This window comes from Mesorhizobium sp. WSM4820, from assembly GCF_055811075.1.
Genome location: NZ_JBVVQN010000021.1, coordinates 1 through 55,259 on the forward strand (window position 1 = coordinate 1; position 55,259 = coordinate 55,259).

The 55,259-nt window shown below is 63.7% G+C and carries 61 protein-coding genes (1 of these 61 running past the window's edge); 55 read left to right on the forward strand and 6 right to left on the reverse strand.

Features of this window, described 5'->3' with window-relative positions; translation table 11 throughout:
• Nucleotides 1-138 precede the first annotated feature (138 nt).
• From AC0L2R_RS27170 to AC0L2R_RS27190, 5 genes are all read left to right on the forward strand, one after another.
• Nucleotides 139-378, forward strand: a complete 240-nt coding sequence (locus AC0L2R_RS27170; RefSeq protein WP_473512576.1) for a hypothetical protein — start codon at nt 139-141, stop codon at nt 376-378.
• Nucleotides 379-655: 277 nt separating this feature from the next.
• Nucleotides 656-1,147, forward strand: coding sequence for a hypothetical protein (locus AC0L2R_RS27175; RefSeq protein ID WP_473512577.1), 492 nt, complete (start codon nt 656-658; stop codon nt 1,145-1,147).
• Nucleotides 1,144-1,641 (forward strand): GcrA family cell cycle regulator, encoded by a 498-nt coding sequence (locus tag AC0L2R_RS27180; protein WP_473512579.1) that lies wholly within the window; start codon nt 1,144-1,146, stop codon nt 1,639-1,641. Before AC0L2R_RS27175 ends, AC0L2R_RS27180 begins: the two co-directional genes overlap by 4 nt.
• Nucleotides 1,638-2,207, forward strand: a complete 570-nt coding sequence (locus AC0L2R_RS27185; protein WP_287206561.1) for a hypothetical protein — start codon at nt 1,638-1,640, stop codon at nt 2,205-2,207. The genes AC0L2R_RS27180 and AC0L2R_RS27185 overlap by 4 nt, the downstream gene beginning before the upstream one ends.
• On the forward strand, nt 2,204-4,915 hold the full coding sequence (locus AC0L2R_RS27190; RefSeq protein WP_473512581.1) for a DNA methyltransferase: 2,712 nt from the start codon (nt 2,204-2,206) through the stop codon (nt 4,913-4,915). Before AC0L2R_RS27185 ends, AC0L2R_RS27190 begins: the two co-directional genes overlap by 4 nt.
• A gap of 26 nt (nt 4,916-4,941) precedes the next feature.
• Here the strand turns inward: AC0L2R_RS27190 and AC0L2R_RS27195 are convergent, their stop codons facing one another.
• Nucleotides 4,942-5,373, reverse strand: a complete 432-nt coding sequence (locus AC0L2R_RS27195) for a type II toxin-antitoxin system HicB family antitoxin (RefSeq protein WP_473512583.1) — start codon at nt 5,371-5,373, stop codon at nt 4,942-4,944.
• Between the two features lie 359 nt (nt 5,374-5,732).
• On the opposite strand from AC0L2R_RS27195, the gene AC0L2R_RS27200 reads away from it, so the two are divergent.
• The 39 genes from AC0L2R_RS27200 to AC0L2R_RS27390 all read left to right on the forward strand — a co-directional run bounded on the left by AC0L2R_RS27200 (nt 5,733) and on the right by AC0L2R_RS27390 (nt 40,686).
• The gene (locus AC0L2R_RS27200; protein ID WP_473512584.1) at nt 5,733-5,996 is read left to right on the forward strand and encodes a hypothetical protein; all 264 of its coding nucleotides are present in this window, start codon (nt 5,733-5,735) and stop codon (nt 5,994-5,996) included.
• Nucleotides 5,989-6,291, forward strand: a complete 303-nt coding sequence (locus AC0L2R_RS27205; protein WP_236376495.1) for a hypothetical protein — start codon at nt 5,989-5,991, stop codon at nt 6,289-6,291. Before AC0L2R_RS27200 ends, AC0L2R_RS27205 begins: the two co-directional genes overlap by 8 nt.
• Nucleotides 6,281-6,565, forward strand: a complete 285-nt coding sequence (locus AC0L2R_RS27210) for a hypothetical protein (protein ID WP_473512586.1) — start codon at nt 6,281-6,283, stop codon at nt 6,563-6,565. The genes AC0L2R_RS27205 and AC0L2R_RS27210 overlap by 11 nt, the downstream gene beginning before the upstream one ends.
• On the forward strand, nt 6,562-6,807 hold the full coding sequence (locus AC0L2R_RS27215) for a hypothetical protein (RefSeq protein ID WP_473512588.1): 246 nt from the start codon (nt 6,562-6,564) through the stop codon (nt 6,805-6,807). Before AC0L2R_RS27210 ends, AC0L2R_RS27215 begins: the two co-directional genes overlap by 4 nt.
• Nucleotides 6,807-8,975, forward strand: coding sequence for a DNA cytosine methyltransferase (locus tag AC0L2R_RS27220; RefSeq protein ID WP_473512590.1), 2,169 nt, complete (start codon nt 6,807-6,809; stop codon nt 8,973-8,975). Before AC0L2R_RS27215 ends, AC0L2R_RS27220 begins: the two co-directional genes overlap by 1 nt.
• Entirely contained in the window at nt 8,972-10,183 is a 1,212-nt protein-coding gene (locus tag AC0L2R_RS27225) for a phosphoadenosine phosphosulfate reductase domain-containing protein (RefSeq protein ID WP_473512592.1), read from the forward strand. Before AC0L2R_RS27220 ends, AC0L2R_RS27225 begins: the two co-directional genes overlap by 4 nt.
• A gap of 1 nt (nt 10,184) precedes the next feature.
• Complete coding sequence (locus tag AC0L2R_RS27230; RefSeq protein WP_473512593.1) at nt 10,185-11,423, forward strand: primase-helicase zinc-binding domain-containing protein; 1,239 nt, start codon at nt 10,185-10,187, stop codon at nt 11,421-11,423.
• A 20-nt stretch (nt 11,424-11,443) separates the two neighbouring features.
• Complete coding sequence (locus tag AC0L2R_RS27235) at nt 11,444-13,231, forward strand: DNA primase family protein (protein ID WP_473512595.1); 1,788 nt, start codon at nt 11,444-11,446, stop codon at nt 13,229-13,231.
• A gap of 353 nt (nt 13,232-13,584) precedes the next feature.
• Complete coding sequence (locus tag AC0L2R_RS27240; protein ID WP_473512597.1) at nt 13,585-14,421, forward strand: hypothetical protein; 837 nt, start codon at nt 13,585-13,587, stop codon at nt 14,419-14,421.
• 93 nt (nt 14,422-14,514) lie between these two features.
• On the forward strand, nt 14,515-15,051 hold the full coding sequence (locus AC0L2R_RS27245) for a phage tail protein (protein WP_473512598.1): 537 nt from the start codon (nt 14,515-14,517) through the stop codon (nt 15,049-15,051).
• Between the two features lie 143 nt (nt 15,052-15,194).
• Entirely contained in the window at nt 15,195-15,833 is a 639-nt protein-coding gene (locus AC0L2R_RS27250) for a hypothetical protein (RefSeq protein WP_473512599.1), read from the forward strand.
• Nucleotides 15,830-17,956 (forward strand): phage terminase large subunit family protein, encoded by a 2,127-nt coding sequence (locus AC0L2R_RS27255; protein ID WP_473512601.1) that lies wholly within the window; start codon nt 15,830-15,832, stop codon nt 17,954-17,956. The genes AC0L2R_RS27250 and AC0L2R_RS27255 overlap by 4 nt, the downstream gene beginning before the upstream one ends.
• A complete protein-coding gene (locus AC0L2R_RS27260) occupies nt 17,953-19,557 on the forward strand; it encodes a phage portal protein (RefSeq protein ID WP_473512602.1) in 1,605 nt (534 codons plus the stop codon). Before AC0L2R_RS27255 ends, AC0L2R_RS27260 begins: the two co-directional genes overlap by 4 nt.
• On the forward strand, nt 19,557-19,844 hold the full coding sequence (locus AC0L2R_RS27265) for a hypothetical protein (RefSeq protein ID WP_352884333.1): 288 nt from the start codon (nt 19,557-19,559) through the stop codon (nt 19,842-19,844). Before AC0L2R_RS27260 ends, AC0L2R_RS27265 begins: the two co-directional genes overlap by 1 nt.
• A complete protein-coding gene (locus tag AC0L2R_RS27270; protein ID WP_473512604.1) occupies nt 19,835-20,758 on the forward strand; it encodes a S49 family peptidase in 924 nt (307 codons plus the stop codon). The genes AC0L2R_RS27265 and AC0L2R_RS27270 overlap by 10 nt, the downstream gene beginning before the upstream one ends.
• A gap of 2 nt (nt 20,759-20,760) precedes the next feature.
• Nucleotides 20,761-21,297: a hypothetical protein gene (locus AC0L2R_RS27275; RefSeq protein ID WP_473512605.1), complete on the forward strand. Its 537-nt coding sequence runs from the start codon at nt 20,761-20,763 to the stop codon at nt 21,295-21,297.
• 94 nt (nt 21,298-21,391) lie between these two features.
• The gene (locus tag AC0L2R_RS27280; RefSeq protein WP_473512606.1) at nt 21,392-22,141 is read left to right on the forward strand and encodes a hypothetical protein; all 750 of its coding nucleotides are present in this window, start codon (nt 21,392-21,394) and stop codon (nt 22,139-22,141) included.
• 72 nt (nt 22,142-22,213) lie between these two features.
• Nucleotides 22,214-23,269: a major capsid protein gene (locus AC0L2R_RS27285; protein WP_292212756.1), complete on the forward strand. Its 1,056-nt coding sequence runs from the start codon at nt 22,214-22,216 to the stop codon at nt 23,267-23,269.
• 59 nt (nt 23,270-23,328) lie between these two features.
• On the forward strand, nt 23,329-23,565 hold the full coding sequence (locus tag AC0L2R_RS27290; protein ID WP_473512608.1) for a hypothetical protein: 237 nt from the start codon (nt 23,329-23,331) through the stop codon (nt 23,563-23,565).
• Nucleotide 23,566: 1 nt separating this feature from the next.
• On the forward strand, nt 23,567-23,995 hold the full coding sequence (locus AC0L2R_RS27295) for a hypothetical protein (protein WP_473512609.1): 429 nt from the start codon (nt 23,567-23,569) through the stop codon (nt 23,993-23,995).
• Nucleotides 23,992-24,747 carry a hypothetical protein gene (locus tag AC0L2R_RS27300; RefSeq protein WP_473512611.1) on the forward strand — a complete coding sequence of 252 codons (756 nt, stop codon included), beginning with the start codon at nt 23,992-23,994 and terminating at the stop codon, nt 24,745-24,747. Before AC0L2R_RS27295 ends, AC0L2R_RS27300 begins: the two co-directional genes overlap by 4 nt.
• Nucleotides 24,748-24,750: 3 nt before the next feature.
• Nucleotides 24,751-24,960: a hypothetical protein gene (locus AC0L2R_RS27305; protein WP_473512613.1), complete on the forward strand. Its 210-nt coding sequence runs from the start codon at nt 24,751-24,753 to the stop codon at nt 24,958-24,960.
• Nucleotides 24,960-26,471: a phage tail sheath subtilisin-like domain-containing protein gene (locus AC0L2R_RS27310; RefSeq protein ID WP_473512614.1), complete on the forward strand. Its 1,512-nt coding sequence runs from the start codon at nt 24,960-24,962 to the stop codon at nt 26,469-26,471. Before AC0L2R_RS27305 ends, AC0L2R_RS27310 begins: the two co-directional genes overlap by 1 nt.
• A 41-nt stretch (nt 26,472-26,512) precedes the next feature.
• Nucleotides 26,513-26,878: a phage tail tube protein gene (locus tag AC0L2R_RS27315; protein ID WP_473512616.1), complete on the forward strand. Its 366-nt coding sequence runs from the start codon at nt 26,513-26,515 to the stop codon at nt 26,876-26,878.
• A gap of 1 nt (nt 26,879) precedes the next feature.
• A complete protein-coding gene (locus AC0L2R_RS27320) occupies nt 26,880-27,185 on the forward strand; it encodes a phage tail assembly protein (RefSeq protein ID WP_473512618.1) in 306 nt (101 codons plus the stop codon).
• A gap of 139 nt (nt 27,186-27,324) precedes the next feature.
• Nucleotides 27,325-29,124, forward strand: coding sequence for a phage tail tape measure protein (locus AC0L2R_RS27325; RefSeq protein WP_473512620.1), 1,800 nt, complete (start codon nt 27,325-27,327; stop codon nt 29,122-29,124).
• Nucleotides 29,124-30,260, forward strand: a complete 1,137-nt coding sequence (locus AC0L2R_RS27330) for a DNA circularization N-terminal domain-containing protein (RefSeq protein ID WP_473512622.1) — start codon at nt 29,124-29,126, stop codon at nt 30,258-30,260. Before AC0L2R_RS27325 ends, AC0L2R_RS27330 begins: the two co-directional genes overlap by 1 nt.
• Nucleotides 30,261-30,304: 44 nt before the next feature.
• Nucleotides 30,305-31,366 (forward strand): phage baseplate assembly protein, encoded by a 1,062-nt coding sequence (locus tag AC0L2R_RS27335; RefSeq protein ID WP_473512624.1) that lies wholly within the window; start codon nt 30,305-30,307, stop codon nt 31,364-31,366.
• A complete protein-coding gene (locus tag AC0L2R_RS27340) occupies nt 31,363-31,812 on the forward strand; it encodes a phage baseplate assembly protein domain-containing protein (RefSeq protein ID WP_473512625.1) in 450 nt (149 codons plus the stop codon). Before AC0L2R_RS27335 ends, AC0L2R_RS27340 begins: the two co-directional genes overlap by 4 nt.
• Complete coding sequence (locus AC0L2R_RS27345) at nt 31,812-32,351, forward strand: phage GP46 family protein (RefSeq protein WP_473512627.1); 540 nt, start codon at nt 31,812-31,814, stop codon at nt 32,349-32,351. The genes AC0L2R_RS27340 and AC0L2R_RS27345 overlap by 1 nt, the downstream gene beginning before the upstream one ends.
• Nucleotides 32,323-33,399: a baseplate J/gp47 family protein gene (locus tag AC0L2R_RS27350; protein ID WP_473512628.1), complete on the forward strand. Its 1,077-nt coding sequence runs from the start codon at nt 32,323-32,325 to the stop codon at nt 33,397-33,399. The genes AC0L2R_RS27345 and AC0L2R_RS27350 overlap by 29 nt, the downstream gene beginning before the upstream one ends.
• Nucleotides 33,392-34,120 carry a putative phage tail protein gene (locus AC0L2R_RS27355; RefSeq protein WP_473512629.1) on the forward strand — a complete coding sequence of 243 codons (729 nt, stop codon included), beginning with the start codon at nt 33,392-33,394 and terminating at the stop codon, nt 34,118-34,120. The genes AC0L2R_RS27350 and AC0L2R_RS27355 overlap by 8 nt, the downstream gene beginning before the upstream one ends.
• Before the next feature lie 13 nt (nt 34,121-34,133).
• Nucleotides 34,134-34,901 carry a phage tail protein gene (locus AC0L2R_RS27360; protein WP_473512630.1) on the forward strand — a complete coding sequence of 256 codons (768 nt, stop codon included), beginning with the start codon at nt 34,134-34,136 and terminating at the stop codon, nt 34,899-34,901.
• A gap of 66 nt (nt 34,902-34,967) precedes the next feature.
• A complete protein-coding gene (locus tag AC0L2R_RS27365; protein ID WP_473512631.1) occupies nt 34,968-36,386 on the forward strand; it encodes a hypothetical protein in 1,419 nt (472 codons plus the stop codon).
• Nucleotides 36,383-36,763 carry a hypothetical protein gene (locus tag AC0L2R_RS27370; RefSeq protein ID WP_473512632.1) on the forward strand — a complete coding sequence of 127 codons (381 nt, stop codon included), beginning with the start codon at nt 36,383-36,385 and terminating at the stop codon, nt 36,761-36,763. Before AC0L2R_RS27365 ends, AC0L2R_RS27370 begins: the two co-directional genes overlap by 4 nt.
• Nucleotides 36,763-37,125: a hypothetical protein gene (locus AC0L2R_RS27375; RefSeq protein ID WP_473512634.1), complete on the forward strand. Its 363-nt coding sequence runs from the start codon at nt 36,763-36,765 to the stop codon at nt 37,123-37,125. The genes AC0L2R_RS27370 and AC0L2R_RS27375 overlap by 1 nt, the downstream gene beginning before the upstream one ends.
• Nucleotides 37,115-38,908: a GDSL-type esterase/lipase family protein gene (locus tag AC0L2R_RS27380; protein ID WP_473512635.1), complete on the forward strand. Its 1,794-nt coding sequence runs from the start codon at nt 37,115-37,117 to the stop codon at nt 38,906-38,908. The genes AC0L2R_RS27375 and AC0L2R_RS27380 overlap by 11 nt, the downstream gene beginning before the upstream one ends.
• Before the next feature lie 18 nt (nt 38,909-38,926).
• Nucleotides 38,927-39,907: a hypothetical protein gene (locus AC0L2R_RS27385; protein WP_473512636.1), complete on the forward strand. Its 981-nt coding sequence runs from the start codon at nt 38,927-38,929 to the stop codon at nt 39,905-39,907.
• A 62-nt stretch (nt 39,908-39,969) separates the two neighbouring features.
• Complete coding sequence (locus AC0L2R_RS27390; protein WP_473512637.1) at nt 39,970-40,686, forward strand: class I SAM-dependent methyltransferase; 717 nt, start codon at nt 39,970-39,972, stop codon at nt 40,684-40,686.
• Here the strand turns inward: AC0L2R_RS27390 and AC0L2R_RS27395 are convergent.
• Together AC0L2R_RS27395 and AC0L2R_RS27400 are read right to left on the reverse strand one after the other, a co-directional pair.
• Nucleotides 40,683-41,327 (reverse strand): SGNH/GDSL hydrolase family protein, encoded by a 645-nt coding sequence (locus tag AC0L2R_RS27395; RefSeq protein ID WP_473512638.1) that lies wholly within the window; start codon nt 41,325-41,327, stop codon nt 40,683-40,685. The genes AC0L2R_RS27390 and AC0L2R_RS27395 overlap by 4 nt on opposite strands.
• Before the next feature lie 118 nt (nt 41,328-41,445).
• Nucleotides 41,446-41,745, reverse strand: coding sequence for a hypothetical protein (locus AC0L2R_RS27400; RefSeq protein WP_473512639.1), 300 nt, complete (start codon nt 41,743-41,745; stop codon nt 41,446-41,448).
• Here AC0L2R_RS27400 and AC0L2R_RS27405 point away from each other — a divergent pair.
• The 5 genes from AC0L2R_RS27405 to AC0L2R_RS27425 all read left to right on the forward strand — a co-directional run bounded on the left by AC0L2R_RS27405 (nt 41,717) and on the right by AC0L2R_RS27425 (nt 45,467).
• Entirely contained in the window at nt 41,717-42,841 is a 1,125-nt protein-coding gene (locus tag AC0L2R_RS27405; protein WP_473512640.1) for an N-acetylmuramidase domain-containing protein, read from the forward strand. The two genes, AC0L2R_RS27400 and AC0L2R_RS27405, sit on opposite strands and share 29 nt — an antisense overlap.
• Nucleotides 42,841-43,134 carry a hypothetical protein gene (locus AC0L2R_RS27410; RefSeq protein ID WP_473512642.1) on the forward strand — a complete coding sequence of 98 codons (294 nt, stop codon included), beginning with the start codon at nt 42,841-42,843 and terminating at the stop codon, nt 43,132-43,134. Before AC0L2R_RS27405 ends, AC0L2R_RS27410 begins: the two co-directional genes overlap by 1 nt.
• 212 nt (nt 43,135-43,346) lie before the next feature.
• Nucleotides 43,347-43,799, forward strand: a complete 453-nt coding sequence (locus AC0L2R_RS27415) for a hypothetical protein (protein WP_287149507.1) — start codon at nt 43,347-43,349, stop codon at nt 43,797-43,799.
• A gap of 66 nt (nt 43,800-43,865) precedes the next feature.
• Nucleotides 43,866-44,456, forward strand: coding sequence for a hypothetical protein (locus tag AC0L2R_RS27420; protein WP_473512643.1), 591 nt, complete (start codon nt 43,866-43,868; stop codon nt 44,454-44,456).
• Between the two features lie 129 nt (nt 44,457-44,585).
• Entirely contained in the window at nt 44,586-45,467 is an 882-nt protein-coding gene (locus AC0L2R_RS27425; RefSeq protein WP_473512645.1) for an ATP-dependent DNA ligase, read from the forward strand.
• 3 nt (nt 45,468-45,470) lie between these two features.
• Here the strand turns inward: AC0L2R_RS27425 and AC0L2R_RS27430 are convergent, their stop codons facing one another.
• Complete coding sequence (locus AC0L2R_RS27430; RefSeq protein WP_473512646.1) at nt 45,471-45,725, reverse strand: hypothetical protein; 255 nt, start codon at nt 45,723-45,725, stop codon at nt 45,471-45,473.
• An 89-nt stretch (nt 45,726-45,814) separates the two neighbouring features.
• On the opposite strand from AC0L2R_RS27430, the gene AC0L2R_RS27435 reads away from it, so the two are divergent.
• Nucleotides 45,815-46,129, forward strand: coding sequence for a hypothetical protein (locus tag AC0L2R_RS27435; RefSeq protein ID WP_473512647.1), 315 nt, complete (start codon nt 45,815-45,817; stop codon nt 46,127-46,129).
• A gap of 274 nt (nt 46,130-46,403) precedes the next feature.
• Here AC0L2R_RS27435 and AC0L2R_RS27440 read toward each other — a convergent pair whose 3' ends face one another.
• Complete coding sequence (locus tag AC0L2R_RS27440; protein WP_473512648.1) at nt 46,404-46,688, reverse strand: DUF3892 domain-containing protein; 285 nt, start codon at nt 46,686-46,688, stop codon at nt 46,404-46,406.
• A 425-nt stretch (nt 46,689-47,113) separates the two neighbouring features.
• A complete protein-coding gene (locus AC0L2R_RS27445) occupies nt 47,114-47,473 on the reverse strand; it encodes a thermonuclease family protein (RefSeq protein WP_473512649.1) in 360 nt (119 codons plus the stop codon).
• A 308-nt stretch (nt 47,474-47,781) separates the two neighbouring features.
• Between AC0L2R_RS27445 and AC0L2R_RS27450 the strand changes: the two genes are divergently transcribed.
• From AC0L2R_RS27450 to AC0L2R_RS27470, 5 genes are all read left to right on the forward strand, one after another.
• Complete coding sequence (locus AC0L2R_RS27450; RefSeq protein WP_473512651.1) at nt 47,782-48,450, forward strand: protein-L-isoaspartate O-methyltransferase family protein; 669 nt, start codon at nt 47,782-47,784, stop codon at nt 48,448-48,450.
• A 186-nt stretch (nt 48,451-48,636) separates the two neighbouring features.
• Nucleotides 48,637-50,037, forward strand: coding sequence for a TolC family outer membrane protein (locus tag AC0L2R_RS27455; RefSeq protein WP_473512652.1), 1,401 nt, complete (start codon nt 48,637-48,639; stop codon nt 50,035-50,037).
• A 214-nt stretch (nt 50,038-50,251) separates the two neighbouring features.
• Entirely contained in the window at nt 50,252-51,181 is a 930-nt protein-coding gene (locus tag AC0L2R_RS27460; protein WP_473512654.1) for a PopZ family protein, read from the forward strand.
• 364 nt (nt 51,182-51,545) lie between these two features.
• Complete coding sequence (locus AC0L2R_RS27465; protein WP_473512655.1) at nt 51,546-54,329, forward strand: valine--tRNA ligase; 2,784 nt, start codon at nt 51,546-51,548, stop codon at nt 54,327-54,329.
• Nucleotides 54,330-54,778: 449 nt separating this feature from the next.
• A protein-coding gene (locus AC0L2R_RS27470; RefSeq protein WP_473512657.1) for an OmpP1/FadL family transporter crosses the window boundary here: on the forward strand, nt 54,779-55,259 show its beginning. Its footprint extends 788 nt past the window's final position; the window shows 481 of its 1,269 coding nt (coding positions 1-481); its start codon is at nt 54,779-54,781; the stop codon falls past the right edge of the window.

Consider the following 55,259-nt stretch of genomic DNA (forward strand, 5'->3'; position numbering starts at 1 on the left):
GCTCGCTGCCCGTCGTGTTCTTGCCGCGCAATCCGCCGGCGAGGATTTCGATGCTGCACGCCCCGGCAGTGTCGCGGCCGGTCCCGAAAAAATCCCCCAAGCCGGGACCGGCCACCTTTCTCGCATCGAGGTGGCCGAATGACATCATTCGTTCGCATGTCGCTGCCCACCGTCCGCGTCTCGCCTTCCCTGACTTTGCTGCCGCCGCCGCCTGAGCCGGTGCGCCGGCTGCCGCCAAAAACGCTGCGTCTTTTGAAACTGCTGTCCGCCTTTTCCCGCGAAAATCCCGCCGACCTGCTGGCGCGCCTTCTGGGCGACGAGGCGAAGCGGGTGCTGCGCTGGGCTCCCAGGAAGGGAGGCGACAATGCTCACCCATAACCCCCCAGAGCGAAGGGCGGTCAGGTACGGCTCGCGAGGCCCCCTGCACCTGTTGAGGCGCGCCCGGCGAAACCCGTGCGCAGGAGCAAAGCTCGCCGCCCACTATGACGATGGACCCTGGAGGGCAGGCCTGTGGCTGCCCTCCAGGGGGCCGCCTTGATGATGTGACGTAGACGCGGGTTTTCATGCCCGCGAGTTGAACCCTTTCCCCGTCGTCCCGCCATGGGAAATGCAGCCCGCATTTCCCTCGCCGGGAAAACTGTGCCCGGAGCCCGACATGGCCGAAATTTCCAGTCAGTGGTTTTACCGCCTCAAGGCAGCGCAGCGCGACCTGATCGAACGCTGCGGCACGATCGAGCGCGCGGCTGCCATCGCTTCGCTGTCGAAGAGCCAGATGGGCCGCTTCAACAATGCCGGCGACCCTGAATTGATGCCTCTTCCGGCCGTGCTGTTGCTCGAGGCCGAGTGCGGCACGCCGCTGGTCACCAGCGTCATGGCCGAATTGAACGGCCGGCGCCTGGCCGATGCCGACGCGCCGGGTGCTGCCAATGCCACGATGATGGCGGCTCACGCCGATGTCGTGGTGCAGTTCGGCGAGCTAATTGCCGCCGCCGCCATGGCATTCGCCGACGGCCGGCTGACGCCTGCCGAGCTCGCTGGCATCGATCGCGGTGCGGCGAAGCTGGAAATCGCCCTTGCCGAACTGCGCAAGTCGGCTGCCGCCGCGCGCGGCACCGGTGGCCTCAGCCTTGTCGGCGGTGCAGCATGAGCGACTGGACCGCCGAAGAACTCAAGGCGTTGCACGACCTTGCCGGGCAGGGGCTTTCCGCCCTTCAGATATCCAAGCGGCTGCCGACCGGACGCAGCCGCAATGCCGTCATCGGCAAGCTTATGCGCGGCAAGGGCAAATATGGCCAGTTGATGGGCCAGCCGAAGAACCAGGCGATCGGCCGGGCCACGCCCAAGACCGAACAGCCGGTGAAGCGGAAGTATCGGCCGGTGCGTCCGGTCCTCAAAGCGCCGTCGATGGAGACGCCTGTCGAGCGGCTGTTCCAGGCCGAGCCGGTCGCCAATCTGCCGGCGACGCTGCCGATCACCTTCCTCGAAGCGGTGATGACCAACCGCTGCCTGCATTATGCCGGCGCGCCCTACGATCCCGATGGGCCAGACATGCCGGTGTGTGGCGCCGCCCGCGCTCATGACGTGCCGGAGACGCGCTACTGCCGCCGCCACCTAATCGCGAAACGACAGGTGGCGGCATGAGGAGCATCGGTTTCGAGACGATCGATGGCGTGGAGGGCGAGCATGAAACGCCGTTCCTGACCCGCATCCGGATTGGGCGGCTGCGCATCCACATCTTCCATCGCGGCGATGCCGATCCCGATCCGCATGACCATCCCTGGGATTTCTGGACCTTTCCGTTGACGCCTTACGTCGAAGAGGTGGTGACGAAGCGGCTAGAGCCGGTCGATCAATTCGACGCCTGGTCGCCCCGTAGCAGGACTGTGCTGTTGTTGGAACGTGCTGTCGTTCCCGCCTGGCGCTGGTCCTACCGCCCGGCCGAGTACACCCACCGAGTTCTCGGCCGCTATGACAGTCTCGCGACGATGGAAGCTGCCATGGCCGCCTTCATCTTTGGCGCGCGTCGAGCGCCGTCGCAATACCGGCCGGGCAAGATCATCACGATCGTCTGGCAGGGCAAGTCCAGCCGCAAATGGGGTTTTCTGCGCAACCGTGACGGCAACTGGTGCTGGACGCCCTGGCGCGAATACGTCTTCGGCGGCGGCAAGCATGCGCCCTGCGAACCGTCGGATGGCGGCTCGGCATGACGGCGCATCCCGACTATGCCGAGTTCCTCAAGGCCAAGGTGCGCCTGGCGCCGTCGCTCGGTTTTGAGGTCGACCCCTCGACGATCAATCCGCTGCTGAAGCCGATGACGCAGGCGATCGTGCCATGGGCCTGCCGCGGCGGCCGGCGCGCGCTGTTCCTGCGCTTCGGCCTGCACAAGACATCGACGCAGCTCGAGATCCTGCGCCAGTCGATGATGCATGCCGGCGGCCACGCGCTGCAGGTCGTGCCGCTCGGCGTGAAACACGAATTCTTCCTGGAGCAGGCGAAGCGCCACCCGGACGTCGAGCTGAAGTTCGTCAACCGTCCGGCGCAGATGGAAGAGCCGAACAAGACCGGGCCCGGCAAAAAGCTCATCCATCTCACCAATTATGAGACAATTCGCGACGGCAAGCTGGACCCCTGCCTGTTCACGGCGGCGGCGCTCGACGAAGCGGCCGTGCTGCGCGGCTTCGGCGGCACGAAAACCTTCCGCGAGTTCATGTCGACCTTCGCCGGCGACGATCGCAAGAACGGTCGCAAGCATGCCGGCGTGCGTTATCGCTTCTTGGCTACCGCCATCCCCGACCCGAACGACTGCATCGAGTTGCTCGCCTATGCCGCATTCCTCGGCGTCATGGATGTCGGCGAGGCCAAGACCCGGTTCTTCAAGCGCGACAGCACCAAGGCAGACCGGCTGACGCTGCATCCGCACAAGGAGGACGAGTTCTGGCTGTGGGTCGCGAGCTGGGCGCTGTTCGTGCAAAAGCCGTCCGACCTCGGCTATTCCGACGAGGGCTATGACCTGCCGGAGATCGACGTGCGCTGGCACGAAATCCCGTCAGACCATGGCGCTGCCGGCGAGGACAGGAATGGCCAGGCACGCATGTTCGCGGATAGCGCGCACGGCGTGGTCGACGCTGCCAGAGAAAAGAAGCGTTCGCTCGACGCGCGCGTCGCCAAGATGCTGGAAATCCGCGCCGAGGATCCCGCTGCGCACCGCGTCATCTGGCACGACCTCGAGGCCGAGCGGGTGGCGATCGAGAAGGCTATCCCGACCGTCATGTCGGTGTGGGGCACGCTCGACGACAAACCCAAGGAAGATCGTGTCGTCGGCTTCGCCAGGGGGCAGTTTGCCGAGCTGGCCACCAAGCCGGTGATCTCGGGCTCGGGCTGCAATTTCCAGGAGCATTGCTGGTGGAACATCTATCTGGGCATCGGCTTCAAGTTCCACGATTTCTTCCAGTCGCTGTTTCGCACCCAGAGATTCGGCCAGACGCGCCGCGTCAGGGCCGACATGATCTACACCGAGGCCGAGCGTGGCACCCGGCGCGAACTGGAGCGCAAATGGCGCGAGTTCGAGGCGCAAGCCGAAAAAATGTCGGCCATCATCCGCCAGTACGGCCTGGCCGAACAGGCGATGGACGGCGCGCTGAAGCGCTCGATGGGCGTCACCAGGCAGGAGGTGCGCGGCGAAAACTACCTAGTGGTGCACAATGATACGGTCGAGGAAACGCGCTCGATGGCTGACGACAGCGTCGACCTGATCGTCACATCGATTCCGTTCTCGACGCAGTACGAATACACGCCGTCCTTCAACGATTTCGGCCACACCGACAGCGATGCGCATTTCTGGGCGCAGATGGACTTTCTGACGCCGCAGTTGCTGCGCGTGCTGAAGCCCGGGCGGCTCGCCGTCATCCATGTCAAGGACCGGATCGTGCCGGGCGGCGTCAACGGTTTTGGGTTCCAGACGGTCAACCCGTTCTCCGACGATTGCTGCGCGCATTTCCGCCGGCATGGGTTCGCCTTCATGTCGCGCGTCACCATCGGCACCGATGTCGTGCGCGAGAACAATGGCACCTATCGGCTCGGCTGGAGCGAGCAATGCAAGGACGGTACCCGGCAGGGCAATGGCATGCCGGAATACACGCTGACCTTCCGCAAGCCACCAACCGACCGTTCGAACGGCTATGCCGACCAGCCTGTGGTCAAGCAGAAGCCGCTGTCCTTCACCGACCATACCGAGCAGCCGGATAAGTCGCTGCCGCTGGGCGAGGGCGTGCGCACCCAGACGTTCGAGCGTTCGCTGCGCATCGTGCCCGGCACCGGCTATTCGCGCGGCCGCTGGCAGATCGATGCACATGGCGTGCGCCGGTCGAGCGGCGACCGGCCGCTGCTGCCCGACGAGCTGCGCCGCCTGGTCAAGCTCGACGCCAAGCTGATCTATCGCGGCTGGAAGAAATGGGCGGAAGAGAACGTCTACGATCACGCCCTGCATGTCGAATTCGCCGAAGTGCTCGACGCCGAAGGCAGGCTGCCGCCGACCTTCATGATCGCGCCGCCGCACAGCGACCATCCCGAGATCTGGACCGACGTGGCGCGCATGCGCACGCTGAACATGCTGCAGCAACGCAAGGGCCGCGAGATGCATCTCTGCCCGCTGCAGTTCGACATCGTCGAGCGGGCGATCGAGCAGCATTCCATGCCTGGCGAGACGGTGTTCGACCCGTTCGGCGGCATCATGACCGTGCCCTATTGCGCGCTGCGCATGGGCCGCAAGGCGGTCGCGGTCGAGCTCAACCCGGACTATTTCGCCGACGGCTGCACCTATGCCGAGATCGCCGCCGGCGGCGGGCAGGGGCCGGGCCTGTTCGACCTGATCGCGGCCGAGCAATCGGCGGATGATGTTGACGAGGCGGCGGAATGATCGCTCACTCCGCCGCCCTTATAAGGTCAAGCCATGTCCATCACGGACACGACGACCTGTTTGCCGAGCACTGCCAAGGCCGCCTCAAGCGAGGCGAGCTTGGTCGCGTGATCCGGATCAAGGATCCGGTATGCCTCAGTCTCGGCTTTTCCGAGACGGCGAGCCAGTTCCGATTTGGAGATGCCGGAGGCTTGCACAGCCTCGATGACAGCAATCTTCAAAGCGTCGGTCGCTTCAACAGGCACCTCGACAAGTCCCTTTCCCTTAGCCACCGGCTTGGGAAGGGGCTTACCCTGCGCGAGATACCCGCGCAGGGCCAGTCCAAGGGCTTCAGAGGCATTCTGCTTGGCTGCGACAATGTCGTCGCCAGCGGTGATCGCTTCCGGAACATCCGGAAAGGTCACCAGAAAGCCTCCGTCCGGGTCAATCCCGAATTGCCCCGCGTAAGAGTAAACCATGTGCCATTACCTCATCCTTTCTCTTGTGTTCAATTTGAGCTTTGTGAATTTCCCTGCTGGGGGTCAAATGACCCCCAGCTGCTTCTTGATAAGCTTCACATAGCCCGGTTTAAGTTCGCCAGATTTTACTGTTGTAAACTTCTGCCCTACCTTTACCCGGTAGTGAGAGCCCTTTCCGTGGTTCTCGAAAACTTCGAATGTCAGTTCATTTTGTTTGGCATATTTTCGAAGTTCTCTAATAAGGGCGTCTCTCGTCAACTCGCTTCACCTCCTTCCGTTAATGCCAATGTCACACAAAAATGTGTGGGCGTCAAGAAATTTCCACACAAAAATGTGCGGATTGTTGGCGGGGTCGTTCAATGACGAACGTAGCTCCGACCGTCGCCGACGCCTTCGACCCCAGCCATGTTGATTTCGACGTGTTCGCCATGTTCCTCGAGGCGCGCCGCGTCCATCGCCGCAAGTCGGCGCGCAAAGTTGCCAAAGAGGCCGAGGTCGAGCTTGACGCGGTGCTGCGCGCTGCGCGTGGGCGCAACCCTGGCGCTCAAGAGTTCTTCGCGCTCTGCGACTGGATCGGCGAGGAGCCGACGCTCTTCCTGAAAAGGGAGTTCCGGCATGGCTAGGCTCGCGACGTATGACTACCGCGCGCTGGGCCGGCTGCTGCGCGCCCGGCTGGAAGATGACGGGCGCGGCTGGCGCGTCTGCGCGGCCGAGATCGGCGTCTGCGCCTCCGACCTTTCGCGCATCTGCAACGGCCAGAGCGTCTCGGCGCCCAAGGTCATCGCGGTCTGCGACTGGCTGAAACTGTCCTTTCGCGCCTTCTACGACCCGCCGCAAGCAGCCGAGCCAGAGCGTGAAACACCAAAAATGTTTCACGGGAAGAGCACTGAAACAGAGGGGCAGGCCGATGTCGGATGACCCCAAGCGCTACGTCTACTGGGTGCAGCTCGTCAACGGCTTCGGGCCGAAGTCCAGGGCGTTCGTCGTCGTTTTCGAATGCCCATTTGCGACCACTGCCGATCTCGACCGTGAGCTGCGCCAGCACGGCGTCGTCAATGGCTCGCGGCTCGACACAGTCGACGACGGCAAGGGCGGGCGGCTGATCCGCAACCGCTCCGATTTCATGTTCGGCGTCGCCGGTCTGGTCTCCATCCAATCCTACCACAAACCCTGCTGGGAGCCCGACGCATGACCGCTATGAAGAGACCCGAACCCGGCTTCGGCAAGCCCGGCAGCATCGATCCGAAGCGGCTGATGAAACTGCCGCTCGCCATGCAGGCGGAAGGCATCCGGCTGCTGTTCGAAATGGGCTTGAGCATGGGCCAGGTGACGAAATGCGTCGGCCTGTCGGCCGGCACGATCGACCTGATCCTGCAAAAGGCCAAGCCGTTCACGCGCGGCGGCGATGTCAATGTCGTTGCGGAGGGCATGTGATGCTTCTCGATTTCGAGGCACCGCTTGCCCAACTCGACTATCCGCCATTGATCCTCGACAGCTTTGCCGGCGGCGGCGGCGCATCGACCGGCATCGAGATGGCGCTTGGCCGCTCCCCGGACATCGCTATCAACCACAATCCCGCAGCACTTGCGCTGCATGCGGCGAACCATCCCGAGACGCTGCATCTTTCGGAAAACGTCTACAAGGTCGATCCGCTCGACCATGTCGCCGGCAAGCATATCGGGCTCGGATGGTTTTCGCCCGACTGCAAGCACTTCTCGAAGGCCAAGGGCGGCAAGCCGGTCGAGCGCAACATTCGCGACCTCGCCTGGATCATTCCGGGCTGGGTCGAGCGCATCCAGGAAAGCGGCGGCAGCATCGATGTCGTCATCCTGGAGAATGTCGAGGAGTTTCGCGATTGGGGTCCGCTGCTCGACACCGAGCGCGGCCTGATGCCCGACCCCGAGGCGCGGGGCCAAACGTTCCAGAAATGGTGCAAGGCACTGCGGCGGCTAGGCGGCAAGATCGAATGGCGTGAGCTGCGCGCCTGCGACTTCGGTGCCCCGACAATCCGCAAGCGCCTGTTCGTTATCGTGAGATTCGACGGGCAGAAGATCGTCTGGCCAAAGCCGACGCATGGGAAGCCCGACGATCCGGACGTTATTGCCGGGTGCAAGCGGCCCTGGCGCACGGCGGCGGAAATCATCGACTGGACGCTACCCTGCCCGTCGATCTTCGACACCGTCGCGGAGATTATGGAAAAGCTCGGCCTGCGCGCCGTGCGGCCGCTCGCCGACGCCACAATGAGCCGGGTGGCGCGCGGCGTCGACCGCTATGTGCTGAAGGCGAAGAAGCCATTCCTGATCCGCGTCGACCAAACGTCAGGCGATCCGGCGCGGAAAGGCATTCACAGCGTCGACGAGCCGATGCGGACGCAAGCAACAGCTGGGGCCTTCGCCGCTGTCGCGCCGTCGGTCATCCGCTTCAACACCGGCGCGACCGGCCACGATGCGCGCGAGCCGCTGGCGACGGTGACCGCCAACAGCTTCAAGAAGCGGCCGGGCGGCGCGGCGCCGCTCGGCGTCGTCGCGCCGGTGCTGTCCTATGCGCAGCAAGGCGGGGCGAACCGCAGCGTCGAGGATCCGGCGCATACGATCACCGCGAGCAAGAAAGACCAGAACGCCGTGATCGCGCCGACGCTGATCCAGATGGGTTACGGCGAGCGCGAGGGCCAGGCGCCGCGCGTGCTCGACATCGGCGCGCCGATCGGCACCGTCGTCGCCGGCGGCGTCAAGCATGCGCTGGCGGTGCCAACACTTGTCGGGTGCGGCGGGCGGGCTGGCCAGAGCCGCGCACGCGGCGGCGACGAGCCGATGGCGACACAGACGGCCAAGGCCGACGTATGCGTTGCAGCGGCCTTCCTCGCCCAGAACAACTATCAGGAGCCGGGTCACGACGCGCGCGAGCCGGTGTCGACGATCGTGCAGAAGGGCAGCACGCAAAGCGTCGTTGCGGCTTTCGTGTCGCGCCAGTTCGGCACCTCGGTCGGCCACGACATGGAAGAGCCGACGCACACCGCGACGGCCAAGGTCAACAAGTCGATGCTCGTCGCGCCGCACCTGATGACGATGCGCAACGCCGGCAAGCCGTTCAACGGGGCGGACGAGCCGACGCACACGATCACCGCCGGCGGCGCCGGAATCAGCGTCGTCGCTCCGTTCATGCAGAAATACTACGGCACAGGCGACGGCGCCCGCGTTGACGATCCCTGCCACTCGGTGACCACGAAAGACCGATTCGGCTTTGTCGAGGGCGAGATCGGCTGGCCGCCTTTCACGGAAGAACAGGCGGCGCGGGCGCGCCAGGTTGCCGACTTCATGCGCGCGCACGGCTTCTGGGACGATCGCGAGTTCGTGACGCTCGACATAGAAGGCGAGACCTTCACCATCGTCGACATCGGCATGCGCATGCTGACGCCGCGCGAACTGTTTTCCGCGCAAGGCTTTCCGCCAGACTACATCATCGACCTTGAATTCAACGGCAAGCCGCTACCCAAAAGCGACCAGATCGCCTGCTGCGGCAACAGTGTGTCGCCGCCAATGGCGGCGGCGCTGGTCGCGGCCAACTGCAGCCACCTGATGCGGTATCAGGAGGCGGCGGAGTGAACCAGCCAACGCTCTTCGAAGGCTCCAAGCGTCTAGTCTATGATGAGGCGATCGAACTCACGCTACAGTCGCTTCAGGCCTATGGCGCCGATCATCCCCATTGGGGCATCGCGTGGTCCGGCGGAAAGGACAGCAGCGCGACGCTGACGTTGATCGTTCACCTGATCGATGTTGGTCGGATCGCCGCACCAAAGACGCTAACCGTCTTCTATGCCGATACGCGTCAGGAGCTCCCTCCATTGGCCATAGCGGCCGCGCGCATCATGCAGCAACTGGCCGAGCGTGGCATTCGCTGCGAAGTCGTCTGTGCTCCGCTAGATAAGCGTTTTCTCGTCTACATCCTCGGCCGAGGTGTTCCGCCACCGAACAACAACACTCTCAGATGGTGCACGCGGCAGATCAAGATCGACCCGATGTCCGAAGCTCTGGAGGCGCGCCTCGACGAGCTGGCTGGCAATATCCTGATGATCACTGGGGTAAGGCAGGGCGAAAGCGCAATCCGAGACCAGCGTATCGCGATGTCCTGTGGCAAAGACGGCGCCGAATGCGGGCAGGGCTGGTACCAGCAGGTTCTACCCAACGCGAAGGGCATTAGGGGCCGGCTGGCGACGCTTGCGCCCTTGCTTCACTGGCGCGTCTGCAATGTCTGGGACTGGTTGCGCATCTATGCGCCGATGCGGGAATATGGCGGCTGGGCGACAGCCGCTATCGCCGATGCCTATGGTGGCGACGAGGCGAATGAGATTAACGCCAGAACTGGCTGTGCCGGTTGTCCGTTGGCCAGCAAGGACCTGGCGCTGGATACGATCGTAGCAACGCCAGCCTGGACGTATCTCGCGCCACTCAAGGGTCTTAAGCCGCTCTATCGCGAACTGAGACTTCCGAAAAACCGACTGAAGAAGACGGGCCTTGAATTCCGCAAGGATGGTTCAGCCGCGTCAAATCCGCAACGTATGGGTCCCCTGACCTTCAAAGCTCGGCTGATGGGCCTCGATCGTGTGCTCGGCATTCAAAACCAGGTGAATGAGAGCGCGCGCCAGATCGGTCGGCCAGAGATTGATCTTCTGAATGTGGAGGAAGAAGCCAGAATTCGGGAGCTGATTGCTGCCGAGACTTGGCCGCAGGGATGGGAGGGCGACGAGCCGACGGCAGACACGCCAATGAGCACGGTTTTCAGGGACGGCTCTGTTCAGCCGCTTCTGGTGTGACATGAGCGAAGCCATCAAACTGTTCGTCGAAGACGCGCGCGCAGTGTCGATCGAGGAGGCCGCAAAGATCCTCGGCCTGAAATTTTCCGGCAAGCGCTACGAGCATCCACAGCCATGCCCGCATTGCGGCGGCACGGACACCTTTGCCTTCAACACCAGCAAGGAAAAATGGAACTGCCGCGCCGGCGGCGTCGGCGGCAACGACGCGATCGGCATGGCGGCGCATTGCGAAGGTCTGGACCTTAAGGGCCGGGATGGATTGCTCGAGGCCTGCTCGATCGTGCTCGGCCGCGACATTCCCGACGAGGGCGAGCGCGAGAGCGACGAGGATCGCAGGGCGCGCAAGAAACGGCTGGAAGAGCGGCGCGTGCAGAATGAGGCCGCCTTGGCCGAGCGCGCTGCCATCCAGGACGAGTTTCGCGAACGCGAGCGAAACAAGGCGCGCGGCATTTATCAATCGCTGACAGCCCTGCGCACGGCCCCCCAGATGCATGGCCGGTTCTATCTGCAGCGCCGCTGCGGCGGCTATCCTGACGCGACCTGGCTGCGCCTCGGCGCCGACGTGACCTACTGGCACGGCCAGGACGAGCGCGGCAGCCCGCTCGCGCTCTATTCGGGCCCGGCCATGGTCGCGCCCTTCATCGGGCCGGACCTGGCGGCGATCGGCTGCCACATAACCTGGATCGACCTTGATCGGCCGCCGAAGTACCGGCCAGAGCTGGTCGACCCCTCGACCGGCGAATTGCTGCCGGCCAAGAAGATGCGCGGCTCGAAGAAGGGCGGCCTGATCCCGATCGCCGGCCGTCGGGACTGCAGCCGCTGGGTCGGCGGCGAGGGCATCGAGAACGGCGTCGCCTTCGGTGTCTGGGAAGGTTTTCGCGCCGACACGTTCTATTTCGCCGCCGGCGATCTCGGCAATCTCAGCGGTCCGGCAGAGGCCTCTTCGCGCTTTGCGCATCCGACGCTGAAGAAGGTCGACGCCAAGGGCGTCACGCGGCCGGTGATGGTCGCCGGGGCGGTTCCCAAGGCCGACCAGGACGCCGACGACGCGATGTGGATTGGCGACCACGTCAAGGAGCTGGTGCTGCTGGCCGATGGCGATTCCGAGCGGGTGATGACGGCTGCAGCCATGGCCCGGGCGCGTGCCCGCCATGCTCGGCCGGGCCGCCTCATTCCGATCGTCTGGCCGCGCGCCGGATATGATTTTTCACGCATGGCGGTCGAGACGGGGACAGAGTGACCAAAAAGAGAAAGACTGGCATGCCTGAAGAGGTTGCCGCACTGCTCGAGGAAGCGACGCGTCAGGCCGAAGCGGCCGGTTTGCCCCGCACCCCGCTTGATGTCGATGTGACTGTCGACGAACTGGATGATGGCGAGCCCGGCACCGCGCCGCGCCGCGGCAGCAATGTCGATCTCGAAGTGGTCAAGGCCTGCGCCGGCCTCGACCACTCCGATACCGACAATGCCGAGCGGCTGCTGGCCCATTTCGGCGAGGATCTGCTGGTACGGGCCCAGTCGAAGGCGCGCAAGGCGGCCTATGCGGTGTGGACCGGCACGCACTGGGATATCGACACCGGCGAGCCTCGGGCTCTGGCGGTGGCGCAGAATGTCGGCGGGCGGATTGCGCTCGAAGTCGAATATATCGACCACACGCCGGCCGAGAAGCACGCGATCGAGCGCGGGTCCGAGGCGCTAAAGATTGCGGAAGAGGATCGCACGCCGGTGCAGCGCAAGCTCGCCAAGCTGGCCGAGACCGCCAATGCCAACCTCGCCAAGCGCGTCAGCCGGCGCATGAACCATGCCGTGTCCTCGAAGAACAAGGGCCGGCTGGAGGCGATGCTCGCCTGCGCCGCCCCGCATATTCAGCGCGGGCCTGACGAATTTAACGCCGACCCGCTGAAGGTGGCGCTTGCCGGCCATACACTGTGCTTCCGGCGCACCATGAAGCGCGTGCGCAACCCTGCCTTCGATGATCCCGACGACAGCCGCGAGGATCTGCCGGAATACATCCACGTCGCCGATGCCGAACTCAAGGTGGTGGAGGGACACCGGCGCCAGGACATGATCACGCAGCGCGTGCCGGTCGCCTATGACCAAAAGGCCAAGTGTCCGCGATGGGATGAATTCCTGCGCGACAAGCTGCCGCTCGACGAGGTGCGCCGCATGGTCCAGGTCGCCTCCGGGCTCGGCCTGGTCGGCGTCACGGTGCAAAAGCTGTTCTTCCACTATGGCAAGGGCGCCAACGGTAAGTCGGTCTATATGGAGACGCTGTGCCGGCTGCTCGGCGAGGTCGCGGTCACGCTGCCGTCAGAATCTTTCATTGGCGAGGGCAAGGCGGGCGGCGCGGCCAATCCTGACATGGCGCGGCTCTATGGCCGGCGCTTCCTGCGCGTCAAAGAATTGCCGGAAGGCGAGGATCTCAGGGAGAACCTGGTCAAGGACCTGACCGGCGGCGAGCACTTCACCGTGCGCGACCTGTTCGAGGGCTATTTCGATTTCAAGCCGGTGTTCACCGGCCACATGTCCGGCAACGGCTATCCCAAGATCACCGGCACAGACAACGGCATCTGGCGGCGTATGGCCGTCATCCACTGGTCGAAGATCATTGCCGAGGCCGACCAACGCGAGTTCGAGGAAGTGGTGGCCGAGTTCGTGCCTGAATATCCGGGCATTCTCAACTGGCTGATCGAAGGGGTGATGATCTTCCTGCGCGAAGGCCTGGTGATCCCCGACGCGGTGCGGCTGAAGACGCAGGAATATCGCGACGAGATGGACCGCACCTCGGCCTTCTGCGCCCGTTGCGTCGTGCCCGACGCCTCGGCCGAGCTGACCGCCAAGGAGTTCTATCAGGCCTATGTCGACTTCACCGTCGACGAGGGCGGCAAGCCGATCTCGCTGACCGCCTTCGGCCTGATCATGAAGAAGAAGTACGACAAGATCGACGGCCGCGTCGTCGTCTATCGCGGCGTCAGGCTGGTCGACGTGCCGGCCTCCCGGCAGGGCAATCTCGGCACCGGATCGTCCGATTTCGAGGGCCATTTGCGATGATCCCCGCAACCCCCTCCAGCCGTGTCGCGGCCGCCCGCAAACTGATGCGCGCATTGAAATCATTCAGCTTTTCGCCGCGATAGTCGCGATAGTTCGCGACACTTCGAGATAGTTCATTCAGCGAGAATAGAACAATGAAATCAACGGTTTGCGATAGTTTGCACCAGTTTTCCGCCGCCTATAGAGGTGGGGAAGGGGAGCGGGGAATTGATATCTTCACGTCTATGGCCAACCAAAACTATCGCAACTCCCGCATCATCCCCACAACGAATTGAAATCCCTCAATAAACTACCGGCTCCAACTATCGCTAAACTATCGCAAAACTCTCGAAAACTGTCGCAAGGATAAGACAATGAAGACCGTAACCATTGAGGAATTGCTGACATGGGCATTCGTCCATGAATTGCCGAAAGGCGGCGGGGTTGACGGGTTGGACAATGCCAACTCGGCCTGGCGGATGCTGGAGGCGTCGTCATGGGGCAAGATCACCAGCTTTGCCGAGCTTGGCGCAATCGTCGACCAGGGCAGGGGCGATACGGAGAATTACTGGATCGAGCAGGGCGAGCCGCATGACGACGCGGTTGCGGTCGGGCGCGCGGTCACAGGCCTGTCGCGCTGCGACGTTGCGGTACCGGCGGGTTGGAATGCGCTGGCCGACTGGCCGGATACCGAAGGCATGGCTGAGGCAGCGGTGCGCAAGGCGGTTGAGCGCTACATGGTGCGGACGCCGCAACGGCGAGCCGCCGGCATCGTCAGCCTTGTCGTCGGCACGGCCATCCTCGGCCGTGAGCCGGACTTTGGCGCCGAGCCGAGCAAGGTCAGGATGATCGAGCGCGGCGGCAAGCCGGCCTGGTTCGTGCTGCGGCGCATGAACCATGAGGACGGTAAGACCTACGATCTTGAGGTTGACGGCTACAACGGCCGCACTCAGCGCCCGGTGAAGGGCGCCTACCGCAAGTATGAGTTCTCGATCGATCCGACCGGCGACATCCTCGGCCGGCTCGATTACCAGATTTGGGTCGCGGCGCTGCGCCGGCTCGAGGCCGAGATCGCCACGCAGCTCGTCGGGCACAGGCTGGTCTATTCGGATCGCTCGATGACGCCATGGCTGGAGGCCGATCGGCCCGGCGTCGCTATCGTCGAAAGGGCGTCTGATCGGCCCGCGAAAAAAACTGCTGCTGTCTGTTGACGTGCAGCAGAAACTTGACATACATCTGAACACGGTAAAAAAGAAATCACCCCGGCGCCCCAAGCGACCGGGGTTTTTCATTGGGAAAAGCGCGTGACCGTCGAGCTTAATGTCGATGCGTCGGACTTTGAGCACCTCGGCCGGGCGATTGCCCGTCTGCCGGAAGAGATCAAGGCCAAAGCCGCTGCCCGCGCCATGCGCCGTGTCACCGATATGGCGCGCAGCCGCATCGTCAAGCGCAATGCCGAGCGCATCGATATCCCGCCATCGCGGGTGAGGGCGGTGACCACGGCACAATTCAATGCGGGCGGTAACACGTCCGATGTTATCCTGAGATCGGGATGGCTGCCACTCTACAAGCTCGGCGCGACCCAGACCGCCAAGGGTGTGCGCGTCCGTTTGAGAGGATCATATCGCTCTGCCTTCATCGCCGAGATGAAGAGCGGCCATGCTGGCGTGTTCAGGCGACAGGGCAAGGCAAGGCTGCCCATCCGCGAACTGTTCGGGCCGAACCCGGCGCATGACATCACCAACAACCCGGAGGTCTACCTCCAGGTGCTGACCGAGGTCATCGAGCAGAGCCTGATGCCTCGGTACCTGCATGAGGTCGATCGCCTCCTGCCCCGCTGACCCCCACCCCCGGTGTAGGGACCGTACCAGCGTTTCCACCCCATACGGGCCCGGGGGAGCCCGGGATTTTTCTAGTAGGCGCGTCGGAAAGCGGTACACGCAAGAACGTGTGATGCACGCGTGCCGCACGGGACAATGCACGCATGGTCATCGAAACCGACGCCGACGCCGGCGAGTGGATTTCGATCACGGATGCCGCGGCGCGTTTGAGCGCGGCCGGTGACCGGATCGACCGCTCGACGCTGTCGCGCTATTTGAAGCAACACTCGGAAGCGCTGCCGACGCGCGAGGAAGGCAAGTCGCACCTGGTCGAGTACGGCGCGCTGGTCGCTCACCGTGGCGAGAACATTCGCCTGCGCACGGTGCCGCCGATCTCCGGGCAGGCTCCAGGCCTCGGCACAAAGGCCAAGTCGCCGCCCTCACGGTTCGCCGGCAGCCAGTCGGACGGCTTCGCCCGCAAGGCGCAGGCCGATGCCGAGATGCGCGAGATGGACCTCGCCAAGCGCCGCGGCGAACTGACGCCGACGGTGGAGGTCGACAAGGCCGGACGCGATGCGATCGCGCTGATGCAAAGCGCATTTGAGCGGGCGATCGAGAGCGAGGCGGCGAGCCTGTCGGTAAAATATGGCTGGGACGAGCGTGTCGCGCGCATCGCCCTTAAGGCATTCGTCCGTGTCGGCCTCGCCGACTTCAACCGCGAGATCCGCGAACGCCTCGACCAGCGCGAGCGGGAGCGGGTGGCCGGCGATGCCAGTCCGTTCGATCAGGCGTCCCTGCAATGAGCTATCACGATGCGCGGCTCTCATTTCCTGAGTTGCCGCATGGTGCGGAGGTGTTGTTTGCTGGCCTCGAGGCCGCAAGCCGCCCCGTCGCCGACCTGACGATCTCCGAATGGGCCGACCGCTACCGTGTCGTCTCGCCGGAATCGGGATCGCCCTGGCCCGGCCCATTCAAGACCGATCGTGTGCCATACCTGCGCGAGCCGCAGGATTGCCTGCATCCCGACCATCCGGCGCGCCGCGTGACCTGCCGCTGGGCGGCGCAGCTCGGCAAGTCGACGGCGATCGAGAACTGGTTCGGCTATATCGTCGACCAGGCGCCCGGCTCGATGATGATCGTGCTGCCGACGCTCGAGGAAGCGACCAAGTTCAACCGGGTCAAGCTGCAGCCGACTATCGAGGCAAGCCCGCGCATCTCGCACAAGGTGATGCCGGTCAACAGCCGCGACGAGCAGGGGTCGACCACCTCGTTCAAGCGCTACGCCGGCGGCTTCTGCCAGATCGTCAATGCTGGTTCTTCCAAGGGCCTGCAGATGGTGTCGATCAAATACCTCGCCATGGACGAGGTCACCGGCTACCCCAGGGATGTCGACGGCCGCGGCAGCCCGCGTGACCAGGCGCGGGCTCGCCAGAAGATGTATGGCGACGCCGCGAAGGAATGGGAAGGCTCGACGCCAGGCATCACCGGCGAATGCGCCATCACCGGCGACTTTGAAGTCGGCGACCAGCGCTACTACTACGTGCCCTGTCCGCATTGCGGCATCTATCATGTGCTGGAATTCGACCAGTTTCGCGAGCAGCTGCGCGATGCTGATCCGGCGCGCAATCTGCCGGTTCATGTGGCCTGCATCGCCTGCAACGGCGCCATACTCGACGGCCACAAGGCCGAGATGAATGCGCGCGGGCACTGGATCCCGCGCCGCGTCCATGACGGCGAAGAGAAAGTACCGGACGCGATCGCGCCCGAAGATATCGGCCGCTGGCGCTGCGACCCGTGCGAGGGCCGCTGCCGCGACTGGCAGCCGAGCTATCATCTCTGGGCCGCCTATGCGCCGCGCGAACGCTTCGCCGACATCTGGAACCGCTTCAAGGACGCCGAAGGCGACACGACGAAGCTGCGCACCTTCTACCAGCAGGATCTGGCGTTGCCCTACGATCCGGGCGGCGTCGCCGTCGAATGGGAAAAGATCGTCGAGGCGGCGCGCAAGTTCCCGTTCCCGCAAGGCGTCATTCCCGCCGAGGCCGGCCTCATCGTCTCGGCCGCCGACGTCCAGGGCTACGGCATCAAATGGTCGGTTTGGGCGATCGGGCCGCGCGACCGCGCCTGGCTCATTGATCGCCAGGTGTTCGCCGGGGCGCCGGACCAGGTCGACGACGCCTGGATCGAACTCGCCGACGCGCTCGGCAAAACCTATCGCACGGCCGGCGGCGGCGAGAAGGGCATCGATCTGTCCGGGGTAGATTCGGGCTTTGCCACCGACCGTGTCTATCGCTTCTGCGCCTCGCGGCCGAACGTTTTTGCGCTCGACGGCCGCCACCCGATTGGCCTGCCGTGGCTCGGCACGCCGGTGAAGAAGGACATACGCGACCAGCGCAAGCGCATCGTCTCCAAGGTGATGCTCTATCCGGTCGGGCTTTACGACATCAAGACTTCGGTCATGGCGGCGCTGGCCAATTTCGTGCTCGGGCCGGACGAGCGCGGCAGCTGGCCGCGCAACACCATCCACCTGTCGAACGAGCTCTGCGACGACGAGTTCGCCAAGGAGATGACAGCGGAGCGGCTGGTCGACCCGGACGAGGAGGCGCGCGCCACGGTATCGCGGCGGGCGCGCAACCTGATCAGCCCGAAGGCGCCTCGGGAATGGAAGAGGATTCTCGGCCGCGCCAACGACTGGTTCGACAGCACGGTCTACGCCTTCGCTCTGGCCTGGCACCTGAAGCACAAGCGGCGGCTCAACGCCGAGCGCTGGGCCGATCTGCTAACCGAAGTGCATGGCAAGCCGGCTGAACCCGATCTGTTCGAGGCGGCCGAGGACGGGCCGTTCGTGAAGAAGAAAACCTCGCCAACGCCCGACAGTGAAGCGCGGCGCGAGGCCAGAAAAAAGAAGTGGGCGAACCGAAGTTGAGCGCGAAACCACGTTACCGCGTCAAGGCTGGCAGCTCGGTTGTTTCCGACACTGCTCGTCCGCGCCCGGCAGGTGGCTATCTTCGCGACACGCGTTCCGCGATCATCTCGACGCGTCCTGCGATCCTGCGCGAGCATCGCGACGAGGTGCGCGCCGCCTGGCGCCGGGCAGCCAGCCTGGCCGCCGACATCATCCAGAATTCCGGTCGAATTCGCGGCGCGGTCGACCAGGTGCTTGCCGACACTGTCGGGGAGGAGCTGGTGCTTACGCCGAAACCGAACCTTTCCAGGCTCGGCTACGACGCCAACGAGACGGTCGAATTCGTCAAGCTGGTCAAGGAGTGGTGGAAGAAGCGCGCCTGGAACCCGCGTGAATGCGATTTTCGCGGCAAGTTCACGCTGCCGCAGATGGTCGACATGGCGTTGCGCGCCGATGTCGTCTTTGGAGAAGCCGTTGGCGTCTTGAGCTATTTTCCGCTATCGCAGCGCCGCCGCTATGGCATCGTCAGCGGAACCAAGCTCTGCCTGATGTCGCCGACCACACTGGTCCAGGATACTAACGAATTCGTCGGGCTTTATCAGGGCGTCATCCACGATCCGAACGGCCGCCCGGTGGCCTACCGGTTCGAGGAGCGTCAAGACGGCATCCTGACCAAGCGCGATCATCCGGCCTATGATGCGAACGGTCGGCAAGTCGTCGTTCATGTCTTCGACCCGATGGCGCCAACCGATGTGCGCGGCATCTCGCGGCTCGCATCCGCCATCCGGAAGCACATCCAGCATGAAGTGCTGGTCGACGCGACGATCCAGACGCAGATTCTGCAGACGATCTTCGGCATCGCGCTGACCAGCCCAGAACCCTCCAAGGAAGCGTTCGAGGCGATCGAGGCGCTGCCGGACGATAGCGAGATCAGGACTGACTTCATCGACTATTTCCAGGCCGCGCTCGATCGTGCCGCGGAAGGAAAGATTTCGATCAGCGGCGATCCCAAGGTCTCTCACCTGGCGCCCGGCGAGGATCTGAAATTCCTGACCAGCGGCACGCCAGGTCCGCAGTTTCTTCCGGTCTCGGCGGAACTGTCGCGCGACATGGCGAGAGCTCTGGGCATCACCTATGGCGGCCTGACCATGGACAACACCTCGGCAACCTATTCGTCGGTCAACATGGACAACGCCTCGATCTGGCCGATCGTCACGCGACGCCGCAGCCGCGTCGCGTCGCCCTTTTGCCAGGCCTATTATGAGAGCGGCCTGGACGAGGAGATCGGCGAAGGCCGTATCCCGTTCAAGGGTGGCTACGAAGCCTTTGCGGCCAATCGCGATGACGTGCTCTGGACCCTGTGGAACGGGCCGGCCAAACCGACGGCCGATGACGGCAAGAGTGCGAAGGCGGCGACGGAGCGGCTTGTGAACGGCACGTCGACCTTCGAGGCCGAATGTGCCGAGCGTGGGCTCGATCCAGAGGAAGTTTTCGAAAGCCGCAAGTATTGGCATGACCGCTTCGTGGCTGCCGGGCTGCCTTCGCCATTCGTTGCCCGAAACGGCGGTGCGCCCGACAACAACGCCGCGGCTGAAGACGAGCCGGCAAAGAAAGCCGCCTGATGCCAACCATGATCAAAATCGCCGGCGTCTCGGTCGACGCGGAAGACCCGTGCGCGCTCTATCAGGCGCTTTATGCGGCCAAGCTGAAGCTGATTGCCGGCGAACGGGTCGAGGAGACGGAAGTGCGATCGCCGGTCACCCACCGGCGCGTCCGCATATCGGTCGGCAGCGTCGCTGCGCTCGACGCCGAGCTGATGCGGCTCGCCGCAGCCTGTTCGGCCAAGCAGGGCAAACGCTCCCGCTATGCCAAGACGATACGCTTTGTTGGAGGCGGTCCATGTCGATAGCCTTTGAACGAATCTGCGGCGCCCTCTTTGACAGGCCGCATCTCTACCATGCTGGCAAGGCTGAAACTTTGCTGCAGATGCTCGGGCCGCGCCTCACAGGTTACCCTATCACCATCGTCAACGCACCAGGCGCGGTCGACCATGTCGCCTTTGCCAATGGCCGTCCGTCTGCTGGTGTGCTGGGCGATAGCATGGGTCGCCGCCTCGACCAGCGCGGCATCGTCCCGTTCGAAATGATCGAGAATGTCGCTGTCATCCCAGTCGAAGGCACTTTGGTCCAGAAGGGCGCGTGGATCGGCGCGTCGTCGGGCGAAACGTCGTACCAGGGACTGATCACGCAATTCGCCCGTGCCGAGCGCAGCACGGCTGTCAAGGGAGCCGTGGTCGAGATCGACAGTTTCGGCGGGCAGGTCAACGGCGCCTTCGAGGCTGCAGCCGCCCTACGCTCGCTGTCCAAGGCCAAGCCGACGATCGCTATCCTGACCGACTTCGCCTATTCGGCCGGCTATCTCCTCGCCAGCCAGGCGCGGCAGATTATCATGCCGGAGTTCGGCGGCGCCGGTTCGATCGGCGTCGTCATGATGCACGCCGACTTTTCCGGCAATCTCGAGCAGGAAGGCATCAAGGTCACCTTCATCCATGCCGGCAAGCACAAGGTCGACGGTAATCCCTATCAGCCGCTCGCTGCCGGCATTCAGGAAAAATGGCAGACCGAGGTCGAGCAGATGCGCGACCGGTTCGCCGGCGTCGTCGCGCAAGGGCGTGGCAAGCGGATGTCAAAGGCGGCGGCGCTGAAGACCGAGGCAGAAGCCTATTCGGCGGCCGAAGCTGTCGAACTCGGCCTGGCTGATGCCGTCGGCGACAGTCAGGAGGCGTTCGCCGCCTTCATCAAGGACATCAACGGAAAGGCCTGATCATGACCAGCATGTTGGCCGCGGTCCGCGCAGCGCTCGCGGCAGCGGATGAGCTTTCCCCCGAAGGGGAAAATACCGGCGCCGATGCGCCTCACAGCAAGGAGACTGACATGTCGAAAGACGCGCAGCCCGCCGGCGGCAGCAACACCGAAGCCGGCATTCCGAAAGCGGATCACGACGCCGCTGTCGCAACCGCCGAAAAGACCGGCCGAGCGGCTGGCGCACAGGAGGCGACGGAACGCCTCTCCGCCGCTATCGGCGCCGAAGGCGTCAAAGGCGATGCGGGTCGCATGTCGGCGGCGCTCGATCTGGCGGTCAAGTCGCCGGGCATGAGCGGTGCCGATGTCGCCGCCTTCGTCGTCGCCAATGTTGCGGCGGCCAAGCCAGCAGCAAGCGCGGATGCCGCGGCTTACGAGAAGACCCGCCTGGCCGCCGCCGGCCTGGCGCAGCCCGGCGGTAAGGACGCATCTCAGGACGCGACCAGCCGGATCCTCGGCAACTATCGCGCCTCGACTGGAGCGCCTGCCAAACAAGGCTGACGGCCGCGCCGGCTGACAGCTCAATCCCAGCAACGACAACCACAACTCACCGAAAGGGTTGATCATGACCAGCATTCCTTTTGCACAGCCGGGCATGGCGGCCCGCGACGTGTCCGAAACCTTTACGTCCGCCGAGATCTTCAACTCGGCCATTCCCCATCCGGTCACGGAAGATTTTCCGGTGGCTGCCGATTTGGCCCTGCCGGCCTTCTCGGTAGTCGGGCTCAATGCGGCTGCCACCAGCCTGGCTCTGGCGACACTGCTTTATGCGGCCGGCAGCAAGGCCACTGGCCGTCTCGTGTTCTCCGGCGTTGGCACCGTCGACGACACCATCACCATCGGCGCGACCGTCTATACGCTAAAGGCGGCGCCGACCACTGTCGCCGGGCAGGTGAAGATCGGCGCCACGGCGGCCGAGACCGCCAGCAACCTGATCGCGGCCATCAATGCCGGTGCAGGTGCTGGTACGGCTTATGGCTCGCTCACCGTGGCGCATCCGGACGTCAGTGCGCAATCTGACGCGGCCGGCATCGTCGGCCTTGTCGCCAAGGTGGCAGGCGCGGCGGGTAATGCGATCGCTACCACCGAGGTCGGAACGGCAACTGCCTTTGCCAATACCACGCTGGTCGGCGGTGTCGATCAGGTCGGCGTCGCGCCGATCGGGATCACCACGGCGCCTGTGGTTGACACCGACGCCGCGCAGCGCGTCGCCATCTATCGTGCCGGCAACTTCAACCCGGACGCACTCAACTGGCATGCCTCCTTCGATACGGACGCCAAGAGGGAAGCCGCCTTCCGCGGCGCCCCCACGCCAACCAACATCGTCGTCCGCAAGCGTCTCTGACGCGAAAACAGCAACTCCCCCTTCCACGCAATCGCGGCTGAGGCCGCCTCTTTTCACAAAAGGGCCACGACCATGGCGGACTTCGACCACTATGAACTCTGGGACACGCACACTCTGCTGGGTGTGTTCCGCGAACTCGACATCGTGCCGAGCTACTGGCTCGACCTGCTCTTCCCGAACCAGATGTCGTCGACCGACGAATATATCGACCTGGAGAAGATCCCGCGCTCTGGCCGCAAACTCGCGCCCTTCGTCGCGCCGATGGCGCAGGGTCGCGCCATCTACGAAGAGGGTGCGCGCCTCGAGCGCTTCAAGCCTGGCTACGTCAAGGCTAGCGACCCCGTCTCGCCGCTGCGCGCCTTGACCCGCCGTCCGGGCACGCTGCTCGGTCCCAACGCCCAAAGCCCGGCCGCCCGCTACGACGCGGTAAAAGCCGACATCCTGCAGTTTCACCGCGTCGCGGTCGAACGGCTGTGGGAATGGATGGCGGCGAAGGCGATCATCGACGGCAAGGTTGTCATTGAAGGCAAGGACATGCCCCAGCGTCTGGTCGATTTTGGCCGCGCCGGCGGCCACACCGTCGTGCTCGGCGTGGGCGCCCGCTGGGGCGACGCCGGCGTCTCCATCCTGGACGACATTCAGAGCTGGGCCGACATGATGCATTCGGCCGAGTTTGGCGGTGCTCCGAACCGCATCACCGTCGGCACCGATGCCTGGGGCGTCATGCGCCGGGACGCGGAAATCCTCGCTGAGATGGACCTGACCCGGCGCGGCAACGCCGACCTGACGATCAAGACTGGTCTGATGACCACCGGCGAGGTTCGCTATGGCGGTACGCTCGGCGGGGGCATAGAGGTCTGGGTGTACAAGGACTATTACACCGTCAACGGCGTTGTAACGCCGTTCATGTCGCCGAAGGACGTGGTCTTGTCCGGCCCGAATGTGCAGGGCTATCGCTGCTTTGGCACGATCGTCGACCTGCATGCCCAGTTCGAGGCGCTGCCGATCTTCCCGCGTAACTATGTTCCGGAAGGCGATGTCGCCATCGAGCAAATCCTCACCCAGTCGGCGCCGCTGATGGTGCCGGTCAACCCCAATGCCACTTTGAAGGCGACCGTTCTGGCCTAATCGCCACCGGGTCTGCCCTCGTTAGTCCGGCATCCTCAAACCGAAACTGGAGACGTATCATGGTCAAAGCTGTCGCTTTGAACACGGTTCACCTGTGCAAGACGCCGGGCGAGAAAACCCCGGAAGGCAAGGTGGCCAAACGCGCCGAAATCGAGGTCAAAGCGCCCGGCTCGATCCTCGACCTCGACAAGAAGCAGTTCGAGGATCTTGTAGCCAAGGGCGCCGTGCGCTCGGCCACTAAGGTGGACCTTGCCCGCGCGGATGCGGCCGCCGAGATGGACCTCGGAACGCCCTGACATGATCGACTGGAACGAGGCTTTGGCGGCGACAGATTCTACCGTCGCCGAAGTCTTCGACCGCGAAAGCTTTCGCGTGGTGCCGACGGCACGGCGCGTCGGCGTCAACGAGACCCGCATGGCCGATCCGGATCGCGTGGGATTTCCCTTCCTCGGCTCGATTGACTTCGGCCCGGCTGTCCTCACACCTGGCTTTTCGCATCCCTCCACATTGACGTCGAACCGCGAGCGGTCGCGCGAGATGCCGAGCCACGAGGCGGTCATCACTGCGCTCTCGACCGACTGGCCGGAGCCGGTGAAGGTCGAGGACCAGATTGTGTGGGAGGGGCCGGCCGGCGAGGTGAAGGGCCGCTTTCTCGTTGCAGCCATCCCCGCGGACGGCGGAAAAAGGCTGGCCATCTTCGTCAACCGCACCAAGGGCAAACCATGACCATCGCCGCCGAGATCGCCCGGCTGGCGGCCGTCGAGAGTTTTTGCCCGACCGCGGCGATCCTGGCCGAGACAGGGTTCCCGACCCTCGCCCGCGCCCGCGTCTTCGACAGCCGCCGTCCGTCGGTCGACCTGCTCGATCCCGGCGAGGAATATACGCCGGTGCTGTCGCTGTTCACGCGCCGGTCGCAATCGCCGCGCCGCGGGCCCGGGCAGGGCAGCGTTGCCCGCAATGGCAGCACCATCTTGGAAGTCGTCGCCGAACTGGCGGTCGCAGCAAAGGACGAGGACGGCGCGGAATTCGTCGACGCCATGGCCGGCTCCGATCCGAAGGCGCGCATCGTGCTGTCGGCGCTGTGCGCGCAAGTCCGCTACGTCCTGACGCAAGGGCCGACCGGAGCGATCTTTCGCAAGAGCGTCATGGCGATCGAGAGCATCGACGAGGAAGGCTTTGCCGTCCCCGAGCTCGGCCTGCGCTGGCAGCGCACGACGATGTTGTTCGACTGCCAGATACCGGATGACGACTTTTCTGGCGGGGCAGGTTTGCCGCAGCCGGCTGCGAGCATTGCGGCGATGTTGCCGGCAAATTCCTATGCCAAGGCGACGCTCGACAACATGGCGGCGCAGTTCGCGTCTGCCACGCCGTTGCCCGTCATCGACACGATCGCCTTCGAAGTGAAGCAGGCCGGCGTGTCCGGCCAGGTCGGAACCGCCGCCGCCGTCGAACCGCCGTTCCCCGATATTGAGGACTAGACCATGGCCAATCTCGTTCACGCCAGGCTGGCGGATGCCTCGCACCGCCTGCCGCATCCGTTCCGTCCAGCCACCGATTTTCCGGCCGAAGGCCAGTCCATCGACCGCGAAGACCCGGTCTGGATGCAGCTCATCAATGACGGCTCGCTGATCGTCGAAGAAATCGAAGCGCCTGCCGTTCCGGCTGCAGGCAAGCGCAAGGAGAAAAACTGATGGGCATCCAGTTCAACAACATCCCCGGCGCCGGCCTGGTCGCGCCGCTCTTCGCCTTCGAGGTCACCTCGGGCGGCAGCTACCAGTCGGAATCGCGGCTGCTGCTGATCGGCCACAAGAATGCCGGCGCGGCGATTGCCGACAATTTGCCGCAAGCGATCGGTTCGGCGCAGGAAGCCGTCGCCCTTGCCGGCGCCGGCTCGATGCTTGCCGAAATGGCGCGCGTCGCCTTCCTCAATGCGCCGGTGCAGGAGACCTGGATCGTTTCCGCCGCCGCCGTTGGCGTGGCGCGCGCCGACACCATCAAGGTGAATTCCGTTCCGGCCGGCGGCGGCGTCGGCACGATCGAGATTGCCGGCGAGCCGGTGCAGGTGCAGATCGCCGCCGGCGACAGCGTCAACACCGTGGCCGCAGCGCTTTCCGCCGCGATCAACGCCTATTTCAACCCGCTCACCGGCGCCTCGCTGCCGGTGACGGCGGCGGTTGTGACCGACACCGTCACCACCACGGCCCGGCATGCCGGCGCCATCTTCGGCGATCTCGACTTCTATGTGCCGACGACGATCGCGGCCAACGCCTTTGCCGGCGCGGCACTCACGCTGACCAACACCGTAGCGGCGGCCGGTGATCCCGACCTGTCGGCGGCACTCGCCTCGCTCGGCGATGATCCCTTCGACTGGATCGTCTCGCCTTTCGCCGACGCGACCAATATCGGCCGCTATGCTGCGCTGCTCAACGATACGTCCGGACGCTGGGCCTATAACAGGCAGGTCTATGGCCATGTCTTCGCGCCCTCGACCGGCTCGACCTCGGCTCTGACCACGCTCGGCCTGTCGCTCAACGACCGCCATCTGACCATCCTGCCGCGCATCGCCGCGGCCGGCAACGCGACGCCGGCCTGGATGTGGGCCGCAGGCCTCGTCTCTCGCATCGTTCCCTGGCTGTCCGATGGCGTCACCGGCAACGTCTCGCGCAATCAGACCGGGCTTGTCGTCGAAGGCGTCAAGGCGCAGCGCAACCGCGCGACCGTGCCGACCTATGCCGGCCGCAACACGCTGCTGCGCTCCGGCATTTCCAGCTTCATAATCACGGCCGATGGCCGCGTGGCGATCGACAAGATCATCACCACGTATCAGAAGGACGCCAACGCGCAGCCCGACGAGACCTTCCGCGACATCCAGGCCATCGGCCAGCTGGTTGCCATCCTGCGTTTCTTTCGGGCGCAGCTGTCCTATGAGCACGGCCAGAAGGCGCTTGCCGACGAAAACCCCGGCGGCCTCGGTTCGCTGACGACACCGAAGGCGATCAAGGCAACGCTGGTCCATGCTGCCGAGACGATGGAGAAACAGGGCGTGCTCGAGAACGCGCGCGGTTTCGCCGATCGCCTCGTCGTCCAGCGCAACACCGAAAGCGCCAACCGCGTCGACATCCTGTCGCCGATCGATCGCGTCAACGCGCTGGACGTGATCGCCGCCAACGCCCGGCTCTACAGCCAGTATCGCGCCGCCTGACCTGGCACCTGCCAGCGCCATCCAACTGAGAGGATAAACCCATGCAGAATTTCGGCGGAGAGATGACGTTCGCCCTTTCGACCGGCGACCGCATCGTGGTGCGCGGCGCGGCTGAGATCATGCCGTCCAACGTCAACATCGAAGGCAACGCCAATCAGGACGGCTCGATCTATCGCACCGTCGAGCCGACCGGCTTCAAGGCCAACCTGACCTTCGAGGATATGGCGGCCGACGACTGGAACCGGCTGATGCGCGCCTCGGGTTTCAACGTGACGCTCAACGAGAGCTTCACCGGCACTCAGCATCTTTGGACGGAATCGGCATTCACCGGCACGCCGACGATCAACCGGGCGAGCGGCGAGGTTACCGGCGTTGCGCTGATCGCCCGCGCCTACAAGAAGATCTGACATGGCCGACAAGATCGTTCCATTGTCCAAGCGCTACGAGGCGCATGGCGAGCCCTTCGACAGCGTCACGCTGCGCGAACCGCGCTTCGAGGATCTGCTGGCGCTGGGCGAGCCCTATGAGGTGCAGCGCGCAGCCGGCAACAATGTCGTCATCGAGAACGTCGACACCGTCGCCGCATATGTCCGTCGCTGCGTCACGGCGCCGGGGATCGAAAAGCTTGGCGCGCTCACCTTGGCCGACGCCAGGCTGGTGCGCGATGCGGTGATCGGTTTTTTTATGGTTTCCGCGTCGCCGGACGCCAAGTAGGCGACGTTGTCGGCATCCAGGCCGACGATCTTCTGTTCTTCTTCGGCTGGCAGCCCGGCGTTGTCTTGCCGATGACCTTTTCCGAGATCGCCACGCTGCATGGGCGCGGCATTGAATTCCTGAAGCGCAGGCCGAAAAAATGAGCAACCGCACGATCGAGGCCATTCTGCGCCTGTCGGCGAAGCTCGGCCCGATGGGCGCCTTCGGGCAGTTGTCGAGCAAGCTCAATCAGGTGAACCAGAAGGCGCAAGCGTTCAACAAGACGCAAGGAGTCATGGCGCGCAACAGCATGATTGCCGCCAACGCTGTTCGGGGGCTTGCCGCCTACGGTTTGGTGCGCGGCGCGGGCCAGTTGGTGACCAACTTCGCCGATGCCGAACGCCGGCTGACGAGGATCGCTGTCAACGCCGATGCCAGCAAGGACAAGCTTGGCGAGATGTTCCGCACGGTCGACCGCGCCGCACTCGACTATGCGATGACGCAGGACGGCATCACGGATGGTCTCGAAGCGCTTGTCGCTTCCGGCCGCAGCGTCGACGAGGCTCTGTCGTTCCTGCCTTCCGTCGCCGCCACGGCGCAGGCGGCCGGCGCTGAAATCGCCGACATCGCCACTACGGCGGATGCTATCGGCAGCTCGTTCAAGTTTACCGGCGACAACATGCAGCGGGCCTTCGACATCCTCGTCACGTCTGGCAAGCAGGGCAAGTTCGAACTCAAGGACATGGCCCAGTATCTGCCGTCGCTGGCGCCGGCCATGGCCGCGCTCGGCTACGAGGGCGAGAAGGGTCTGGGCAAGCTGGCGTCGATGCTGCAGACCGTGCGCCTGCAAACTGGTGATGCCAGTTCGGCCGCCACCAATTTGCAGAACGTGCTGCAGAAGATGGAGGCGAACGAGACGGCGAAGAGTTTCTCGAAGTTCGGCATCGATCTGCGCAAGGAAATGGCCAAGGCGCGCAAGGAAGGCCGCGACCTGCTCGACGTGTTCATCGAACTGACCGAGCGGGCGCTCAAGGGCGACCTCTCGAAGATCCCGCAGCTATTCACCGATGCCCAGTTCATGCAAGGCATGCGCGCCCTGTTGCAAGGGCGCGACGCCATGGAAGGTTTCCAGAAGGCGCTCGAAAATGTCGATGGCGCGACGATGCGCGATCTGGGTGTCATCCTCGACGGGAACAAGGCGAAGATCGACAGGATGGCGGCGTCCTGGGAGCGGATGAAACGTTCCATTGGCGGCGGCATCGCCGGGCCAGCGACGGGCGCCATGGACTTCGTCAGCTCCAATATGGACAAGGCGCAGTTCATCAACGCGCAGCTCGACAAGGAAGGCATGGGCTTTTGGGAAAAGCGCATGTGGTGGGCGCGCAACGGCTTCGACAATCACGACCAGGGGCTGAAGGCTTTCCAGGGCGGCTGGCGTTCGCCGGAAGGCCTGATCGCCGCCAAGGGGCCGATGAGTGCGAGCCCGGAACTGCCGTCGCGGCGCCAGGACCAGCCGGGCCGCATACCGCTGCCGACACCGCGTCCGGTGGCGCCAGGCATGGCCGAGCAATACCGGCTCTACGGCCGCGGGCACGCGGCCGCCGTGCGCAACAGCGTTAAGGTCGAGAAGCCGGCCGGCTATTTCGGCAACGAGATCGATTTCAGCGCGATGGAGCGGGCCACGGACGCCGCTGCCGCCGACCTGAAAGGAGCCGGCGTCGAGACGGCGTCGTCCGTGGCCGATGGCGGCAAGCAGGCCGGAGACAGCATCAAGTCGGGCGCCGACACTCTGGCGTCGGTCGCGGGCAAGCTCGAGGCGGCGATCGTCTCGGGCGCCAACAGTCTCGCCGCCGCTGCCCGCAGCGCGGCGGCCGACCTGTCGCGGCCGATCGGCTCTCTCAAGCAGGTTCGCGCCGACACCGGCCGCTCGGATGCCGGCCGCGCGATGGGGCCACGCTGATGCGCGACTGGTTGAAAGCCTTCCGGCCCGCCACGTTTCGCGGTGTACCGTTCTTCGTCGACTATGAGGACGCCGAGGGCGGGCGCCGCGTCGCCGTCTCGCCGATCGCCTATTCCGACCTGCATGTCACGGAGGACATGGGCGGCGATGTCAGGCGGTTTTCGCTAAGCGCCTATGTCGCCGGCGATCTCGCTGATGCCGCCGCTCGCGCGTTCACCGCCGCGCTCAATGCACCAGGCGCCGCGACGCTGGTGCTGCCGATGGGCGGCCCGGTGCTGGTCAGGGTGCCACGCTGGTCTCTGTCGCGGGAGCGCAGCCGCGCCGGCTATGTCGGCTTCGACATCGAATTCGTTGCAGCCGGTCTGCCGTCGCTACCCTTCGCCGCTGTGCCCGGCGCGCTGGCCATTGCTTCGCTGATCGCGGCCGGCATCGACATGATCGCCGCCGCGACCGCCTTCCGTATGCGTGATGTCGCGCCGGGGCAGGCTGCACCCTCGGCACTGGCGGCCGCATCAGCCGCGTCCAGGATGTCTGCGGTTGCCGACGCATCGGAACTGCCCGAGGACAAGCGGCCGGCCGTCGCCGACGCGATCGCGACCATCACGCGCCTTGCGGTGCAGCCAGTTGCGCAGGCATCGGCTATTGCCGCCGCGTTCGTCTCGACTGTCGGCGCCATTGCCGATGTGGCGAGCCCGGCCGAAGCGGTCGAGGCCTTTGCCGTCGCGGCGGTGCCGGCCGGAGACGATGTCTTCGACCTGGTGTCGGCCGCTGCCTTCGCCGCCGGTTTCTGCCAGACATTGGCGGCCGGGGATTACCTTTCGCGTCAGGATGCACGCCGCGCCCGCGACCGGATTTCGCCGGTCGTCGATCCGGTGCTCGACGCGTTGTCGACGGGTCTGGATGTTTCCGTCAACGAATGGCTGTCCGACATCGCTGCAACCGCGGCGTCCGATCTCAGCGCCGTCGCTGCCAACCGCGCGCCGCTGGTCACCGTGCAGACCGAAATATCGCTGCCGGCGACCGCGTTGGCCTATGCGCTTTATGGCGACGCAGGCCGGGCCGGTGAACTGGCGCGCCGCAACAGCGTCGCGACCCCGGCGGCGATGCCGATCAGCTTCGAGGCCATCGCGCCTTAGCCTAAGTAAGACGCCGCCACGGGGTGGCCTGAGAGGATTGCGCCTTGCCGCTTGAGACGATTGCCATCCAGGCAGGTGGCCTGTTCCTGCCGTGGCAGGATGTCTCGATCTCGATCTCGGCCGAGGAGGCCGTGCGCACCGCTGTGGTGAACGGGCACATCCCGCCTGGTGTCGAGCCGCCATGGCCAGACGAGAAGGCCAGCCTGACCGCGAACGGCACCTTGCTCTTGACCGGCTACGTCAGGGACTTCCGGCCCGACCAGGGTCCAGACGATTGGCGCATGGCGCTTTCCTTGGTCTCGCGCACTGTCGACGCGGTCGAGACGTCGATCCTGCACAAGACCGGCCTGGTCGAGAACAGGGATATCAGGGGCATCGGCGAGGCCTTCGACAATCTGGGCATCGGCATCGAGGCGAAAGGATCGTTCGAAACCATCGCCAAGCACCAGATCGAGCCGGGCGAATCGCTCTATTCGACGCTGGAGCCGCTGGCGCGTGCGGAAGCCGCGATCATCCACGACACGCCGGAAGGCAAGTTGCGCATCGTCAAGAAACCGGATGGGTCGCATAGCGGCGGCCTGGTTGCCGGCGTCAACATTATTTCGGCCAGCGCTGAGTTCTCGGGGCAGGGTCGGTACAATCCGGTCGTGGTGCGCGGCCAGCAATCGCGCGGCGTCACCCCGCAGGCGATGCGGCCGGAAGCAAAGACCAGCGATCCCTCGGTCGGCCGTGTCAGGCCAAAGATCGTCGTGCTCGATGGCGAGGCGACGACGGCGCATATGAAGAATGCGGTCGAATGGGAAGCGCGCGCGGCAGCCGGCCTTGCGATCACGGCGACCGTCATGGTGTCTGGCTGGCGAGATGCCGGCGGCAAGATATGGACGCCCAACTGGCTGGTTTATGTCCGCCATCCGCGCATCTATCTCGACCAGATGATGGTCATCAAATCGGTGGAACTGACGCAGGATACGCAGGCCGACAGTGACGGCACGCGGGCGACGCTGACGCTGACCGACCCTCGCGCGCTTGGCGGATCCTCGTCCGGTTCGAAGTCCGGCAGGGGCTGGTCGGCGCCGGAGCCCAAGGCGGAGTACTCGGCGCAATGAAATCCTCGGCGCATCTCACGCGGTTCGAAATCGATAGCTCGCGTTTCGACAGCGGCCAGCTGCTGATCTCGGGCCGTGGCCTTGCCGGCGAGACGTTCAAGGATCTGCTCTACGTCCAGCCGCATGGCGCTGCCAGCCGCCCGCCGAAGGGCGCGATCGGCGTTGCCATGGTCATGCCAGGCCGGCGTACTCAGGCGCTGCTCATGGGCATTGAGCACGCCGGGCATCGGCCCGACCTGCCGGGCGGGGCGGCGGCGCTTTACGATGCGTCGGGCAACATCATCAAACTGTTCGCGGGAGGCGTGACCATGGATTTCGGCTCCCGCACCATCACGCTGACGGGCGGCACCTGGAATTTGAAAGGCGACCTCAACGTCGACGGCAACATCACGGCGACCGGCTCGATCATCGACGCCGGCGGCAACACCAACAACCACTCGCACTGATGATCAGGATTGTTCCGCTCACGGGCGACGGCGAACCACTGCTATCGCCGGATACGCTATGGGACGGCACGTCAGGCGACTGGGCGCTTGCCGGTGAAGACAAGGCCAATGCCGGCGGCCTGCGCGCCAAGGCGGCATTGGCCACCGCCGTGCTGCTCTGCCTGATGACCGACGCTCGCGTCGAGCCGGACGAGCTGCCGCCCGAAGAACAGAACCGCGGCTGGCCCGGTGACAGCTTCGACCTGCGCACCGATCTCGGCGAGACCGCGATCGGCTCAAAGCTCTGGCTGCTGCGCCGCTCGACGGCAAGCGACGCGACCGCCTTGCGGGCTGAAGACTACGCCCGTGCCGCCTTGCAGACGCTGGTCGACCAGGGCGCGGTTTCATTCGTCGAGGTGACCGGTACGGCGCTGCCGGCCGAGCGGCGCATCGATCTCAAGATTCTTTTGAAGGACCGCGATGGCGCGGTCGTCTTCGATCGCCGCTTCGGCGTCCTGTGGGAGCAATTGCGTGGCCTGGACCGTCCTCTCGCCGTCTGAGATATCGGCCCGGCTGCGCGGCGCCTTGCGCCGCTATTTGCCGGGCACCGATGCGCTGGTATGGCCGAACAATCTGACGGCGATCGTCAAGACGGTCGCCGCGGGGCTGCACGACATGCATCTGCGTGCCGCCTGGCTCTACGAGCAGATCTTCGCCACCACGGCCAGCGTGCAGCACCTGGAGCGGCACGGCGCCGAACTCGGCATCTATCGCCGGCCGATGGCGCGTGCAGAAGGTATTGTCACGTTGAGCGGCTATGCCGACACGATCTATCCGGCCGGCATGGCCTTCATCGCCGGCAACCGGCTCTATCACTCGATTTCGGATGCTCGCTCCGATCTGACCGGCTTGCTGACGCTGACGATCCTGTCCGACGACTATGGTGTCGCCACCAACATCGCCGCCGGCGAGACGGTGGAGCGCGCCGACCCGACCCAGTTTCCCAATCTCGAGCTGGAAGCGACGGTGGCCAGCGGCGGCATTGGCGGCGGAGCCGATACCGAGACCGATGCATCGCTGCGCGCGCGCATCCTTGACCGCAAGCGCCGCCCGCCGCAAGGCGGGGCTTACTCCGATTATGAGCAGTTCGCCCGTGCCGTTCCCGGCGTCACCCAGGCTTGGGCCTTTCCTTTTGAGGACGCACCGGGCACGGTCGGCGTCTGGTTCCTGTTCGAAGGTCGCGAGAATGGCATTCCGGAGGCCGGTGACATCGCTCTGGTGGAGGATGCGCTGGAGGCGCGTCGCCTGATCCGTGCCGGCCTGTCGGTCTCGGCGCCGATTCCTGCGCCGCTCGACATCACCATCGCCAATCTGGCCGTCGACACAGTGCAGACGCGCGCAGCGATTGCAGCCTCGATCGCCGCCATGCTGGTCAGGCGCGCCCGGCCGGGTGTCGCCTCGGCGCCGTTCACCCTGTCGCGCTCATGGATCTCTGAGGCGATCAGCCTTGCCGTCGGCGAGGATCGGCATTTCCTGATCGATCCGTCCGGCGACATTACGTATGTCGGCGGCGAGATGCCGGTGCTGGGCACTGTCAGCTATGTCTGACGCCGCGCGCTGGCCGCGCTATCCTGGCGAGGATGAGCTTGCCTTCTTCCACTTCGCCCCGGACGACCCGTTCATTGGCCCGCCGCCACAAGGCGACGTCCTGTCCGATCCCTCCGATGAAACAGCCGAAGGGTTTCTGACCGCGCTGCTGCCGAAGGGGGCGGCATGGGGCACGCCTGATAACCAGGCGATTGATCCCTTGTCGGTTCTGGCGCGCTTCTGGCGGGTGATCGGATCGGCCTTTGCCGATGCCTACCGGGCGCTGTTCGGCGTCACGCTCGAATCGACAGCGGTCACGCTGGTCAATTCGCTCGACGACTGGGAGATCGAATATGGGTTGCCGGACCCCTGTCTTGGGCCGGATCAGACGATCGATGCCCGCATGCGCTCGCTGCTGCTGAAGATCCGCTCCGGCGGCACCATCACGCCGGCCGATTTCATCAAGCTCGCCGCCGATGCCGGCTATGCGATCTCGATCGAAGAGCCGACGCCGTTCCGCATGGGCGGCTCGGCCATGGGCGGCACGCAAGCGCTCGGCGGCGGCTACCCGTCCGAATATGTCTGGATCGTCAAGGTGCCCGGCGTATCGGTCGACCATTTCCGCATGGGCGTCGGCCGCATGGGCGAGACGCCGCTCGGCAAGCTCGGCCTGCCGGACGACCTGGTCTGCCTGTTCAACGCGCTGAAGCCGGCGTGGACCACTGTTATTTTCTCGGCCTGAAAAGGGTGAACTCATGAAATTCGTCAATCCGCGCAATGCGCCGCCGTCCACTTCGCGCATTCCCTATTGGGACGAGAACAAGCCGGCCGGCCTCGACGGCTCGATCCCTCCGGCGAAGGTGCTGAACGACACCCAGGACGAGATCCTGAAGGTGATCACCGAGGCCGGACTGACGCCCGACCCGAACGATCCGACGCAGCTCTGGCAGGCCCTGCAGGCGCTGATCGCGTCCATTGTTGCCGGTGAAAGCCCGTCGATCGAAGTTCCGCCCGGTTCTATCTCGATGTTCGCGGCTGCCGGGGCGCCGACCGGCTGGCTGAAATGCAACGGCCAGGCTGTCAGCCGCGTCACCTATGCCGATCTGTTCGCGGCAATCGGCACCAGTTGGGGCGCCGGCGATGCGGTTACCACCTTCAACGTGCCGGACTTCCGCGGTGAATTCCTGCGCGGCTTTGATGACGGGCGAGGAATCGACGCCGGGCGCGCCTTCGGCACCTGGCAGGACTATGCGACCGCTCGGCCGAAGAACGACACCGTCCAGCGCGTCGATCCGGCGACAGGCGATCCCGTCACGCTTAAGCAGGCCGGCAACCTGTCGCCGGCGACCAATCCGTCGCAGGTCGGCTTTGTCCGCGCCTCGAAACTCGGCGAGCGGGTTGTGAATGACGGCTGGGATCCTGGCGGCGGCTCCAACCCCTATGTCGACATCGTCAACGTCGTGACCGGCGATGCCGAGACGCGGCCGCGCAACCGCGCGGTGCTCTACATCATCAAGACTTGATTGTCTCACGGGCCGCTCCGCCCCGTCTGTCGGCCGAGTAAACCCCTTCTCATTCAGGATTGAACCATGGCCGCACCCGATCTGTTTGGGATACTGGATGTCGTCAAGAAACTGACGGCGCCGCCTGGCCTGGAGACCGCACATGTCGACGGCTTCTCCTGGGCGAGGAACGGCCTCTCCTATGGCGATTCGACCAAGCTGACCGCCGACGACTGGAACCGCATCATCGCCAATCTGCGCGCTGTGCTGATCGGCTCCGGCGTCGATCTGACGACGCTCGATCCCGCCGACCCGGAGCTGCTGAAGACGGTTCTGCAGCTCTATCTCGGCATGGCTGTGACCGACATCCTGTCGGGTGTCGATGTTGGCGGCTACGGCATGATGGCCAAGGCCATCTATGACGCCAACAATGACGGCCTCATCGACATCGACCATGGCGGCACCGGGGCCGCGAGCCTGATCGACGCCGCCGACAACCTGTCGGCAATGTCCGCCGACATCGCCAGCGCGGCGACCACCGATCTCGGTGACGCCACCGGCATCAATGTCCGGATCACCGGCACGTCCGCGATCTCGTCCTTCGGCTCGGCCCCTGACGGGGCCATTCGCCGTCTGACTTTCGCCGCACCACTGACACTGACCTATAATGCCGCCAGCATGATCCTGCCGGGTGCTGCCGACATGCAGGTCTCGGCGGGCGACACTGCCCTGATGCAGTCGCTCGGCTCCGGCAACTGGCGCATGGTCGGCTTCTTGCGGGCGAGCGGTGCGCCGGTCATCGACACCATCGTCCTCAAGCAAGGCGCCAATCCGCTGCCAACGGCCGAAGGCGACGCCCGCTGGGATACCGATGACAACATTATCGTCGTCGGCGACGGCGCCGGGCAAAAGCTATTCCTGGCGGCGCCTGCCGGTGTGGCAGCTGGCGACCTGTTTTACGCCAGCGGACCCAAGGTTCTAACGCGCCTTCCGAAGGGCGCTGCGCGGCGCACGCTGCGCATGGACGCCGGCGCGACCATACCGGAGTGGGGCGGTGGCAACGGCCCGGCCGATGCCGTCCTGGAAGACCAGAAGCCGTCCGGCACCAGCGGTGGCACATCAGCCCCCGGCGTTGGCGCGTGGGCAGTCCACACGCTCAACACCAAGGTTCGCGATCCCTACAATTTGATGGCGCTGGCAAGCAACGTCTTCACGCCGGCGAACTCCGGCTGGGTCGAATGGCAGGTCGGCGCCTATGCCATCCCTATTCAGGCACGTCTTTATGATGTGACGGCCGGTGCCGAAGTCGCGACCGGCATTGGCACGGTGGGCAACAGCTCGCCAAACAGCGGCAGCATGGCGGTTGGCGGTGCCGTGGTCATAGGCGGCCACGCCTACCGTCTGGAATATCGGACCGGGGCTACCAATGCCGATGGTCTCGGTGTCGCCTTCGGCTTCGGCTCGATCGAGGTTTACGCCCGACTGAAATATTGGGGAGACGCATGAGCAATTTCGTCCTGGTCGAAAACGGCATCGTCGTTCAGTCAGACCGTTCGGGCACTGCGCCGGAGGGCTTTATCGAAGCCGATGAATCGGTCTGCCCGGGGTTCCTGTTCGACGGCGAAGTCTTCACCCTGCCGCCAATCGAGCCGGTCATTCCCGATCGGGTCTCCGCTCGCCAGTTCAAGCTGCAGCTTCTAGCCGCCGGACATTTGGCCGAGGTCGAAGCCTGGATCGCGGCGCAAGGCGCGGCCGTCCAGATCGCCTATGACAATAGCGGCAGCTTTGTCCGCACTGATGCAACGATGCAGGCCGGGTTCACCGCGCTGGGTTTCGCGGGCGCGCAGGTTGACGCGTTCTTCACCGCCGCGGCGGCGCTCTGATGGCCAAATATGTTTATCCCAATGTCGAGCCGATCCGGCCGGGTTACGATATCGAGTTTCGCCTGCAATTCCCGCAGGATCTGTGGGATGGCGAACAGATCGGAAGCGGCCGGCTGGTGGCGCAGTTCCGCTCGGCCGTGCCTGGCCCGGTGTTGTTCGAAGCCGATACCGAAACCGCAACGCTGCAGCGCGAGGCTCTGCGCACGCTGGCTTTCTTCCTGTCGGAAGAGGCCACGCGGCCGATGGACGCCTCGACCATCGTCGTCTTCGATATCGCCCGCATCGACGGCGCCGATCGCCGCATCGTGCTCGACAAGGTGATCTGGCCAGTCCTCAAAACGGTGACCCGCGATGTCGAATGAAGCGATCCTAGAAATCCCCAATGTCGTCGTCATCTCGGGTCCGGCCGGCCAGTCGCTCCAGATCGTGGAGAGCGCCGCCGACCTGATCGCCGATTTCGGCCGCGATGGCGACCGCGCAGTCATCCGCACCAACGGGGACGAATGGCTGAAGACGGCCGGTGTCTGGGCCGCGACAGGCGCCAACTTCTGGGGTACGCTGCTGGAGCAGGGGGCCGCGCAGGTCGACGCGGCAACAGAACAGGCGGGGGTCGCGACAGAAGGCGCGCAGGCGACGGCTGCCGATCGTGTTCAGACCGGGCAGGATCGCACCGCGACCGGTCTTGATCGGGTGGCGACGGGGCAGGATCGTGCCGCGACCGGCGAGGATCGCGTAGCCACCGGGCAAGATCGCACCGCGACCGGCCTCGACAGGCAGGCGACAGCCGCCGATCGCGCCGCAGTGCAGTCCAAGTTCAACCACACGGGCGGCCTGCAGCGGCTACCACAACAGGCGGCCGTCCAGCCGATCATTCTGGGCACAAACGGCGGCACGTTGCTCGGCATGCGCCTTTCCGATGGCAAGGCGATTCTCAACCTCGCGTCGGAGAGCGTCGAAATCGCATCCGACAACGTTGGCGTCCTTAGAGCCATTGACCGGGCAGTCGCCATTCCGGGGCGCGGTCTTCACAACTATGTCGGCGTCGATGCCCGTAAACCGATCATCGCCGGCAAGAATGGCGGCGTGCTCGCGTGGTTGGACACCAGCGTCGATCCGCCAACACTCAGCGGTGCCTTCACGCTGACGGGCGTTCAGTATCAGGCGCTGTTCCCCAACGATCTTCGTGGCCGCGTCTCCGACTATGCCGAGATCGTGGAGCAGTCCGTCGAGACATTGCGCTTCATCCGCCCTGTCAACGATGGCAATAATTTCCAGCACTGTGCGCCGGGAGCCCGCGTCGGCTACATCACGACCGCTCAGTACATGCAGCTTGAAGTGCACTGGAACAACCTCGTCACCCGGCTCGACACCTACAACACGATCTGCGCCATCTTGGTCGACGGCGTGCTGCATTCCACATTCTCCAGCGGCTTTGCCCCGGGAACGCCGGGAGACCAGAGCTATACGTTCGACTTCGGCTCGGTTGGCCTGCGCAAGGTCGAGATCGTGTGGTGCTACGCTGCCGGGATGGAGCTTCGCCAGACACGTTTTTCGGCCAACGCAGCTTTGGCCATTGCCGATGCTCGTCCGACCAAGATCCTAAACGTGCATGGCGACAGCACCACGCATGGCATGACGGCCAGTTCCATTGTCACCACCTGGTCGTTCGGGCTGGCGGCAGACCTCGGCCGCCAGCTTCTCAACACGGCCAATGGCAGCAACACGGCGGTTGCATCGCAAGGCGCACTCGTTGCGCAGGCGATCCTCGATACGGGCATCGCCGACGCCAAGGCGCTCTACTCGATTGGTATCAACGACTGCATAACCAACCGCGTGCCGACCGTGGCATTCAAGACCGCCGTTGAGGGGTATCTGGCCGGGTTTCGTGGTCTGTGCCCGACCGTTCCGATGGTCTTCTGCGGAGCCTTCTACTGCCCGGCTCACGAGACGGCGCACACCTATCCGTTGCAGGATTACCGCGACGTTTTGCAGGCCATCGTTGTCGCCGCCGCCGACCCGAATCTGACCTATGTCGACGGCAAGACCTTGATGGTGAACAGCGCTGACCGCCTTGTTGGTGACCAGACACACCCGAATGATCTCGGCTGTTCCGAGATCAGGACAAACCTTTTCGCCCACTTCTAGAACAGGATAAGCCCCCTCATGCCCACCTTCTGGCCCTGCCTCGTACTTCCCTTCGATGTGTCGGGCACGGGTTATTCCGTGGACCCGTCCACCCTTCAGCCGATGTTCCAAGGGCTGGCCGAGCCCGACGCCGAAGGGCATTGGCTGTTCGGCAGCGACAACCCGACCATGGCCGACATGATTGCCGGTCATCTGATGACGCCGCGACTGTCACAGGTGCTGACGGCGGGCGGCAGCGGCTACACCGTGGCCCCGACCCTGACCCGTGTCGGCAGCGGACAAAGCGTGCCGCAGACACTCACTGCCTCGATATCGGGTGGCGCGGTCAACAGCTACACCGAAACCGATCCCGGCTCGGCAGACGCGACGGCGGCGGGCACAGTATCGGTGGTTGGTGACGGCACCGGGGCGGTCTTCTCGCCCGGCATCGCTCCAGCCCCGACCCATGGTGCGGGCACACTCACGCTGGCGGACGCAACGACCAACCGCATCAACGGCTACCAGACGCCGTTCGAGATCAAGCGCGACCAGACGGTGTGTCTGGCGGTCAAGCGCAAGGCACTGGCCAACACGACGATGATCGTCGGCTGGTGGCCCGCTGGCGCCACGCGTGCTCCTCTGTGGATGGTGCAGGTGACCGCCGCCAACTACGTCGCCTTCTCGCGCAGTGCCTCTGGCAACTTCTCTGGCGACGGACAGGCGGTAGCCCCACCGGCTGGAGCCGTCGGCGATTGGCTGTTCCTTGCCGTCACCCACGATGCGGCTGGCGCACGTCGTATCGACTGGGGCAACGGCGCGACCTACAATCAGGCGGGTGTACTCGGCCTGTCCGACCCCAACCACCGGATCGGCATCGGCAGCAACGTGCCCTCCTATCAGGGTGGCGGTGAGTTCGCCGAGTTGATGGTTTTCCCTGCGGCTAAGACGGCAAGCCAGGTCGCCGCGATTTACGCTCGTTCTAAGGAAAGGCTTTTGGCACGCGGCATCACACTGATCTGACGCCGCACTGGACGTGTTTCGAGGGCTGTGTCAGGGTCACAAAATTCACCGGGGGACTTTTTATGGCTGGCGCCGACAGCATCATAGAGATGTACGACGACTACTACGCTGACGGCAAAGTCGCCGCCAAACGTGAGATAACTTCATATCAAACACTCGGCCATCTCGAGAAAATATCTCAGGGAGAAGCATTCGAGACAATCCTCGACATAGGGGCCGGCGAAGGTGCGGTGCTGGATAAGCTGAGCGAACGTAAGCTCGGAAAGACCCTCGCCGCTGTTGAGATTTCGACTTCGGGCATGGATGCCATCGAGGCTCGCAAAATCCCAAATCTTGCCAGCGTTCAGATATTCGACGGCTACCACATTCCCCATCCCGACAAGTCGTTCGATCTGGGGCTTGCGATCCATGTCGTTGAGCATGTCGAGCACGAACGGATGTTCCTGGCTGAAGCGGCAAGGGTCTGCAAAAAGCTCTATATCGAGGTGCCCTTGGAGCATACCCGGTTTATGAGCCGCGCTATCCGGATCTCGGGAGCGTACGGCCATATCAATTTCTACACGCCGCTGTCGTTTGAAAATCTGCTTAAGACCTCTGGTCTCAAGGTAGAGGGATTGATGGTGTTCCCGCATGACCTCGCTTACGAGCAGCATTTGGCGGGCCGAGCGAAGGGCTGGCTGAAATATAAGATGCGGACTGAGCTGTTGAGATTTGCGCCTAAAACCGCGGTTCGCAATCTTGTCTACATGGCCGGTGCGCTTTGTTCGACGGACAGCTAGGCTGCTGCCCGTATAGCATCGACGAGCGCGACCATGGCATGACGGGCCAAATGGATACCATCCTCGGTCACGTCATTCGAGCCGCGAACTGCAAGGTAGGGGTCGAGAAATGGAACGCCGATTCTGAGACACGCCAGGCGTGTTGCTTCGTTGATGGAAGTGGCCATAGAAGCTGATCTGAACGCAGTTTTCTCTTCTTCAATCGGCGGGATTGCGAACACGATGGCATCGGTGCCGAAGCTCCGAAGCAGAGAGCAAATCGCCATTGTCTTTTCCGCGACTGCGACGGGGTTAGCGCCAGTCTTGCTGTCGTTAGTTCCTACTTGGATAACGGCCTTTGCTGGCGGATTTTCTTTCAGAGCCGACAATACGATGGGCGATGCTACTGAAGCATAGACGTTGGCTGCAGTCGCACCGCCAAAGCCGGCGTTTACAATTTTGAGACCTTCGAGCGGGTGCGGCGGAACGAGTTCGAAGAGAGAGTCCCCAACAAGCATAATGCTGTTTGGGCCAAGCCAGCGCAAATGTGCAGCGATCGCAGCAGTCCGAACGGTCCAATGATCTGACCACGGAACAGCATTCTTCGAGAGAACGCGTCCTTTCCACATAGAAAGGATGCCCTTGATCTTGATAAGACCCATCTGCCTTGAACCCCAAACCCAGCCGTTCTTTAGCCGATCTTAGATGTCGCCGCTAGATGCTGGTTACGCCTTAAGGCTGCAATTTTAGGTGCAGGCTACCGGGACGAGAGATGAAGGTTCACGTGAACAGAAACTCGCTGGTGCGGCCGCTGGCGATATGGGTCACCCGTAGCCAACTGCCACTCCCGGCGCGGCCGGGCTCAACCGGCCGGGTCGCGGCTGACTTGGCGGCCTGAACATCGCTGTTGGATTGGACTTCCGTGCTTTTCAGCACGGCGTCGCCTTCCATCGTCTCGACCTTGAAATTTCCCATCGGCACCTCCGCGGCGCCGACCATACCCAAAATCCGAAACCGCACAACCTGCCCGCGAGGGCGGAAAGGAACCTCCATGTTCGATGCTTCGACGCTGCGCGCCATCGGCGAGCTCGCCGATCGCCTCAAATGCCCGGCCGCCGCGCTGCAGGCCGTTGCCGAGGTCGAGAGCAACGGCCAGGTCTTCGCCCTGGTCAAGGGCAAGCAGGAGCCGCTGATCCGTTTCGAGGGCCATTACTTCGACGCGCGGCTCAAGGCTGCGGACCGCGCCGCCGCCCGCGCGCAAGGGCTGTCCAGCCCCAAAGCCGGCGCGGTTAAGAACCCGTCGTCTCAGGCTGCCCGCTGGGTGCTGTTGACGCGCGCGACGAAGATCGACCGGCAGGCCGCACTCGAATCGATCTCGATCGGCCTTGGCCAAGTGATGACGGCGCATTGGAAGAAGCTCGGCTTCGGCAGCGTCGACGACATGATCAAGCTCGCCCGCAGTAGTGCCGCCGGCCAGATCGACATCATGGCCCGCTACATCGACAAGTTCGGCCTCGCCGACGAGCTGCGCCGGCTGGATTTTTCCGCCTTTGCTCGCGGCTATAACGGGCCGGCCTACAAGAAGCAGGGCTATCATCTGAAGATGGCGGCTGCTTACAGGCGCCTCAGCGGCGGTGTGCAGCTCGTCTCGGCCTCCACCGGCATGCTGCGCATGGGATCGAGCGGTGCCCAAGTGCGTGCGCTGCAGACGCTGCTGGTGCGCGCCGGCTACGCGGTCCGGGTCGATGGCGATTATGGCCCGTCGACGCGCGACGCCGTGCGCGACTTCCAGAAGACGCAGAAGGTGACCGCCGACGGTGTTGCCGGGCCGGAGACCTTGCGCCGCCTCGATGCCTGGAAACAGGCGCCGGAGGAGGAGCCTGGCAAGCAGGGGGTCACCGAGACGCCGGAGGCCAAGGAAGGGCTTGGCGGGCTGGTTGGCGGCGCCGGCGTCGAAGTCGCCCGGCAGGCCGTGGACCAGGCCGCAGAAAAGACCTCGTGGATACCGGGGCTCGAATGGATCTCCGGCATTCTTTCGGTGATCGCCGTCCTGCTCGTGCTCGGCGGTCTCGCGTGGATCGCCTGGGGATGGTGGAAGAGCCGCCGCACCGACGAGGGCGACATCGATCCTGACGGCGCCACCGAGGCGGCCGCAACCGATCCGGTGCTGGCCTGATGGGCACCATCATTGGGCTTGTTGCCGGTCTGTTCGGCGTGAACCGAACGCTGGCCGGCATCATCGCCATCGGCGCGGCCGTCGTCGTCGCCTCGGGCGCGGCGTGGGGCGTCTATGCCACCATCAAGCACAAAGGCGCGGAAGAAGTCCGCGACCAGATCCAGAAGGACAATCAGGATGCGATTAACAAGGGCGTTGAGGCCAGCCGCTCTCATGATGAGTGCATTGACGCTGGCGGGGTGTGGGACTTCCGGCGTCAGCGGTGTTCCCGCGCTACGCTTGGCCCTCGGTAGCAGCCTGGCTGGCGCACAAGGCAAGACGATCGGGGATCAGAATCGGATCGATCGCACGATGGCGCCAGGCTGCGCCATCGGTTTTTACAAGCCGGACGAATGCGACCGGCATAGCAAGGCCAGCGCCGGGCGGCGCACCGAGCTGAAGCGCTCATAATCAGACATGCAATTCAGAAAAGGGTTGGGGACCAGTGCTGGACGAGGATGCCGATATGCCGAACGCTTCGCAGAAGATTGCCGAAAACGTGCTGCTCCTTGCCGTGGCGAGGATATCGATGGCGCTAGCGCTGCCGATGATCGGTTTTATCACATGGGTTACCGGCCAGTGGCTGGAAAGCAAGTTCGACGCGCAGGATCAGCGCATTGTCGCGCAGAGCACCGCTTCTGAAAACCAATCGAGGATAACGACCGCCCGCGTCGAAACAGCGGAGAAGACCGCGCAATCGGCTATCACCCAGGCCGGCGAGATCAATGGGCGGCTGATCAGCGTCGAGACCAAGCAGACGCAGGAGAGCGCGGCGGCCGACAGGTTCCAGAGCGCCACGCTGACCCGGCTCGATAGGGTGCAGGACAGCATCGTCGGGCTGTCGAACGCGGTGGCGGCGCTCACGGCAACGCTTCAGGCTGTCGCCGAAGAGAGAAACCGATCACCGCCGGCGCGCTGACTTTGCCGCCTAGAATGATCCGCGCCCGGCGGTTCCGGGCAATATCCCGTTCTTTAGAGGTTTAGCATGAAAACCGTCACATTGACCAAAAAGGTCGAAGCCCAACAGTATGTGCCTGGCAAGGGTGCGCCTGACGGATGTGTGCGATCGCATCCCGAGGTTCACTGGTCGCATGGCCGCGAACTGATCTACTTCACATTCGCCAACCTTAGGCCCGAACACTGGCTCGGAGCGGCAAAACTCACCGAGGAACCCCCGAAAGCCGAAGGTGGGATATTCGCGGAGGGCTATTGCCGCTTCACCGGCTCTGACGGCTCGGTGTGGTGGCGCAAGGCGCTCAACTTCCGAATCTGGTCGGTCAAATCGGAAGCCAGCGCGACACGAAACCACAAGGCGGTGTTCCTCGACGAGAGCGATGACGCCATGGTCGACCTGTTCAAAGACTACGTTGTGATGTCGGAATGGGTGAAGGAGCCAGGTGATGAGGCGATGTTCACCAATACCGTTGAGTTCCGCGAGATTGATGGCTCATACGGGCGCGGGTACCGCCCGCACTACCTGTCGCCCGGAGACTGGCTGACCAGCGAAAAGACGGACGGCAAGACCATCTACAAGGTGCTGAAAAACGATGAGTTCGAGCGGCTCAAAGCCGCATAGTGGTCGAAATCAAAATGGCCCGTCGCTCCGAAAAGCGGCGGGCCTTTTTTGCGTTTTGAGTCGAATTTTTCGTATCCTCGGAACCGAATGCCTAGCTACCGCTTGAGTCGCGTTCGTGTGGAGTAGCGTATGCCAAAGGGCAAGGGCCGGCTGACCTTCGTACCGCCGATGCTGCCGACCCGGGTGCCGGATCCGCCTTCCGGTGGTGACTGGATCCACGAAGTCAAGCTCGACGGCTACCGTTCGCAAATCGTCATCAACGGCGACGATGTGCGCATCTACACCAGGACCGGCATCGATTGGTCGAGCAAGTTTCGCGACCTAGTCGAGGCCGCCAGGGCCCTCGGCCTGGACAACGCCATCATCGACGGCGAAACGATCGTCACCAACGAGGCCGGCCTGCCCGACTTCGCCGCCCTGCAGAAGGCGATCACACAGCGCCAGCATGCTCTCTATCTCGTCGCCTTCGACCTGCTCTACCTCAACGGCCAGGACCTGCGCGAGCTCGGCGTCGAGGAGCGTCGCTATATCCTGCAAGGGCTGATCAGGCCGGGCGAGCGCATCCAGTTCAGCGAGGCGATGCCGGGAGAATCGGATGCGCTGTTCTACCTGATCGACAAGGCGGGGATGGAAGGCATGGTTTCGAAGCGCCGCGGCAGCAAGTACCGCAGCGGCGAAACCAGGCAATGGCTGAAGACCAAGAGCTTTGTCGTCAGCGAGCTAGAGCTGCTCGGCGTGCAGCGCGAGAGTGGCAAGGCGGCGTTTGCGCTGCTGGCCGAGCCCGACACAAGGCGATATGTCGGCTCTGCCTTCATCACCCTGCCGCTGGATATCCGCGAACGGCTGTGGAAGCGGGTCCAGGAACACGCCGGCCCGCCGCCAAGGGGCATGAAGAAGCGGCCGGCGACGCAGTGGGTCAAGCCTGGTGTCAAGCTGCGCATCAAGCATCTACGTGGCGACCACAGCCACATACGCCATGCATCGCTGCTCGGCTTTACCGATGAGGAATAGCAGTCAGCCGGCGAACAGGTGCTTGGAGCCAGTCGTCACCATCCAGTTTGCCCGGTCGATATGGCTGCGAACAGCGTTGCGCGCGCGGACCGGTTCTTGAACTGGGTCGATGCCGAGGATGCGCTCGGCCATCTCCTCTATGCTGGCATTGTCGGCGCAGTAGTCGAGGATCTTACAATAGATGGTGAAATGCTCTCTGTCGTAAGCCGTGATGGAGTCATCTGACCAGGGAACTTCTTCAAGTAGTCCAGGTTTCATGTGTCGAACATGCCTTTCCATGCGCACCGGCCAGAGGCGCGATTGCTGATGATGATGGGCCCTCTCCAAGCTGGGATGATGGCGCGGGCTTGGCATTCGTCAAGGGCCAGCGCTATATCGACCGGATGGCGAAAGGCTGGACACTACAATCATTGATCGATGGCAAGATGCGGCTCATCGCGTTTTGCCACAATCCAAAATGCCACCACAATCAGGCGCTCGACCTGGAGGCGATCAAGGCCAAGCTCGGCCCTGACGCGCCGGCGATGTCGGATGATCTCATTCCAAAGCTGAAATGCGCCAGGTGCGGCGGCAAGCAGGTCGGCCTGACCTACACTCCCGACTACGACGGGATGAAACGCGTGGACGTGAATGCTTATCGGAAGCCGAGGGAAGGGCGATGACTGCGCCCAGAAAGCGCTCAGATACGAGCCGAAAGCGCTCAGTTTCAGGGGGAATAGCTGGGCACAAACGGCACAAAAAAGCCCGGAAATGCGCCATTACTGCGGTTTGAACGCTCGTTTACACCGAACATGTCGGAAGTCACGCCTTAGATGAATCGAGGCGGCTGGCGTCATCGCTGGCCGTCGGCATGATTGCACGATGAGCTTTATGCCGCTCAGCAAGCCCTTGAATGGGCGTTGGAGCCGAGCGGCATAAAGTCGCCTTACGCCATGCTCAAGGGCACTCAGGAAGGCTCAGGAGATTGTTCGGCTCCTTCCCATCCCTTTCCGTCTTGAGATATTTGTTGCCGTACGGACTAACGGCGACCACGACGTCAACTTGGGTGAGAATGGTTTTTCCGACATGAAATGCCCACTCTTGCCGTTCGATTTTCCCGATGGCGTCATCAAGGGTAAGCTTCCACTGCTTACCTTGAAAACCGCCTACGTGAGTGATGGCGTGGTATGGGTCAAGGCGAGGGTTTTTATTGATGCATGAGATTTCAGCAGACTGCGTCATTGTGTAGGCTTCCTGTAGATTGTGCCACAGGAAGGCTTGACGGATGCACCGGTAGGTTTAGTTTGGTGATCGTTCTCATGTGCCTAGCCGTCCTGTGGCTTGGTTGCATTAACGGCGGTGACTGCGAATCACCGCCGTTCTCAACTTTAAGGCTAAATCAACCTGAGAGTCTTCCGTTTGGGGTTTACCACACGTTTTTTTGTTCTTCTTTCGTTTCCATGGCGAAGCAAATTGCAAGGGCGATTCTGGCGCCGGCTTGGGGATCGTCAACTCTGGCGCGCCGCATAGGCTTCCTCAATCGCCAGCATGGCCTCTCGGCGGCTTGGTGACTTCCCAGACCCGTGAGGGCCGCCCCAAGCTGTAAACCATCCCCATTGCGGTTCATGGAAGCCTGGCGCAACCAGATATATCCGACCGATGTAGCGTCAATCGCACCACGACCGGCGCTTGCCCGTCCACGGCCGCGCCAGGCCTTCGCCGATCATGATCTCGCCAACGTCGCGACCGTCGACCTCGATCGTCGCCAGCGTCCGGCCATAGCGGTCCGTTAGCCGGCCACTATTGGGATCGCCGGGATGCACGGTCACGGGACCGCTCGCCAGCAACTCGATCATCCGATGCTTGGCAACCAGGCCGAGCCGCCGTTCAGCATCGCAGTGAAAGTCGAGGATCTCCGGCGCATCAATGTTTGCGATGCGGATGCGGCTGCCATTGAGGGCGATTGTATCGCCGTCGACCGCGACGAACGAGCCAGAGAGAAGGGCGGCTGCAAGAAGGATGTTCATTTGGCGTCCTGGTTTAGCTTCGTGATTCGGATGGTCTTGTGGGCCCCAGATAGCGCGAAGGTGTGGCACTCTGCTGCAGAACTCTATGATTGACGGTAGGATTTGACTCTGCCACACCCTGCGCTAATAGGATGGAATTCAAGGGAACGAGGGCTCCGGGCGAGGCCTCCAGTTGCCCAAGCTCCCGCGCACCAGCGCCAGGGGGCTTGAGTTCCAGTCGACATGAGCCGCGATCTTGGCGCGGCAAGCGGATCGATCTTGGGCGGATTGATCTTGAACAGGTTGGTCTTGGGCGGATTGGTTGGAACATGAGCGCTGATTTTGCCGAACGTCGGGTAAAAATGGTCGACGGCCAGGTCCGCACCACCGACGTAACCAGCGCGCCGCTGCTCGAAGCGATGCTTGTCGTGCCGCGCGAGGCCTTTGTCGCTCCCGATCAGCGCGATCTGGCCTATATCGACGAGGACATCCGCATTGCCAATACCGCGGACGGCCCGCGCTATCTCATGGAGCCTTCGCCGCTGGCCAAGCTGATGCAACTGGCCGAGATTGGCCCTGGCGATTCGGCGCTCGATGTCGGCTGCGGCACCGGCTATGCGGCGGCGATCCTGTCGCGGCTGGCAAAGTCCATCGTTGCGCTGGAAAGCGATCCGGCATTGGCCGAGACCGCGATGTCGACGCTTTCGGCGCTGGGCTGCGACAATGTCAGCGTGGTCAAGGGACCGCTGCCGGAAGGCCATGCCGCGGGAGCGCTCTACGATGTCATTTTCATCGGCGGCAGCGTCGAGAAAGTGCCGGAACCGCTGCTCGACCAGCTTGCGGATGGCGGTCGGCTCGTCGCCGTCGAAGGGCAGGGGAATTCGGGCGTGGCCCGATTGTTCCTGAAAACAGGGGGGGTCGTAACCGGAAGAGGCGCCTTTAATGCGGCAATTAAGCCACTACCGGGATTCGATCGTATTCGTGCGTTCGAGTTCTGAGTGATTTTGGCTTGCAGCAAAGCCGTTGTCATGTTCGCTTGCGCTTGAACAATTGTTGCTGATCCGCACAACCGGGGTGTTCTTTTGGGGGCAGACAGCAGGGAACCTGAAACACACGGCGCCGGCTGCTCGAATGGGAGAAGCCGGCGCGGTGTGGTTCCCATGCAAAACGAATGAGGGAATAACGTGCCGTCTTTACGAAAGAGTCTTTTTGCCGCCGTCCTCTTCTCGGCGACCGCGCTTTCTCCGCTAGGCGCCTCGGCGGAAACCATTCTCGGTGCACTTTCAAAAGCCTATCAGAACAATTCCCAGCTCAATTCGGCCCGCGCCGGCGTCCGCGTCACCGATGAGGGCGTTGCCATCGCCAAGTCCGGCTGGCGCCCGACCATCACCGGTTCCGCGAACATCGACTTCTCCAGAAGCCATTTCGACCCCCGTAGCGGGCCGGGTCGAGACCTTTCGTTAACCACCGGCAACTTCGGCGTCCAGATCGACCAGACCCTGTTCGACGGCTTCCAGACCAGGAACAACGTCGCCGCCGCCGAAGCGCAGGTCCGCGCCTCGTTCGAGAGCCTGCGCAACACCGAAGAGAATATTCTGTTCAATGCGGCAAGCGCCTATATGGACGTGATTCGCGACCGCCAAGTGGCGGTGCTGACGGAGCAAAACCTGCAGTTCCTGACCGAGCAGGCGCGCGCCGCGCGTTCGCGCTTCGAGGTCGGCGAAGGCACGCGCACCGACGTTGCGCAGGCCGATGCCGAGCGCTCCTCCGCTGTGGCGGAACTGGCGGCCGCCCGCGCGCAGGCGCTGGCGAGCGCTGCGACCTATCGCCAGATCGTCGGCGACGAGCCAGGCAGGCTCAGGGCCGCTTCGCCGCTGGCGAAGCTGTTGCCGTCGAACCTCGATGCGGCTATCGCGATTGCATCCATCGAGCACCCGGCCATCCTCGCCACCCAGCACCTGGTCGACGCGGCGGCGTTTTCGGTGAAATCGGCCGAAGGCGCGCTGCTGCCGCAGCTTTCGGCTTCCGCCGGCGTTTCCAGCGCCTATCGCAGAACGGCTCCGGGCTCCGCCGATACGGGGCAGGACGGCACAACCAATTCGGCCAGCATCGGCGCCACCTTGACCATACCGATCTATTCGGGCGGGCGGACGTCGGCGATAGTACGTCAGAACAAGGAATCGCTCAGCCAGGCCCGGATCGAGGTCGATGTCAGCCGCGACACCGTGCGGCAGGCCGTGACCTCGGCGTGGACGCAATATACCGCCGCTCAGCAAACCGTGGTGGCCAACAGGCAGGTGATTGCCGCCGCGCAGCTTGCCCTGAGCGGCGTCATCGAGGAGCGCAACGTCGGCCAGCGCACCACGCTCGACGTTCTCAACGCGCAGGCCACGCTCATCACCGCCAAGATCAATCAGGCCAGCGCCGAACGCGATTTGGTGGTGGCGAGCTATGCCATCCTGTCGGCTATCGGTCATCTTTCGGTCGAGCGTCTCGCCCTTCAGGTGGTGAAATACAGGCCCGAAGAGCATTACAATGCGGTCAAGGACAAGTGGTTCGGCCTGCGCACGCCAGACGGCCGCTGATCCCCTCACCAGTTTCAACTTCCGTCCAGTTTCAAGCTATTTAGAGCCCGCGCGTCCAAAAGGTCGCGCGGGCTCTAATCTGTTGAAATCCAACATGCCCTCAGATTGGGGATTCTCGTAAGGCGATCCGTGGGTTACGCTGTTGCCATGATTCGAATCCGGCCTTGGCCGGACAGGAAATCTGCAACGAGTCACAAGGGCGGCGGATGTGACGATGGCGACGGCAAGCAGCTTACAGCGCGAACCTTCCATGGAGGAGATACTGGCTTCCATCAGGAGGATCATCGAGGACAACGACACAGGCCGCAAGCAGCCGGACGATACGGACGACTTGCTGCAGGATCTGACGTCGGTAGCCGTGCCGGCACCGGCGGTAGCTATGCCGGCACCGGCGGCAGGCGAGGCGCCGCCGGAGCCAGGCAGGGCGCCGCCAGCGGCAGGCGGGGCGCCGCCGGAGGTAGGCGCGTTTCGCGCCGAGTTGCGTCCGGGATTCGACGCCAGGAGGCCGGCCGCGCTGACCGAGGTGCAGGCGCAAGCGTCGGCTGTCGAGCCTGTCATCGCGCGCGTGGAGCCGCCGGTGCGGTCCGATCCGGCTCCGGTCAAATCGCCCGTGACGCTTGCTGGTGACAGGGTCGCGGCCGAAGCGGCCCCGGCCGCCAAGCCGGAGCCGAATGCGCCTGCGACGGCAAGGGTTGCGGAGACGACCGACAGTATCGTTGCCGGGTGGCGGCGTGATATCGCCGCAATTAGCGAAGCGAAGACCGCGGCCAAGCCGGACAGGACCCCAGACAGGACAGAGCTGCGACAGACGCCGGATGCCGAACCGAAGGCCGAGATTTTCGAGCACGCAGCCGAACCTGCTTTCGAGCCGGCCCCGCCGCGGAGCGGGTTGGCGCGCCCGGCGACGAGCGAGGCACCGTCCTCTCGTCCGGCGATCCTTTCCGAACATACCGGCCGGCAAGTTGCCGCCGCCTTCGGCGAGCTTTCCGATGCGTTCGCCAGCCGCAGCAAGAAAACCTTCGACGAGATGGCCGAGGAGATGCTGAGGCCCATGCTGCAGGACTGGCTGGACAACAATCTGCCGACGCTGGTCGAGCGGCTGGTACGCGAAGAAATCGAACGCGTAGCGCGCGGCGCGCAGTAACCGGCAAATCGCCGAAGTCGGCGCCGCCCCTCATCTGCCTGCCGGCATCTTCTCCCCGTATAGGGACGGGGAGAAGGGGCCGGCCGCAACCTTGGCGCACTTTCTGCAACGCTGGAAATTGGCGAAATCTTTTGCGATGTGTCTTTCTCCCCGTCACTGTAGGGGGAGAAATGCCCGGCAGGGCAATGAGGGGCAGCGCAAACCTCTAAGCGATTGCCCTGCGACGCTCACTTCTGCAAGTTGCCCGATCTGCCCAGGCGCTATTTGCTGGCATGGCCGTCTGCCGCTTGCTTGCGGTTGACTTGGCCAAAACCTTCCGATTTACACCGGACCAGCAAAAACCCGACAGCCCGGACGCCTTCCCATGCTCGAAAAAACCTACGACGCAAAAATCGTCGAGCCGAAGATCGCCAAAGTCTGGGAGGAGGCCGACGCGTTTCGTGCCGGCGCAGGCGCCGAGGAGGGCGCGGAAGCCTTCACCATCGTCATCCCGCCACCGAACGTCACCGGCTCGCTGCATATGGGCCATGCGCTCAACAACACGCTGCAGGACATTCTGGTGCGCTTCGAGCGCATGCGCGGCAAGAACGTGCTGTGGCAGCCCGGCATGGACCACGCCGGCATCGCCACCCAGATGGTGGTCGAGCGCCAGCTTATGGAGAAGCAGATCCACCGACGCGACCTGACGCGCGACGAGTTCATCGAGAAGGTCTGGGAGTGGAAGGCCGAATCCGGCGGCGCGATCTTCAACCAGCTGAAGCGGCTGGGGGCCTCGGCCGACTGGAGCCGAGAGCGTTTCACCATGGACGAGGGTCTGTCCAGGGCGGTGCTCGAAGTGTTTGTCACCCTCTACAAGGAAGGCCTGATCTACAAGGACAAGCGCCTTGTGAACTGGGACCCGAAACTGTTGACTGCGATTTCCGACCTCGAGGTCGAACAGCAGGAGGTCAACGGCAATCTCTGGCATTTCCGCTACCCCGTCGAGGGCGAGGTTTTCGATCCGGAAAATCCAAAAACCTTCATCACCGTGGCGACGACGCGGCCCGAGACGATGCTGGGCGATACGGCGGTGGCGGTGCATCCCGACGACGAGCGTTTTCGGCATCTGCTCGGCAGGAACCTCGTCCTGCCGATCGTCGGCCGCAAGATCCCGGTGGTGGCGGACCAATATTCCGATCCGGAGAAAGGCAGCGGCGCGGTCAAGATCACGCCGGCGCATGACTTCAACGATTTTGAGGTCGGCAGGCGCCACAAGTTGCCGGCCATCAATATCCTCACCGTCGAGGCGGCGGTCGCGCTCACCGACAATGACGACTTTCTCGCCGGGCTGGAGGTAACGCCCGAGCGTCAGGCCGTCTGGGATGAGCTCAACGGCCTCGATCGTTTCGTCGCGCGCAAGAAGATCGTCGAGCTGATGGAGGCGGGCGGCTTCCTCGAAAAGGTCGAGCCGCATCGCCATGCCGTGCCGCATGGCGATCGCGGCGGCGTGCCGATCGAACCGTTCCTGACCGAACAATGGTATGCGAACGCGGCGGAGCTCGCCAGGCCGGCGATCGCCTCGGTGCGCGAGGGCCGCACCAGGTTCGTGCCGAAAAACTGGGAGAAGACTTATTTCGACTGGATGGAGAACATCCAGCCCTGGTGCATTTCGCGCCAGCTCTGGTGGGGACACCAGATCCCGGCCTGGTACGGGCCGGACGGCCGCATCTTCGTCGAGAAGACCGAGGAGGAGGCGCTCGCCGCCGCAATCGAATATTATCTGGCGCTGGAAGGGCCGTGGAAGGCCTGGGTCGAGGACAAGCTCGAGAATTTCAAGCCGGGCGAGATCCTGATCCGCGACGAGGATGTGCTCGACACATGGTTTTCGTCGGCGCTGTGGCCGTTCTCGACGCTCGGCTGGCCGGACCAGACGCCGGAGCTGAAGACCCACTATCAGACCGACGTGCTGGTAACCGGCTTCGACATCATCTTCTTCTGGGTCGCTCGCATGATGATGATGGGCCTGCATTTCATGGGCGAGGAGCCGTTCCACACCGTCTATGTCCATGCGCTGGTGCGCGACAAGAACGGGCAGAAGATGTCGAAGTCGAAAGGCAACGTCATCGACCCGCTCGATCTCATCGACGAATATGGCGCCGACGCATTGCGCTTCACGCTGACGGTGATGGCCGCGCAAGGGCGCGACGTGAAGCTCGATCCGGCCCGCATCGCCGGCTACCGCAATTTTGGCACCAAGCTGTGGAACGCGACGCGCTTCGCCGAGATGAACGACGTCGCGAGGAACGACGATGTCTGGCTGAACGACGCCAAGCTGGCGGTCAACCGCTGGATCCTGACCGAATTGACGCGCGCGGCGCGCGAAATCACCGACGGCATCACCACATACCGGTTCAACGACGCTGCGACTGCTGCCTACCGCTTCGTCTGGAACCTGTTCTGCGACTGGTACCTGGAACTGTTGAAGCCGGTGTTCATGGGCGCGGACGAGGCTGCCAAGGCCGAGAGCCGGGCTTGCGTCGCCTTCGTGCTCGACGAGATCTACAAGCTGCTGCATCCGATGATGCCGTTCATGACCGAAGAGCTGTGGGCTGAGACAGCAGGTGAGGGCAAGGAACGGCCGTCGCTGCTTTGCCATGCCGCGTGGCCGTCGCCCGACTTCGAGGACGAGGCAGCGGCCGCCGACATCAACTGGCTGATCGACCTGGTCTCAGGCATCCGTTCCGTGCGTTCGGAAATGAACGTGCCGCCGGCGGCGATCGCGCCGCTGATGGTGATCGGCGCCAATACCGAAACCCACGAAAGGCTTGAGCGCCAGGCATCGGCCATCAAGCGACTGGCGCGGGTCGGCGACATCTCGCTTGTCGATACGGCGCCCAAGGGCTCCGCCCAGATCGTGCTCAACGAAGCCACCATCTGCCTGCCGCTCGGCAGCCTGATCGACCTTGCCGCCGAGGCGGCGCGGCTGCAGAAGGAATTGGTCAAGGTGACCGAAGAGATCGCCCGCCTGCACAAGAAGCTGTCCAACGACAAATTCGTCGCCAACGCGCCGGAAGATGTCGTCGAAGCCGAGCGCGAAAAACTCGCCGAGTATCGCGAGGCGCAAGAGAAGCTTTCGGTGGCGCTGACACGCGTGCGCGACGCCGGTTGACCCATCTGTGGTATTTGAGAACCGAGTTGGCTGAGGAGCGGATTTGCCAAACCGGCTTCCGCTTTCTAAGCCCGGATATATCGGCCTGATGCTCAGGATTCGCGAGTTCTGCGAACGCGCTTTTCGGGCGGCTTCCTGCACGAAAAATAGGCATTCCGCAGGGTAAATCTTGACGTAAACGGAATGTTTTAGCCCCATTGTTGCCATAATGTAACAATGGGGCGTCGCCTTCGCAAAACGGGCGGTTTTTGCGCCGTCCGGGGGCGTTTTTCCGAGTTTTTTGCTCGATTTGCAGCCAAACGGGCCATTTTCCGGCGCTCCGGTGAAGCTGTCACCCTGTCTGAAATGCGGTCGGCGAAGGCGTACATGTACGCATCGAGAATTCGTTGTTGCGCCGTTAACTCGAATTGGTTCTAGCTTAGTCCATTCGTACTAGGGGAGGGACATTCATGAACAATTTGCGTCGGAAAGCGCTGCTGGGGGCGGCGTGCTTTTCGCTGGCTTTGATCGGGACGGCGCATGCCGGCGGCCTTGAGCGCGGCGGCTACAACATCGACCTGCTTTTCGATCCGGCGCCTGTCGCCGGAGAGCTTTCGGGCACCTATGTGATGCCGGAACGGAAGATCAAGAATGCCGTAGACACGGATACAAGTAGCGCATTTCCACCGCCCGTTACTGGTCGTGGCGGTGGCGATTTGAACTCTCGGTCCGGTTCTGCCGATGATTCGGAGAGCTATTTTGTCCCCCGCATGGGAATTAAGGTCGGAGTCGGGGACCACCTCGATTGCATGGGCGATTATTCACAGCCTTGGGGGATCCATTCGGCCCCCGGTCTGAATTGGGCAGGTGCCAACAGCAATATCGAAACCAAGATCGAAAGCGAAAATTTTGCAGCCACCTGCTCCTACAAGATGGATGCGGGCAAAGGCC

Bases quoted from the DNA above. Each gene is read 5' to 3' on its own strand.
- AC0L2R_RS27170 (WP_473512576.1), top strand. From the start codon at position 139: ATGACATCATTCGTTCGCATGTCGCTGCCCACCGTCCGCGTCTCGCCT.
- AC0L2R_RS27175 (WP_473512577.1), top strand. From the start codon at position 656: ATGGCCGAAATTTCCAGTCAGTGGTTTTACCGCCTCAAGGCAGCGCAG.
- AC0L2R_RS27180 (WP_473512579.1), top strand. From the start codon at position 1,144: ATGAGCGACTGGACCGCCGAAGAACTCAAGGCGTTGCACGACCTTGCC.
- AC0L2R_RS27185 (WP_287206561.1), top strand. From the start codon at position 1,638: ATGAGGAGCATCGGTTTCGAGACGATCGATGGCGTGGAGGGCGAGCAT.
- AC0L2R_RS27190 (WP_473512581.1), top strand. From the start codon at position 2,204: ATGACGGCGCATCCCGACTATGCCGAGTTCCTCAAGGCCAAGGTGCGC.
- AC0L2R_RS27195 (WP_473512583.1), bottom strand. From the start codon at position 5,373: ATGGTTTACTCTTACGCGGGGCAATTCGGGATTGACCCGGACGGAGGC.
- AC0L2R_RS27200 (WP_473512584.1), top strand. From the start codon at position 5,733: ATGACGAACGTAGCTCCGACCGTCGCCGACGCCTTCGACCCCAGCCAT.
- AC0L2R_RS27205 (WP_236376495.1), top strand. From the start codon at position 5,989: ATGGCTAGGCTCGCGACGTATGACTACCGCGCGCTGGGCCGGCTGCTG.
- AC0L2R_RS27210 (WP_473512586.1), top strand. From the start codon at position 6,281: ATGTCGGATGACCCCAAGCGCTACGTCTACTGGGTGCAGCTCGTCAAC.
- AC0L2R_RS27215 (WP_473512588.1), top strand. From the start codon at position 6,562: ATGACCGCTATGAAGAGACCCGAACCCGGCTTCGGCAAGCCCGGCAGC.
- AC0L2R_RS27220 (WP_473512590.1), top strand. From the start codon at position 6,807: ATGCTTCTCGATTTCGAGGCACCGCTTGCCCAACTCGACTATCCGCCA.
- AC0L2R_RS27230 (WP_473512593.1), top strand. From the start codon at position 10,185: ATGAGCGAAGCCATCAAACTGTTCGTCGAAGACGCGCGCGCAGTGTCG.
- AC0L2R_RS27235 (WP_473512595.1), top strand. From the start codon at position 11,444: ATGCCTGAAGAGGTTGCCGCACTGCTCGAGGAAGCGACGCGTCAGGCC.
- AC0L2R_RS27240 (WP_473512597.1), top strand. From the start codon at position 13,585: ATGAAGACCGTAACCATTGAGGAATTGCTGACATGGGCATTCGTCCAT.
- AC0L2R_RS27250 (WP_473512599.1), top strand. From the start codon at position 15,195: ATGGTCATCGAAACCGACGCCGACGCCGGCGAGTGGATTTCGATCACG.
- AC0L2R_RS27255 (WP_473512601.1), top strand. From the start codon at position 15,830: ATGAGCTATCACGATGCGCGGCTCTCATTTCCTGAGTTGCCGCATGGT.
- AC0L2R_RS27265 (WP_352884333.1), top strand. From the start codon at position 19,557: ATGCCAACCATGATCAAAATCGCCGGCGTCTCGGTCGACGCGGAAGAC.
- AC0L2R_RS27270 (WP_473512604.1), top strand. From the start codon at position 19,835: ATGTCGATAGCCTTTGAACGAATCTGCGGCGCCCTCTTTGACAGGCCG.
- AC0L2R_RS27275 (WP_473512605.1), top strand. From the start codon at position 20,761: ATGACCAGCATGTTGGCCGCGGTCCGCGCAGCGCTCGCGGCAGCGGAT.
- AC0L2R_RS27280 (WP_473512606.1), top strand. From the start codon at position 21,392: ATGGCGGCCCGCGACGTGTCCGAAACCTTTACGTCCGCCGAGATCTTC.
- AC0L2R_RS27285 (WP_292212756.1), top strand. From the start codon at position 22,214: ATGGCGGACTTCGACCACTATGAACTCTGGGACACGCACACTCTGCTG.
- AC0L2R_RS27290 (WP_473512608.1), top strand. From the start codon at position 23,329: ATGGTCAAAGCTGTCGCTTTGAACACGGTTCACCTGTGCAAGACGCCG.
- AC0L2R_RS27295 (WP_473512609.1), top strand. From the start codon at position 23,567: ATGATCGACTGGAACGAGGCTTTGGCGGCGACAGATTCTACCGTCGCC.
- AC0L2R_RS27300 (WP_473512611.1), top strand. From the start codon at position 23,992: ATGACCATCGCCGCCGAGATCGCCCGGCTGGCGGCCGTCGAGAGTTTT.
- AC0L2R_RS27305 (WP_473512613.1), top strand. From the start codon at position 24,751: ATGGCCAATCTCGTTCACGCCAGGCTGGCGGATGCCTCGCACCGCCTG.
- AC0L2R_RS27310 (WP_473512614.1), top strand. From the start codon at position 24,960: ATGGGCATCCAGTTCAACAACATCCCCGGCGCCGGCCTGGTCGCGCCG.
- AC0L2R_RS27315 (WP_473512616.1), top strand. From the start codon at position 26,513: ATGCAGAATTTCGGCGGAGAGATGACGTTCGCCCTTTCGACCGGCGAC.
- AC0L2R_RS27320 (WP_473512618.1), top strand. From the start codon at position 26,880: ATGGCCGACAAGATCGTTCCATTGTCCAAGCGCTACGAGGCGCATGGC.
- AC0L2R_RS27325 (WP_473512620.1), top strand. From the start codon at position 27,325: ATGAGCAACCGCACGATCGAGGCCATTCTGCGCCTGTCGGCGAAGCTC.
- AC0L2R_RS27330 (WP_473512622.1), top strand. From the start codon at position 29,124: ATGCGCGACTGGTTGAAAGCCTTCCGGCCCGCCACGTTTCGCGGTGTA.
- AC0L2R_RS27340 (WP_473512625.1), top strand. From the start codon at position 31,363: ATGAAATCCTCGGCGCATCTCACGCGGTTCGAAATCGATAGCTCGCGT.
- AC0L2R_RS27345 (WP_473512627.1), top strand. From the start codon at position 31,812: ATGATCAGGATTGTTCCGCTCACGGGCGACGGCGAACCACTGCTATCG.
- AC0L2R_RS27355 (WP_473512629.1), top strand. From the start codon at position 33,392: ATGTCTGACGCCGCGCGCTGGCCGCGCTATCCTGGCGAGGATGAGCTT.
- AC0L2R_RS27360 (WP_473512630.1), top strand. From the start codon at position 34,134: ATGAAATTCGTCAATCCGCGCAATGCGCCGCCGTCCACTTCGCGCATT.
- AC0L2R_RS27365 (WP_473512631.1), top strand. From the start codon at position 34,968: ATGGCCGCACCCGATCTGTTTGGGATACTGGATGTCGTCAAGAAACTG.
- AC0L2R_RS27370 (WP_473512632.1), top strand. From the start codon at position 36,383: ATGAGCAATTTCGTCCTGGTCGAAAACGGCATCGTCGTTCAGTCAGAC.
- AC0L2R_RS27375 (WP_473512634.1), top strand. From the start codon at position 36,763: ATGGCCAAATATGTTTATCCCAATGTCGAGCCGATCCGGCCGGGTTAC.
- AC0L2R_RS27380 (WP_473512635.1), top strand. From the start codon at position 37,115: ATGTCGAATGAAGCGATCCTAGAAATCCCCAATGTCGTCGTCATCTCG.
- AC0L2R_RS27385 (WP_473512636.1), top strand. From the start codon at position 38,927: ATGCCCACCTTCTGGCCCTGCCTCGTACTTCCCTTCGATGTGTCGGGC.
- AC0L2R_RS27390 (WP_473512637.1), top strand. From the start codon at position 39,970: ATGGCTGGCGCCGACAGCATCATAGAGATGTACGACGACTACTACGCT.
- AC0L2R_RS27395 (WP_473512638.1), bottom strand. From the start codon at position 41,327: ATGGGTCTTATCAAGATCAAGGGCATCCTTTCTATGTGGAAAGGACGC.
- AC0L2R_RS27405 (WP_473512640.1), top strand. From the start codon at position 41,717: ATGTTCGATGCTTCGACGCTGCGCGCCATCGGCGAGCTCGCCGATCGC.
- AC0L2R_RS27400 (WP_473512639.1), bottom strand. From the start codon at position 41,745: ATGGCGCGCAGCGTCGAAGCATCGAACATGGAGGTTCCTTTCCGCCCT.
- AC0L2R_RS27410 (WP_473512642.1), top strand. From the start codon at position 42,841: ATGGGCACCATCATTGGGCTTGTTGCCGGTCTGTTCGGCGTGAACCGA.
- AC0L2R_RS27415 (WP_287149507.1), top strand. From the start codon at position 43,347: ATGCCGAACGCTTCGCAGAAGATTGCCGAAAACGTGCTGCTCCTTGCC.
- AC0L2R_RS27420 (WP_473512643.1), top strand. From the start codon at position 43,866: ATGAAAACCGTCACATTGACCAAAAAGGTCGAAGCCCAACAGTATGTG.
- AC0L2R_RS27425 (WP_473512645.1), top strand. From the start codon at position 44,586: ATGCCAAAGGGCAAGGGCCGGCTGACCTTCGTACCGCCGATGCTGCCG.
- AC0L2R_RS27430 (WP_473512646.1), bottom strand. From the start codon at position 45,725: ATGAAACCTGGACTACTTGAAGAAGTTCCCTGGTCAGATGACTCCATC.
- AC0L2R_RS27440 (WP_473512648.1), bottom strand. From the start codon at position 46,688: ATGACGCAGTCTGCTGAAATCTCATGCATCAATAAAAACCCTCGCCTT.
- AC0L2R_RS27445 (WP_473512649.1), bottom strand. From the start codon at position 47,473: ATGAACATCCTTCTTGCAGCCGCCCTTCTCTCTGGCTCGTTCGTCGCG.
- AC0L2R_RS27450 (WP_473512651.1), top strand. From the start codon at position 47,782: ATGAGCGCTGATTTTGCCGAACGTCGGGTAAAAATGGTCGACGGCCAG.
- AC0L2R_RS27460 (WP_473512654.1), top strand. From the start codon at position 50,252: ATGGCGACGGCAAGCAGCTTACAGCGCGAACCTTCCATGGAGGAGATA.
- AC0L2R_RS27465 (WP_473512655.1), top strand. From the start codon at position 51,546: ATGCTCGAAAAAACCTACGACGCAAAAATCGTCGAGCCGAAGATCGCC.